We start from the raw sequence: 40520 nt of genomic DNA on the forward strand, positions 1-40520 counted from the left end.
TTTGTGCATATACTGACGTATTTCCTAGAGGAGAAATAGAATTGTTAAAGGCAGGAAATATAAGAGGATGGGTATTTAAGCTCTCTAAATTCATAGAAATTATCTTTTTTACTTAATTTTTAATGAAAAGTTAAATAGGTATTTAGCATTATTTATAGTTTCTTGAAACAACTTTTTAGCCTGCTAGGCTGAAAAGCAGCTTTAGCATCAGCCCTTTCTTTTGCTAGGCTAGCTAGCTCTCTCGCAGCCCTAATCATTCGGACATGATTAATCAAATTCAAATACACCCACTCTTTTAAATCAGACATAACACAAGGCAAGCATTTGATAGCTTAGTAATTTTAAAGGCTTGTCGTTAGCTCCATCTCGAAAGAGCATTGATAACTACTTTTCTTTGTCGTTAAATTATTGCTAGAGAAGCGTCTTGTATAAAAAGTTGCATTCTTGCTTTCCATGTCAACTTGATGTTTTCCTTCCTGTTGACTTACCCTGCCTCTTAAGAAGTGGGGTTGTTTTCACCTCAGATGTTGGAAAAAGTGACTTGAGTTTCTGTAGGTTACTGTTAATGGTTGCTACCTCAGGATGATGAATTCCATTTGTAGCAATGCTGCTTCGAAGAGCTTTCTTGGTATAATCAACCGCTTTTTCTAAATCCCCTTGCTCTTGGTAAATCATTCCCAAATGATTATAATCTTTTGCGACGATGGAATGATTTTCACTATAATGCCGAATATCAATCTGGAGCCCTTGATGGGCATGCTTGGCAGCCATTGCTAAATTACCTTGCTCCTGGTAAACTCTACTCAGGATATAGTAATCATCTGCCACCTCTGGATGATTCTCACTATACAACCCAATATCAATTCTGAGTGTTTTTTCTGTATACTCAATTGCTTTTCCTAGATCACCGCGGGCTTTATAAATTTGCCCTAAATTACTAAAACATTTTGCCGTCTCGGGATGATTTTCACTAAAAAGCTTAAGGTTAATGGCAAGGGCTTTTTCAATATACTTAGCGGCGTAGCCTAGTTCTTCTTTACTCAGGTAAATCGTTCCTAGGTTATTATAGTTTATTGCCGCCTGATAGCTATTTTCACCATAAAGTTTAATATTAATTTTAAGAGACTTCTTAGCAAAATTACCTGCCTGATCTAAATCTCCCTGCTTGTGATAGATCTGACCTAGATTATTATAATCTGCTGCCAAAGCAAAATGATTATCACCATACAACCTAACGTCAATGGCAGTCGCCTGCTTGGCATATTTAGCTGCTTCTTCTAGCTTTTCTTGTTCTAAATAGATCTTACCTAAGTTGCAATAGTAGGCTGCTACCTTAGGATGATTTTCATCATGTAGTTTAAGATCAATTTCAAGTGCCTGATGGGTATAATTAGCTGCTTGCTTTAGTTTTCCTTGAGCTTGATAAAGCTGGCCTAAATTATTGTAAAGAGATGCTTTAAGAGTATGATTTTCACCATCCAGTTTACTATTAATTTTGAACGCTTTCTTGATATATTTAGACGCTTGCTTCAAATCCCCTTTTTCCATATAAAGGCCTCCAAGGTTATTGTAATCTGTAGCCAAAGTGAGATGATTTTTGCCAAACAGCTGGCTGCCTATTTGTATAGATTGGCTAAAACTCTCAGCTGCTTTTTCCAACTTTCCTTGAACTTTGTAGATTTCTCCTAAATTATTGTAAATTACCGCCACGAATGGATAATTGTTACCATATAACTTAAGGTTAATTTTAAGTGCTTGATTGAGGTGGTCTGTTGCTTCTTCTAAATTTCCTTGCTCTTTATATACCATCCATAGGTCGTTATAAAGGTTTGCTACGTAGGGATGAGCTTTGCTATAAAGCTGAATATTGATTTTTAGTGCTCGGTTAACATATTTAGCCGCCTGCTCTAATTTTCCTTGATCTTTGTAGAACATTCCTATGCTGTTATATATCCTTGCTATAATTGCATGATGCTTACCAAAAAACTTGATTCCAATAGTGAGGGCTTGATTAAAAGACTGAAGTGCGTTATCTAAATATCCTTGTTTTTCGTAAATTTGCGCTAGATGTGCGTAAAATACCGCCAAACTTGATAAATTTTCATCATCAAACAAACGAGTGATTTCGATCGCTTGATTAATATATTTAGCAGCTTTAGCTAAAATTTCCTCGATCTTTAAAGATCATCCCTAATAGATTGTAAAAGTTAGCCAAATTTGAATGTTTTCTATTGCATTGGTTGCGTATAATCTCGACCCCTTGATCAGCATAATAAGCCGCCTGCTCTAAATTTCCTTGGGTTTTATTAATGGATGCAAGAGCCTCTAATGCCTTAATGCTTTCTCTGTTCTCTTGTAACGCTCTGATATACCAACTTTTTGCCTCTTTTAGCTGAAAAAGCCTTAAGCTTATATCCCCCTGAGTCTTAAAAGAATTATCCTCTAAATCCGAAAAGGCAAGTCTTTTTTCATCGCCTGCTAAAAACTCTTGAATAGCTTGATAGAAGGGAATAAAAATGCAATAAATCTTTTTTACCTTTTCTAATGCCTCCTGATCTAAAGCAAACTGCTGTTTAATAAGTTCAGGCTCATCAAATTCAAAAGGCTTAATTAGAGGGTTCATCGTCTCTTGTTGTGCTTGATAATGGGAGTAGGTTCTAAGGCGCATAAATAACGCTATGCTCATCCACTCTTTTAGCTTTGCAGCGGCGCCCTCCGTTATAACTCCTAACTTATTTAGCTGATCAATTCTACCAAATGTATCCGAAGCTACTATTTCTTTAAGAAGAGCTAACCTATCCAATGCTAGATGTGGAAAGCGGTAAAAATCATTTTTAACTTTAAAAAGCATGCCCTGCCTGCCTAAATCGCCCATTCCTGGATTAAAGGCTATCATATCTTCTTGAACTAAATGATATTTTGCTAAATGCTGGCGAAGATTAATATCTTCCAGATAAGGGATGTTGAGCTTTTCTTGAACTTTTTGCCTATATTGCTCAGTTAATTCATTGTTGCCTAGCAAATGAGTAAAATTCAGAAGCTCCATGGAAAGATGAGGCTCTTTATCATGCCACCATTGGCCATTTTCATTCTTACCCACATATTGGGCCATCTTTTCAGGAGTTTGAATAAGCTCAAACGTCTTACCATTGCCAAAAGGAGTTTTACAGCCCTTTCCTTCTACTCCTGCCCCATCAAAAGCAAAACCTCGTGGGGTTATGCTATCAAAAAAATCTATGGCTTTTAAGCAAGGAATATTTAAAGCCGGTAGGATAGTTTCTCCCAAATTAATGACCTTCAAATGAATCAAAGAGGTCAAACGTTTGAAATATTCTCGATTTATTGGATTATCTTCTTTTATAAGAATGCCAAACTCTAAATCGGAATAAGGTGTCACCTCTTCTCTAGCTAATGAGCCAAAGCCTATCATGGCATACTCGCAAGGCTCAGCTCCTAAAGCGTCTACACTCTGCTTTACAAGAATTTCAAAAAAAGCTTTTATCTGTTGAGTAATCTCACCAAATAGCTCTCTGACCACCTGGTGATCCGGGGTTTCAGGTAAGGATTGAATGTGTTTCTCTATTTTACTTCTGAAATCCTTTAACTTTTGTCGATTTCCTTCAAATTGATTTTTTAGTAGATTATAGTTTAAAGGCTTTTCCTCAGATACTGCGCTAAGTAGGTTATGAATTTTAGCAAGCTTTTCTTTAAGAAGCTCCCGATTTTCGATTGGAGAAAGGCTCATAACATAATTGTAAAGCCCTGCGGCTTGAAGAAGCGTTTTAGGGGTTCCTTTTGCAACATAGATATCCCCTAATTTTTCTATGCAAAAGCTTTCCTGAGTAGAAATGCTTTGTTGCGCAGCCTCTTGAGCAGAGTCTTTATCTTTAATAATAAGTTTTAAAGCTAGCATATAGGCTTTTTCTGCTTTTTCAATGCTAGCTTTTGATAAAAAGTCATTATTTTCTATAATTTTTTTTAATTCCTCTGGTGTTAAATTATCAAAAGAAAGAAGCAACTGTTCATAAATTTTAGAAGATAAAGGGCTGAAGAAACTAGATTTCTTTGAAAAAAGCCTTTTCCCTAAATCAGTCGCCTGAGCAATTTGCTTCCATTCTTTGCACGCAAGTCTTAAACCGCATAAATCTTGCGAGCTAAGTTCGGCGCATATTTTTAAATCTATTTTTCTATATTTAATCGAATTTTCTAAAGAAAGAGAAAGATGTTCTTCTCTCGCCTTTAACTCACGAAATACAACAGGCCTAAGAAGTGAACTTTCTGGAATCATTAAATTAGCTGCCTTTTATCTTAATTTGGTTTGATTTGACTCTAAGCAAGTATGCATCTTTATAAAGAAATCTTTTTATCCTCTAATTTGTCTATAAAAACAAAAAAAAACCATTTGATAGCTGATTTTCTTTCTCGTTAAGTTATTATCATAGTAGCACTTTTTACACAAAGTTATATTCTAATTTTCAATGTCAACTCAACGCTCCCCTTCCTGTTGACTTACCCTGCCTCTTAAGAAGTGTGGTTGTTTTTACCTCAGACGTGGGAAAAAGTGACTTGAGTTTCTGTAGGTTACTGTTAATGGTTGCTACCTCAGGATGATGAATGCCATATGTAACAATGCTACTTCGAAGAGCTTGCTTAGTATAATCAAGCGCTTTTCCTAACTTCCCTTGCTCTTGATAAACCATTCCCAGATCCTCACAATCTCTTACTACACAAGGGTGATTATCACTAAAAATTTTAATATTAATTTTGAGTGCTTTCTTGATATAGTTGCCGGCTTGCTTCAATTTCCCTTGCTTTCGACAGATGAGTCCCAAATTTTTATAATCTTCAGCTACCCTAGAATGATATTCACCGTAATGCTGAATATTAATCTGAAGCCCCTGATGGATATACTTAGCTGCTTTCCCTAGTTCTCCATGAAATTGATAAATTTGCCCTAAATGATGGCAGAGATTTGCTGCCTTCAAATGATTTGCACCATTTACTTTAAGGAAAACACCTAGTGCTTGAGTGAATGACTTAGCAGCTTGCTCAACATTGCCTTGTTCTTGATAAATTGTTCCAAGATTATTGTGAACTCTTGCTACGCTGGGATGATAATTGCCAAAAAGCTCGATACGGATTTTCAGTGCTTTTTTGGCATTTTCTACGGCCTGCTCAAAATTTCCTTGTTTTTGATAGATTGTTCCGAGATGATTGTAACCTGTGGCTACATTAGGATGGTTCTCTCCTAATAATTTAATGTTTATTTTAAGGGCTTCATGCATCCATTTAAAAGCCTCTTTTAAATGACCTTGACTTTGATAAATGCTTCCTAAGTTATTGTAACGAGTAGCTATTTTTATATGATTTTTTCCTAACAATTTGAGATCGGTTTTTAAAGCTAGCTTCAAATGCTTGGCTGCCTGCTCATCATCCTTCTGTGCATGATACATCAACCCTAAAATATTATAATTCTTGCTCATATTCGGATGATACTCTCCATACAGCTTGAGGTCTATATCAAGCGCGCGCTTGATGAGCTTTGCTCCTTTTGCTAAATCTCCCTGCTCTTGGTAGATTCGCCCCAGGTTGCTAGAGTAGATAGCTAGGCTAGAATGGCTTTTTCCGTAAAGCTTGCAGTCTATTTCAAGCGCTTGCTTGACATACTTAGCTGCCTTTTTCAAGTTACCTTCTTCTAAATAGATGCATCCTAGATTGTTGTAACAATTTGCTGCCCTTAAGTTAATTTTGCCACATAGCTTAATAGTGATTTTAAGAGCTAGCTTTACATAGTTAGCAGCTTTTCCTAATTTTCCCTGGTTTTGGTAGAAAACTCCTAAATTATTATAATCTCTTGCCACTTGCAAGCTATCTTTCCCCTCAAGCTTGAGGTCTATTTCAAGCGCTTGATAGATATGCTCCGTCGCCTGCTTGAAATTTCCTTGGATTCCATCAATTATTCCCAAAGTATTTAATAGATCAGGCTTTTCTGAAGTTTCTTTTCTTACTAAGCTATACCAATATTTAGCTTCCTCATGCTGGAAAAATCTCAGAGCTATATCTCCATGCATTTGAGGAGAGTTTTCATCTAGTATTGAAAATTTTAATTTATCCTCACTCCCTAATAGAAACTCTTTCATAGCCTGAAAAAAGGGAATAAAAATATGATAGATTTTTTTATCTTTGCTAATGTTTCCCCATCTAAGCCAAGCTGCTTTTGAACAAGGGTAGATTCGTCAATATCAAAAACCTTAATGAGAGGATTCATCATTTCCTGTTGGGCTTGATAATAGGAATAGGTTTTAAGACGCATCAGTAACGCTGTAAGCATCCACTCTTTTAACTTTTCAGCTGCTCCCTGATTCAAGGCTCCTTGATTGCTTAATTGATCGATCCTGCTATATGTATCCACGGCTGCCACTTTATTAAAAAGCGCTAGCCTATCTAAGGCTAGATGAAGGAAACGATAAAGGTCATGTTTGGTGTGGAAAAGCATGCCCTGACACTCTAGTCCTCCTATTCGTGGTTCAAAGACCATCATATCCTCTTCAACCAGATGATACCTAGCTAAGTATTGACGAAGAGTAAGGCTTCTTTGATAACAGGTATCAAGGTTTTCTTGTAATGCTTGTTTGTACTGTTCAGTTAATTTAAAAGCGCCTAATAGATGAGTGTAGGTCACAAGCTCCAGGGGAAGATGAGGTTCTTGCTGATGCCACCAGTAGCCTTCTTCATCTTTAGCTATATATTGCGCCATCTTTTCAGGAGTTTGAATAAGCTCAAATGTTTGGCGATTGCCATAAGGAGTTTTGCAGCCTTTTCCTGTTACTCCTGCCCCATCAAAGGCAAAACCTCTTGGAGTTATGCTATCAAAAAAATCTATAGCTTTTAAGCAAGGAATGTTTAAAGCAGGCAGAATAGTTTCGCCTAAATTGATAACGGCTAGATGAAGAAGAAGTGTGAGACGCCTAAAATACTCTCTATGTGTAGGAGAATCTTCTGGTATTAAAATGCCAAATTCTACATCAGAATAGAGGGTCATCTCTTCTCTTGCTAAAGAGCCAAATCCTATCATGGCGTATTCGCAAGGGGCGGGCCCTAAAACTTCACGGGCTTGGCTCACAAGCAACTTGAAAAAAACTTTTATTCCTTGGGAAATACTATGATAAAGGGCTTTTACTTCTTGAGAGGAAGGGTTTTCACTTAGGTTTTGAATTTTCTCTTCCATTATATTTCTAAACTTTTTCAAGGCCTGACGATTGTCTAGGGATCGCTTTTTCATTAAAGAAGGCTTTAAAGGTTTTCTCTCGCAGAGCTTGACAAGCAAGCCTTCAACTTGTAAAAGCTTCTCTCTAATGACTTCCTGCTGCCCCAAAGGGCAGAGGCGTAAAGCATAATTATAAAGCCCTGCAGCTTGAAGAAGCTTTTCGGGAATTTTTTTAGCCAAATAGACATCCCCTAATTTTTCCGCGTAAAAGCTTTGCTGGATAGAATCATTTTCTTGAGCAGCACCTTTTAATGTAAGCGCGTAAGCATTTTCAGCTTCTTCTATTTTATCTTTCGATAAAAAATCCTCTTTTTCTAAGCATTTTTCTTTGATATAGATGAGAGGGGCAAAAGGAAGGGAAATATTTTTATTAATTGCTGTAGGGCGAAAAGCTAAGATGTTAGCCTGGAGATGATTAGAAACCTCATTCTCAAGAAGGCTGATAGAAGATTGCTCTTCAATGCCCTCTCCCTTTATCGCTTGGAAATAAAGCTCTTTCCATGTGCTAGGCTCTTGAGTAAGCTGCTTCCACTGCTTACAAGTAAGGCTTGCTAAACACAAATCTTGCAATTTTAATTCTGCAAAGGTTTTTAATCCAATCTTTGTATTTTCGATCCTGTTTAAGGAGGAAAAGATAGAATTTTTTTGGCTCGTCTTGCATGTTGATGTCGAAGGAAAATTAAGATGTAGATTTACTGCACCCATAAGCTTACCTGCTTATCATTCATTTCTAGCATTCAATTTTCCTTATAATACAAAGTGTAAGCTTATTTATTATTTATATGCATTTCCACTAATTGATTTATCTAAAACCCTAGCAAGCTAAATGTAAGGAAAGCTTTTCAGCCTTTTGCTATTTTCCTTCTCTAGTTGGAATGTGGCTAAATTTTCTATGCCATCAGCTTATTAATTGTTTCAACTACCCCCTCATTTTTTAAGTAGATAGCTTTCCTGGCCATTTGCCCGGTTTTCTTTCAATTATATACAGAAGGAAAAAATTTATACATCAATAGCATATTTTTTAAACATTCAACATTTTATTCTTTATTTGCTAGGAAAGAAAGCTGTGAATCCTCTTCTATTTTATCTAAATCATACTGTACATGGATCATTAAAGATTTCATCTAGCGGATGGGCTCGCATGGGTAGCTGCATTTAGATAAATTATCGACAAGCTTGTTGCCTATGCTGATAGAAGGATAAAGCTAGACTGGATTGTCACAAAATAACTTCATCAAGGTATAGGCAAAATAATAGAAAGGGGCCTAAAAATGTTTTAAGACAAGAGAATATAATAGCTTGTGTGCCACTACGGCTCTCTCCATATGTTCTCGAAAAGAAAATGCCATTTTTTAAAAAGCTAAAGCTTAAAAATATCTTTTAGAACGGATTAGCCAATCGCAATCTAATCATTATCCTACCTTGCTTTTTAGACCGAACCGATAATCATAGAGATGAAAACTCAGCGTTTTTTTAAGACACACCTTTCTCTTTCTTCTTGCCTCATGAGAATCCTGAAGTTAAATCGAGTTTGAAAGCTTATGAGGCGTTGTATACGTATTCATTTTTAGACTAATCCCCCCTTTACAAAAATTACCCAGCATTAAAAAAGATAATGATTGCCTCCTCAAAAAAGGGATGTCTAAGCCAAACAATGGAAGAGAAAACTTAAGGATCATTCTCTTATGATTAGTTATACAATAGCTGGATTAAGAAAAATATCCATGCTACTAAACCTAATGAAAATTGGTGATAAATTCTTTTATATTATGATAAAATATTTTTATTATTAAAGAGTGGTTGGCATAGACTTTAAGAGGGCTTTCTAGTGCTTTCATAGCATATTTAGTGGGCTCCTCTATCGTTTTTAAAATAGAGGTAAATTTATTATAAAGTCTAGCGATACTGGGATGGTTTTTATCCAATAGGTGCGGGCTGATTTTAAGCGCTTTGTTGACATACTTAACCGACTGCTCCAAATTTCCTTGCATTTGATAAAGCCGTCCTAAATTTACCTAATTTAAAGCACTCAGCAAATGATTTTTGCCGTGGAGCTCAAGATTAATTTTAAGGCATTGCTTTACACAAGCAATCGCCTTTTCTAGCTTGCCTTGGCTATGGTAGATTGATGCAAAGTTATTATAACATATTGCTTGCCGAGCATAGTCATGAGCTTTATCAGAAATTATGATGTAAGATTTAAGCATTTTTTTTGGCATATTTAGCTGCCTGCTTTAAATCCCCTTGTGCTTGATAAATCTTTTGCAAATGTTCGTAAACTTCTCCCAGAGAGAAATGATTTTCTCCATAAAGCTCTAGATTAAGGTGGAGGGCTTGCTTCATACAATCGGCCGCCTGTTCTAATTTGCTTTGGCATTGATAGATAATCCCCAGATTTTTATAGAAAATTGCTAACTGAAAGTGTTTTTTACCAAAGCAATTAAGACTAATATTGAGTGCTTTCTCAGTAGATCTAGCCGCTTTTTCTAACCTTCCTTGTAATTGATAGATTTGTGCCAGGTTGTTGTAACGGATGGCTACCTTATGATAATCTTTACCATACAACTTAAGATCAATGTCTAGTGCTTGCCTTGCATATTCAACGGCTTTTTCTAACTTTCGTTGACTGAAATAGATCGTACTCAGATTGCTGTAATGACTGGCTATCCTAGGATGAATTTTGCTAAAGAACTTAAGATCTATATCAAGCGCTCGATTCATATATTCAGCCGCCTGTTCCAAATTTCCCTGAGCCTTACAGATTGACCCAAGATTACCATAGCGAATTGCCATTTTGGGATGATTTTCACCAAAAAGCTTAAGATCAAGGGCGAGCGCCTGCTCGGCACAATAAATCGCCTGGATTAATTTTCTATTGGCGTTATACATGCGTGCCAAATTATTGTAACGAATCGCCAGGTGAGGATGATCCATTCCGGAAACCCTAAGATCAATCTCAAGCGCTTTCTTTACACATTTAATAGCTAATTTAAGATTTCCTTGAGCTTCAAAGATATTGCCTAGATTGTTATAGCGAATAGCTATGAGTGGATGATTTTCCCCCACCATGCTATAGCCAATGGAGAGGGCCTGATTAGCATATTCCGCAGCCTTTTCTAAATTCCCTTGGTTAAGATAGATCATTCCTAGGTCATTGTAACTTCTTGTTATATGATAAAGGTTTTTTTTATCCTGTTTAAGAGCAGTATTGAGTACCCTCGTGTTAATCTCAATCGCCTTCTCTAAATCTCCTTGAGCGTAGTAAATCGTAGCAAGAGTATTCCACGCTTCCACGTCTCCTGGGTTGACTTGTATGGCTAATTCATAATACTTTTTTGCTTCTTCCTGCTGCAAAAGCCTTAAAGCTATAAGTCCCTGTGTTTGAAGCGCACTATTATCTAAAACAGAAGATTTAAGAATTTCTTCATTGCCAGCTAAAAACTCTTGGATAGCCTTGTGAAAAGGAATAAATATTCCATAAATTTTTTTATTTTTTCTAAGGTTTTATGATCTAACGCTAAACATTTTTGAACAATTTCAGGCTCGTCAAAACCAAACGGCTTGATAAGAGGATTCATGCTATCATTTTGAGCTTGATAGTAAAAATAGGTTTTAAGGCGCATGAATAGTGCTATACTCATCCATTCCTTTAACTTTTTAGCTGCCTCGCCTGTTAAAATTTCTTGCTGATTTAGCTGAACAATCCTAGCGAAAGTATCTGAAGAAGTCACCTTTAGAAGAAGAGCAAGTCGATCTATAGCCAAATGGGGAAAGCGATAAAAGTCATTTTTAGCTTTAAAAAGCATACCTTGGTTTTCTAGCGTTTCTACTCCAGGATCAAAATTTTTCATATCTTGCTGGATTAAATGATGCTTAGCTAGATGCTGGCGAAGGGTAAATTTTTCCTGGTAAGGTGTTTCTAATATTTCTTGAACTTTTTGGCTATAGCGACTGGTTAGCTCAGGATTGCCTAATAGGTGAGTGAAAGTTAAAAGTTCCATGGGAAGATGCGGCTCTTGGTCATACCACCATCTACCCTCTTCATTTTTAGCAATATATTGCGCCATCTTTTCTGGGGTATTAATAAGCTCGAATGTCCTGCCATTGCCAAAAGGTGTTTTACATCCTTTTCCTTCTACTCCTGCTCCATCAAAACAAAACCCTCGTGGAGTCCTATCATCAAAAAAGCTTATAGCCTTTAAACATGGGATATTTAGAGCAGGCAGGATAGTCTCTCCTAGATTAATAACTTGTAGGTGGAGGAGAAACGTAAGAGATTTGAAATATTTTCTAGTTGTAGGAGTATTTTCTTGCACAAGAATGCCAAATTCTAAATCGGAGTAAGGTGTCATCTCTTCCCTAGCTAAAGAGCCAAATCCTATCATGGCATACTCACAAGGACTAGCTCCTAAAGCCTCTTCCGATTGATTCACCAGACTGCTAAAAAAACTTTTTACACCTTGAGTAATCTCGCGATAGAGCTCTCTGACCTCTTCAAAAGAAGGATCTTCAGAAAAAGTTTGCATCTTTTTCTCTATCTGATTTCTAAAAGCTTTCAACAATTTGCGATTTTCCACAAAATATGCTTGTCTTACATCAAGGTTTAAAAGCTTCTCAGTACAGAGCTTAATAAGTAAGATTTCCACTTTAGATAACTTGCTTCTAATTATTTCATGTCTTTTAGCTGAAGAAAAATCATGTAAAACGTAATTATAAAAGCCTGCGGCTTGGAGAAAAGTTTCTGCTGTAGCTTTTTCCACATAAATATCTCCCAGCTTTTCTATATAAAAACTTTCTTGCACGAAGTCTTTTTCATAAATAGCAAGTTTCAAAGCTAGCGTATAAAATTCTTCTAATTCTTTTATCTCATCTTTAGGTAAATAATAATTTGCGCAGTCCCTAGAAGAGGTGCTCTGATCTAAGTAGTTATTGAGTTTCTGAAGGTAAGCATGTAATTGATGAGTTGGATAAAGTTGCAAAAATTTGATATTGTCGACTTGGCTATTTTTAAAAATTTGAGTCTTGTGATGGGCATCAAAAACACCTTTTAGCTCATCATCATTTAAATCATTTCCAGAGCAAAGCATACTCTTTAAAGTTTTAGAGGGCAAAGAAGCTAAAAAATTAAAAAAATCATTTATATGATTGGTCTTAATTTCCTGGTTTTTACCTCCAGGCCTAACAGTAAAGCTTTTTTGATAAAGTTTTTTCCATAAAAAAGTTTCTTGAATAATTCGTTTCCATTCTTTGCATACAGCTTTTGGTTGACATAAATCTTGCTCTTTCAATTCACTAAAGATTTTTAAGCTAATCTTTCTATATACATCTGGATATCCTGTAGGATAAGCTAACTTTTCTTCTATTTTTCTAAACACAGGAAATATAAAATGATGCCTATGTATGCTTTCTATATTCATTAGATTTATTGTTATTTAATTATTAGAAGATATTTATAATCTCATTTTTACTTATTAAAAAAATATAATAACATATATCTAGTTAATTTACAAAAAAAATTAAAAAATTTAGAAAATTAAAGCCTTGTCGCGTAAATGACCTAATAGTTGGTCTGTTTAAAGGCTTATCAAGTTAGTACCCATTGTCCTTGAGGCATTCCAAGCGCTGTCATCTTGTTCATCGCCAAAGATTTAGCATATAATTCTGCTCGCTGATAGTCTATCTTCCTAGAGCGAAAATCTCCTCCAAAGCTTCTTTTAAAGCGGTACATCGCCGTTTCAGCAAGGGATCTTTTATGATAGCCACTAAGCTTCTTCCAAAGCTGCCTACCCTCAGTATCTCCTCCCAAGCCTTGAATGACTTTTAAGTTATCATTTCTTTTTTTCATCCACGGTTTGTCCGTCTCTTGGCTTAGCCTTCCTCCTCTTCTTGGAGGCACTACAGGATCTATCTCCCGAACATAAGACGATCGATAGAAAGCTTGTCTATCATAAGCACCATCTCCATAAGTGGTCTTTACGCTCTATGGCAGCTTGGGGATCATTTGGCTCGCCACTAAATCATCGGCTTTATTGCTATTTGTTAATTCACTCAGAATAATCTCATGCGAGTCTGGGCAAACGCTTAAGTGAATCTTTCTCCAAGTCCTCCGCTTTGCTTTGCCATGCTGGCGCACTTTCCATTCTCCTTCGCCGTAGACCTTTACCCCCGAGGAATCAAAGACTATGTCTGTCGGACGCTTACGGCTTAGCTTTGTAAACTCTTGCTCAAGCTCTTTAGCACGCCTACAAATGCGGGTATAACAAGGAACAGGCAATCCCAAAGCCAGCAAAGTAATCAGCGATGACACAAACCCTCGCAAGGCCCGCCCGGAGGGGTAAATGATAAACCGCTCTAATCATCAACACGCATAGGATAGCGTCAGCAGAGTAAATTCTTGGACGGCCCTTCTTCCCCGTGCTTTTATTTTCCCTCCATCCTTTAATGGTTTCATCCGAAAACCATAAAGTTATGCTTCCTCTTTGTTCTAAAGCTTTGTTATAATCGGATCAGTTACGTATGCGGTAGGTAAGCTTTTTTTCCATAGCCTGCCTATATTTTTGTTTAAGCAAACTAAATTTTACAGCTCTTATGTGTTAAAGGGCAATCTTATCGCATACACTTCTTAGCATTTACGCAACAACGTCAAAATTAATATTATTTTAAATCCTTTAGTTTTAGATGATAGGGAGATGATGCGGCTCAATAAAATTACCTAGGATTACTCTTTTTTAAAATTTTAAAAGAAAAAAAGAAAAGAAGCGGTGTTTTTAAACTTTTAAAGCCACGAGCGGTTTCGGCTTTTTTTATGAAGCCTCAAAGAGAAACCTTAAAAGCTGCTGCTGTCAATAGCTATAGCTTAATATTTTTCATAAAAATTATGGAAAAACCTATTGACCTAAATAGCAATTTTAAGTTAAATAACTTGTTTGTTATGCGGCGATCGTAGCTCAGTTGGTTAGAGCGTTGGATTGTGGTTCCAAATGTCGCGGGTTCGAATCCCGTCGATCGCCCTTTTTTACAAGTCAAATAGCTGCTGTGTCAACGATTGAAGCAATTTTCTTAGGATTCATTCAAGGTATTACCGAATTTTTACCTGTCAGCTCTTCTGGGCACCTGATTTTAGCTCAATACCTGCTAGGCATGAATAATTTCAAAGATTTAATAACTTTTGATCTTATCTGTCATTTGGGGACGTTATTAGCTCTCTTTATTGCCTTTTTCAAAAAGATTAAAACACTTTTAACAAGTGAAAAAAAAGTGTTATACCTTCTTTTTATTGCCTTGCTGCCGCTTTTTCCTTTGGTATTTTTTCTTAAGCACATTAAGGCTTTTTTTGATCACATTGAATACTTAGGCTATTTTTTTCTTTTTACGGCTGCTCTTATGTATTTAGGGGTTTGCTTGAGTAAAAAAACTTCTTCTGTTACAGAGATGTCGAAGCATACTTGGAAAGAGGCTTTAATGATTGGTTTTTTTCAAGCGATGGCTGTGTTCCCGGGAATTTCCCGAAGTGGAGCTACTATTTCGGCAGCACGCTTGTTAGGTTGGAACTATGAACATGCGATCACTTTTTCTTTTCTTTTAGCTATTCCCACACTCATGGCTAGCATTATAATTGAATTAGGCCAGCTAATTTTAAAAAGAGATAACTCTAGCTTACCGGCTATCTCTTGGGTACAGTATTTAGCAGGCTTTTTCTTTTCCTTCCTATTCGGAATAATTGCCCTGCATTATCTTCAAAAGCTAGCATCTAAACGCCTATTTATGTATTTTATAGGGTATTGCCTGTTGGTAGGCATGGTAACAACTCTATTTTTTAGAAACTTATAAGGGAATTTATGGCTAAAAAGAAAGCAGCAAAGGCAGCTTCTGAAAAAGCCCCTCCAGTGCCTATGCATAGCAGCATTTATGGAGTCGTTGCTCTTGCTTCCACGTTTTTAATATTTTTAAGTTTGGTAAGCTTTGCTTACAATGAACGCACACATCATTGGGTAGGGTTATTAGGCTATAGCATCGGCATGGTTTTTCATGGAATTTTTGGACTATCAAGCTACATCATCTGTGGCTTTTGTACATGGGCGGGTTGGAGGCTTCTGATAGATAAACCCATCCGCCATATCGGTAGTAAACTCTTTTTTACTTTCTTGTTAATCCTTTCCGTCAGCATGATCTTAAACGTCGTCGAAGATCTTTACCCTTTGTTGGGCAATACCCTTAGCCAGTTTTTTTATCCTAATCTATGGATAAAGCGCCAGCGTTATCATCTGGGTGGTGCCCCTTTATTTTACCTCTATAAAGATCTACCTATCTTTAACCTCTATCGATTTATAGGGGTCTCGGGCGTGATGGTTCTGTTCACCAGTACTTTACTAGCGAGCCTGTTTTTCATTTTCAAGATTATGCCTCAAAATTTAATCTTAAGCATCCTACGCCTTTTTTCTAAAGTTAAAGCTAAGCTATCCAAAAATAGTTCAGATGCTTTGAGTGCTTTAGCTCCATTAGAAAAAAAAGAAGTAAAAGTGGAAGCTGAAGCTAAAAAAGATAGCGATTTCATGCGCTATGTTAAATTACGTATTCCTGGCTTTTTGGCAGGCACGCATTCGGATAATACCTCTATAGCACAGGATCGCTCTCCTTCCCCAGAGTTGTTAGCTATACGTCCAGAAATTAATTTGACTACGCGTCCTTCTGTCTCGCGTAAAGAAAAAAATGAAGATCAACTTTCTTTTCAATTACCAGCGCAGCCTTTGCAAACACCTCCTCCTCCCGTGAAAAAGAAAGAATTGGCAAATGAACAACTAGACAAAAGAGAAGCAGCCCTTAAGGCACAACGCGTGCATAATGGTGATTTTTCCGCTTATAATCTCCCCTCTTTTAATTTATTAACCAACCCAAAGAAATTTGACCAAACTTCTTTAAAGAAAGATTTAAAAAAGCAAGCTGAAGTATTAGAAGAAACATTGCTAAGCTTTGGCATTGAAGCCAAAGTGGGTCAAATTAATTGTGGACCTACCATCACCTCGTTCGAGGTTCATCCCGCTATAGGTGTTAAAGTTCAACGTATAAAAACATTAGAGAATGATATTGCTCTTAATATGGAAGCCAGATCGATTAGGATCATTGCTCCTATCCCCGGAAAAGCTGCTGTAGGCATCGAAGTGCCTAACCCCTCTCCTCAAGAAGTCAGCTTTAAAGATATGTTAACCACTTATCAGCAGGGCACAAAAAAGTTTCACATTCCTATTCTTCTTGGTAAAGCTGTGAATGGAGACTACGTCATGAGCGATCTAGCCAAGATGCCTCATTGCATTATCGCAGGCGCTACCGGTTCAGGCAAATCTGTTTGTATTAATACGATTGTCATGTCCATTGTGCTAAATGCTAGGCCGGATGAAATTAAGCTTGTCATGGTAGATCCTAAGAAAGTAGAGCTGACTCCCTATACTCGCCTTCCTCACATGTTAGCACCGGTAATTACCGAGCCCCATGGTGCTTGCGCTGCGCTGCGTTGGATGGTAAAAGAGATGGAAAAACGCTACGAAATCTTAAAACAAACGGGTGTAAGAAACATTGAAAGCTTTAATAACCGTGCCATCAATAAAGACTTTGAAGATTCTTTAAACATCGAAGTTCCTGAAAAGATGCCTTATATTGTAGGAATTATCGATGAGCTCGCGGACTTAATGATGGTAGCCAGTAGCGACATTGAAACACCTATTGCTCGTATTGCTCAGATGGCACGAGCCATTGGTATTCATCTTGTCCTCGCCACCCAACGTCCTTCTCGAGAAGTGATTACGGGATTAATAAAAGCCAACTTTCCTACAAGGATCTCCTTTAAGGTTGCTAGCCGCATCAATAGTCAAATTATCCTTGATGAGACAGGCGCTGAAAGTTTATTAGGAAATGGAGATATGCTCTTTCTTCCACCAGGTACTTCTCATTTAGTAAGAGCTCAAGGGGCCTTTATACGGGATGAAGATATCCACAGTGTTGTTAAATATATCTGCGATCAAGCCCCTCCTCATTATGTCATTGAGTCCTTTGATACCATCGGCTCCATCTCCCTTGAAGATTCTGGCGGGTCACTAGCTTCTACAGATGCGCCCCAAGATGCCTTATATGACCAGGCATTAGATATTGTGCTCAGCACAGGCAATGCCTCTACCACTTTTCTGCAACGCAAGCTAAAAATTGGATACGCTCGTGCTGCTAGCTTAATGGACCAGCTCGAATCCCAAGGGGTTGTAAGCCCTGCAGAAGGAAGCAAGCCGAGAAAGATCTTAGCAGCTAAGCAAGGGATATCAACAGATGATGATTTATTAGAGGAGGAAGAAAATTTTTAAATGATCAAATAAAAAAACTTTCTTCTCAACCCTAACTTCATTGCAAAGAGCCAAGGATTAAACTTTTATAGCTGCCTTAACTTAAATTATATGCTTTAGATTTTTTTAGTTTATTCCTCGTCAGTATTTTCCTGTCGACGATGGGGAAGCCCTGTCTCAAGCATTTCTAGATCACTCTTAGCATAGTCCTCCATAAAATTCCCCTCGGTGATATTTTCCACAAAGACAGCATTTAAATGCTGGAAATAACGCAGTTTTTTTGCTATGCGATCGCCTATTTTCGCTAAAACTTCTTCTTGGCCTTCTTTTTCAGAGGCTTCAAAGCTTCCTTCCAAACCATTTAATTGTTCTACCAAAAGTTCTTGCTTTTGTTGTAAAGGAGTAACTGCTTCTTCAGAAAATTCCTCCATCGATAAATCTTTTAAACCCTCGGCATTGCTCACTAGCTGATCTAATACATTTTCCATTTTTTCTAAAACTTGAACGGCTGTTTCCATGAGGTCTCCTCTTTATAATGTATGCATTGTTCTATGTATATTATTTGGTATTTAAATTAAACATTATGTTTTTTTTAAAGACTAACCTCTTCATCTTTAGCCTTAAAAAACTTGCCTAAGGAAATGGTTATATGATAAAACGTTCCTCATATTGATTAGGTATGTGACAAATGATTGGTTTCTGTCCTCTAGCTTCAGGCTCGAAAGGCAACTGTGTTTACTTAGGAACGCCGCAACTTAAGCTTCTTATTGATGCAGGCTTAAGTGCAAGAGCCACCAAAGAAAAACTTGCCGAAATAGGAGTGGACTTCCGGGAGTTAGATGCTATTTTAATTACCCATGAACATAGTGATCATATTCAAGGCCTTAAAGTTTTAGCCTTAAAGATGGGTATTCCTGTGTTTGCCAATCATGAAACGGCCAAAGGAATCGTCGAGCAATTACATGAATGTCCTAAGTTCAAAATTTTTTCGACAGGAGAAAGCTTTGAATTTGGCGACCTTGAAATTCATCCTTTTAATATTCAACACGACACCCTAGATCCTGTAGCATTTACCTTGAAGTTGGATGGATTAAAGCTTGGATTTTGTACAGATTTAGGATTTGTTTCCACGTTAGTCCTTCATCAATTGCAAGCTTGCGATTACCTTTATGTGGAGGCTAATCATCAACCTTCTATGGTCCATGCCAGTTCACGGCCTATGGTGTATAAACAACGCGTTTTAAGTAGAAACGGTCATCTTTCTAATGAAGCTTGTGCTGAGCTATTAAGCAAGATTGCCCATCCTAATTTAAAACATGTCTACCTTGCTCATCTTTCTAGCGAATGCAATACGCCTGAGACAGCTCTTGGTGTTGTTAAGGAGAAGCTCCAAAGCTATGGGATCAGTTTAGAGATGTGCGTAGCTCCCCAAGCCATGGTTAGCCAACCGATCTATTTTTAACTTTCATCCGCTTGCCTCTCATATTTTTTAGCAAGACCATTTAAATGCTTCTAATTTTTGTCCTAAAAGCTAAAAAAGTATGATGAAAGCTGCAGATAAAAGATTCTACGCTTTAAGAAAAGTAGGTGTATTCTTTAAAAAGAACTTTAAATCTTTCTCAGCTGATTCTCTTAATCAAGGGTTAGAGCGCATGCTTACATAAAGCCCACATTCCGCAGGTTGTAACGATCTCAAGATATTATTTTTTAGTAATAAGGAATAGAATTTAAATTAAAGAATTAATTTTTTTAACGAGTTAGCAATCAAGGGATTAAATTCAAAGAGAGGAACATGGGCCTCCAGCTTTTTTTAGAAAAAACTATTCATGTTCCTCCATAAGCAAAGAAAGCGAAAACATGAAAGATGAAAAAGTATTGTAGCAAGGACTTTGCCCCCCGTAGGATTGGTTTTACACTATGCAATGAAATAGAGATAAGGGAATATGATAAATCAATTAATCCATCATAATTCAAAAGCTATTATGACTACAGTAGGATTGGTTAACTATTTAATGAGTAGGAACTTATGTTTTGACTCAAGCCTCATCTCAGAAATTATAGGTCAATGGAAATTAACCTGCGGAATGTGGGATAAAGAGCTGCTTAAAAACCTATTTTCGAACTTTATTACAAGCACTTTTTCGCTAGAATAGTTAAGCACATAGAAAAATTACTTCTTCAGCTAACTCTTTGCTTTTCCTTCTCCTCGATAAACAAGCGATACTGAAGCTTGATGAGTAGGATAAACGACCACATCAGCTAAATTGACATGAGGAGGGCGCGTAGCCATAAAAAGGACAATCTCGGCCACATCTTCCGCTGTCAGAGGTTGAATGTTTTCATAAACAGCATTGGCTTTATCCTTATCACCAGCAAACCTAACCAAGCTAAATTCTGTTTCAGCCATTCCAGGAGAAATCATCGAAACACGAATAGGAGTATTCACCAGCTCTTTCCTTAATGTATCCGTAATAGCTTTGACAGCAAATTTAGTAGCACAATAAATCCCTCCTCCAGGGTAGGTATCATGACTTGAAATACTGCCTACATTGATGATATGCCCAGCATTTTTCTTAACCATGTGAGGAATAATCTGAGCACTAACATTAAGCAATCCTTTAATGTTTATATCAATCATTTCATTCCAATCTTGTGGGGGTGTCTCCCATACTTTATTTAACCCTCTTACCATGCCAGCGTTGTTAATCAAAAGATCGGGCACTATAGAATCTTTTGCCAACAGACCCAATTTTTCTACCACCGCTTTTTCATCCGAGACATCCAATTCTATAGATAAAATTTCCACCCCGTATTTTTCTTGCAAAGAACTTTCAAGAGCTTGCAAGCGATCCTTACGCCTAGCAATATTGATTAAGCTAGCTCCTTCACGTGCAAAGGCTTCAGCAAAAGCTGCTCCAAATCCTGAACTTGCCCCGGTAATCATAACTGTCTGGTTTTTAAAATCTTGTTTCATCGCGTTCCTTATGAATGGCAAATTTATTATTGAGCGCCATTTACTTTTATATCGTATTTGATTTATCGTACCCCTAAACGGGGTCTTTATGGAAGCATATCTTTATCTTTTAATGGCCATAGCCGGCGAAGTTGTAGGGACCAGTGCATTAAAAGCCTCTTACGGGATGACTAAGCTCTTTCCTTCACTAGTAGTAGTAGTGGGCTATGGGCTTACTTTTTGGTCCCTCTCTATTGCTCTGAAAACCTTACCTGTGGGCGTAGTATATGCCATCTGGTCGGGGCTAGGAATTGTAAGCATTATATTGATTGGTGTTTATTTTTTTAATGAAGCCTTTTCTCTGATGCATTTATTAGGGACAGCTCTTATCTTAGCTGGAGTCGCAGTATTGATGTTGTTCACTGGCCCTGTCAGCGAATAAGCTTAAAAAGCTATCAATCTTTCAATATTAAATAGAAAGATAGCCTAAGCTCCAATGCTAATAGACTTAAAGCAAATTTAATAGAATGCAAAGTTCAATGCATAACGCTTGTCAACATGAAGCCAATTTAGAAGACGAAAGTGGCATGCAGCTCCAAATTATTCCACCGTTTGCTAAAGAAAGTGAAATCATTAAGGTCATCTAGTTGAAGGCTAGGCAAGCTTAAGCACTAAGCAACAAATCCTTGTTTAGTGAAGGCGATGGGTTGTAGAGCGTAGACTCGCTTGGGTATATTGGTCAAAATAAATTTAGGTGAAAAGCGACAACTTTTAGAAAGAAAGTGTTGGTAAGCCTTGAGGAAGGGCCAGAAGACCAAGAAAAATAAATAAATAAATAAATAAATGGACTTGGATAATAGTAAAGCGTATATATGGCAGTTTTGCTTTGAGAAAACATACCTGCAAACATTTCCGGATAGTAAGGGCCTAACTACCGAAATAAGTGAAAACTGGCAGTCTTAATCCACCTGCCAGTTAGTCCTTGTCTGTCAGTTCAAGCACTGCGTGGAACACATTTAAGGCCTTTATCCTTCGCAGACATGCTCCTATCCTCTTTTGAAAAAAACACTACCCACCTGTAGCCTGTCAATAGCCTTAGACGGGCGCTTGCTTAGCAAAAAAACTAGCTACCTGTATCGGCTTCCCCTTTTCTTCTTACAGAAATTTTATTTTCACTAAATACATCTTGCAGTTCTCTAACTTTAAATCCAATAGGATATCCACTTAAAGGATCCTCTAGTAGTACTTGTTTCCATTGTGCATATACATTCCACATATTTATATCTTCCGCATCTTTACCAGGTCGAGGAATAGCTCCTTGACTAATATAGGAAATCATAGAGACCTTGGACATTAAGGATTCAGACTCTTTACCCCCTTCCTTATCACCCTGTCCGCTTCCTGATATATATTTTCCGCAACCTAAAAAGACCGCTCCTAAGACAGCCTCAGTTAACACATAATATTGCTCGGCCTGTTCTATTAATGCATTGCTAATTGTTGCCTTTCTTCTAATAGCAACAGGATCCATAACTCGGACACGAGGCAGGGTAATAAAAGAGCCTACTAAATAGATTTGGCTTTCTGTCTCTAGCATATTTTCTATGCTACTCGTTACAGTCCCTAGCATACTAGAGGAGAGAAGACTGGATGGAGCATCTTGAGAAAACAGTTGAGAAACAAACATCTCTATCTTTTTATGCAAATCTGTACCTGTAGTATCTGTCTTTCTAAAAACAAGATGCGACATTTTTTCTGAAAAGAAAGAACGTTCGTCAACAATTTTGACTTTGGAATAATGGGGATCAATAGGAAGCATTTCTTCAGTAGAAAAGAAGTTTCGTGACTCATACAGCTCGCTTATTTTGCTGCATACCTCACTATAGTCTTTCTTAATTTTATTTATCTTAGCGTTTAAAATGTTTAACCTTGTTTGTTTCCCTTCTGTAGTAGATTGTGTATAAGAGGGAGAATTTGTCATCTCAACTTTTTCGATATTTGCCCTCTCAAGCTCTTCTTCTAAGTTTAAACGGACTTTATTCTTCAGAGGTAATAAAAAATCACTTTTCTTAATAATACTTCCCAGTGCATAGCCTAAGTGCATAGGCAGTACATCTCTTTGACTTATGATAGCACTCATATAGGGCTCCCTTAATTTTTAAAATTTTAAGTGGATTTAATGCGGCCAAGTTGGCCGCCAGAAAGATTAAAATTTATTGAGTTTGTGGGGGGTTCTGAGGAGCCTGGCCTTCATATTGCTTTCCTTTTGTATCTTTTTCAGGTTTCTGCGTTGCTTGGCTTACGCTTGGCTTGCCTTGCTCTGCCTCCTTAAAGGAAGGGCTGAGTTCCTCTAACATCTCTTCAATTTCTTTCTGGGTTAATATCTGATAGTTAAATCCAATCGGTATTCCACAGTCACGATCAGTGGTCATTTGGGTAACAAAATTCTCGTAAGCTTCCATTACACTCTGTGTGGAATGAACATTTTGTTTCTCTTTTGAGGAAGTTAATCCGCGATAAGTATTCATCACTGCGACCTGTGCATTTTCCATTTTCATCCGTCGCTGTAAGACAGCTAGGGCTTTTTCTTTTTCCTTACCAGTAGCCATTATTTCTGCATCTTCTTCATCTTTTTTGCTCAGTTCAAATTTCGAAGGATTGAGATCCACATGTTTCATAATCTCACGTTCAACAACCTCCCGTGCAAAAATAGGCATAGCACCTTGCGAAATAATTTCGATAGATACCTTTGTGCCTACTATGCTTCTTAATATATCACTTTCTGTTTGGATTCCATATTGGATGGCATTGGAATTGCCTATTGATATTCCCCAATCCACGAAATTTCCTCCACCTCTTACTGCAGTACTAATACCATGCTCATGGGTAAATTTATCCTCTTTTCTATCCGTTCTCGACTCATTTGAGAAAGTCACAAGGGCGGTGAATGAGCCACCTAATACCGCTTCTGTTAATAAATAAATTTCCTTAGTACCATCCGCTCTCTTTGAAATTCCATATTTCTTAAGCTCATCATTATTGTTTCTATTCATAGCATTCAGAAGAGCTTGCAACTTTCTTTTATCATACTGCAGATCAGTAAAACAGCGGACATGTCGACTGGTAGCCACAGCGTTGATCACTAATACCCCTTCAGCTATACCTTCCATTTTGATTTGAGCCAAGCGTTCTGAAGTTGCACTAGACCCAGCAAGAGAGGCGCTGCCGCCCACCATCATCAGCCACCCTACACTCGCTGAGACGCTGCTAGCACTAGAGGAGTGAGTAATTCTATCATGAATCTTAGAAAGTTCTTGCCTCATGTCAATATATTGGGAATTGTAGTGAAGGCTGTCAAAACCTCGTGGTTGCACTTCCATCTGTGATCTAGCCATATCTATAGGAGATTCAACGCCCTGATAAAAATTTTCAAATATAGGAATTTCGCCGCTTGCGCTATTTAGCTTAGCACTTAGTGTCTTTATAAAATTTGTTGCCGCCCCCATTTGCTTTTCCCAACAGGCTATGAGAGGATCACCAGATTCACCTTGGACTGCTACATCATGCCTAGCTTTAATCTTAGTTTTTAACATGTCAATTCTTTGTTCAGCAGACTTGATTTGTTCTATAATAGTTTCCTCGTTTGCCATTTTTTGCGCATACTCTTCCATTTTTATCAAAGTCTCGCCCCTAACGACGGAGCCTAAAGCAAGGCCTGGTTGGAAGGGGATCTTTCCGTTCCCCCCTCCTTTGCCACTGACATGGACTGATACATGCGCGTAGCTTCCTTCTAAACCTTTTTCTGCAATTAAATGTGTATTTTCAAAAAAGCGCTTAATTTGGCTAACATCCTTTTGAACAGTTATTTCTGCTGGCATGCCTTTTAAGGGAAGAGGCAAGCTTTTACTTACAACATTGCCTTGAGCATCTAAAAAATGAATAATAGCAGACAGGCCAGTCTGCTTATTGTATAATACCTCGATTTTCTTATCATTCAGCAAAGACTTATACGTGTTAACACACACGCCATTAGAATTAACTAAAGAAGCCGAGCCAATATGGGTAATAATACTGGCTGTGGACGGCCTGACATTGTTAGGTCTGTAAAAAACGGGCAGAACAGCCTTATCAGGTGATGCATTAAAATTAATAATTTGCATACTTAATCCTCCTTAAACTTTTGCATTTTATTTACTGAGCAAGTTTTAGATCTTCGCAGCATTGTTTTTCTAATTCTTTAATATTTTCATCATAAATTTTTATAAACTTTTGACATGCCTCTGCCACTTCGTTTCTCTGGTTGCTTCTCTCTGTTTCAGTAGGCTGGCCGACAACAAGCCCTGAAAAATCTCTTAAAAGTTTAGCGGTCTCTTTATGAGTTTGAATGATGATGGCAAGGTTCCTTTTTCTTTTTTCGGTCGCTTGAAGTTTCTCTTCTTCTGCTTTTTTTTCCCCTTCGGTAATCTTTATGTCAACTTCTATCTTTTTTAAATTTATTAAATTTTTTAAATTTTGGATCGCATCTTGTAGCTCCTTTTTTCCCTCGCAATTTGAATCTTTATTATCTAAGTCAGATAAATTTTCAGATAAATCTTTTAACTTTTTCATGTCCAGGGGCGTATTTATTAGCTCTTTTTTTTCCTGGCAACTTGGAATCTTTTCTATATCCCATGAAACATTGGAAGAGTATTTGCTAATATACTTGGCTAATAGTTCATCTGGCGAGAGATGTTTCCATTTAAGAAAGTGATCTACCATTTGCTTGAGGGCAAACAATGGAACTGTTGTGTTTAGCTGATGTTCTATTTCCCCTTCAAGCTCTTTTAAACGCTTCTTTTTTGTTTCGATTTCATTTTTTGAAGATTGAATAGATTCAGGAAGGCTTTGCAAGTAGGGCGTAAAGATATGGTGAGTCCAAATATCGGTGGATATTTTGACATATTTATCAAATTTTATTAGCATATCTCTCCTTTGCATAGCGGGTACATATTGATCTTTAGCAATCCCTGGAGAAGTTTGCTCATATTTTTCCAATAATTCTTTTGTCTCACACGCATCATCTATATCGATAAAGTCCACTTGCTTATTCTTTTGCATGTGATTGATCACTTCCCAGATATTACCTCTCATTGGGGTTCCTTCAAGGAGTTCTTTAATTCGAGTGCCATCTTTAAGTTTTTCCACTATTTCTGAAGCCACTTGCTCTTGTTTAGTAATCAATAAATAGACGCTAGGATTATCTTGAGGCTTATCTGGGTTAAAAAGACCAGGAAACTTTTCTTTGACTGTATCAATAAGGTCAATAATCGCATTAGCTCGATCTGCTAAAAAAGCATGGATGGACACCACTAACACAATGGCTTTAATCTGCTTGGCTTCTTGCACTGCCAGATCAATGCTTAGATTAGCGAGAATCTCATGGTCTTCTCCTCGCGTATCATTGAATCTTGGACAATCAGCAAGTACAACGGAAGAAGAATCAGGAACTGCATAAACTTGATTATAAGGAGCTTCAGGCTCAACTGAGACTTGCCCAAGGGTAGAATATGTCTCTTCAGCTTCTTCATTCTCTTTCGCACGCACCACCTCATTATCAGCATCGTTAGAAAAGGAGTCCTTCGCGACACCCAGAAAATAGCTAATGGCCGTACTTTTACCCGATGTTGTGTTACCTACAAAAAAGATGACATCCTTATTTTTTATCTTTTCTATGTGCTGATACGCTTCCAGTAATAATTCCATAGTTTTAAAGACGTCAACATTTTTCTCTTTATCTAAAAGAGAAGCATAAAAGACCTCTTTTACTAATTCCTTCAAAATATCTTCTTTCGGATAGGCTATTTTTAAATGTTGAGAATATTTTTCAGATATACTCGTTAAATGCTCAGCTAAATCTTGTTTTTGGGAAGTCAGCAGCTCCCAATCAACTTTAGTAAGTTGATGTGAGGCTAAATTGTCAATCAGTTGCTCTAAAAGGTCAGATTGCTGCATAAGCTTTGCTCGAAGGACATCAGTTTGTTTTTTGAGTTGATTAAGAGGAAATAATTTAAGTGTGATTTCGTCCTTTTCATTTATAATGCGGACCTGCTTATCAGCATTGGATGAATTAATGCCTGAGATAGCTTTCTCAACTCTTCTTTTCACAATATACATTCTATTTAACTGTGACGGTGTATATGTCTTTAATTTAATGTATTTTTTCTTCCGACCACCAGCCCACCCTTGAATTTCAATTTTAGAGACCATATTTTTTTCATAATGAGCAGTAAGAATATATTTCTTTCTCTTTGTTTTTTCATCGCTTAACTCTATCGTGCTAGAGCTACCTGAAGATGAAGTACTGCCACTACTATGCTTGATGGAGCTTATGAAATAAGATCCGGGCTTAAGGCTATTTTTTTCTTGTTGTTCCGTTGCAAGCTCGATTTCAAAAATCTCTTGGCTTGATAAAAGGTTGTTATGGATAGCTGACCACAATTTATGATAGTGATTTTCTATTATTATAACTGCATGAGTATCGGATGCAATGTGGACCTCAGACTGATCTTGCAAATGAAAAATAAGGCTATTATCGCTAGTTTTTCGCAAGCACTTTACAATGATTCCGATATAAGTCTCCTGTGTGTTCGGATTAGTCAAACTAAGAGTTTTATTCTCAAAGAAGTCAGACCTTTGATCCCAATTGGCTACAATACCCTCTGGTGGAGGTTTTTTCTTGATTACTTGGCCTAAAAGCATTTTAATGTCGTTATATTTACTTTCTTTTTTTAATTGCTTGTTAATAACATTAATAACATCTTCTTTTATCAGGTTGATAATAAAATCTCGTAAATCCTTCACCCTTCCCTGGTCAATCCTATGGATAATTTTCTTGACATTATCATTTGACAATTCTCTAATTTGGGGAATGTTAAATAAAGTGACTAAAGGTTCCCAGAGGGAATATTCACCCTCTCTGTTTTGTTTAGCTAGTTGGCTTAAATCATTTTTGATGCGTTGAACGATTGCAGCAGTTTGGTCTGGTTGTGAAGTGGCCCAAGCTGTTATCTGCGCGCTAAATTCTCGGAGATAAGACAGGGTGTCTCGAGGTAAATGCAGGTCGGAAAAATGATTTTCTATGCCTTCATTGGAATCTATAACGCCTTGAGAGGTTTGCGATAATTTTTGTAAAATATCTTGTAAAAGCAAAGGATTAGCTAAATCAAAAAGGTGCTCGGTGAATTCCCTTAAGGCTTTTTGGTAAGAATTTGGAGAAGTCGTCTCTTCAGAATCAACTAACATACCTCCTAACAGTTTACCGCTAACATAAAGCTTATATTCACCTTTGTTTAGCGCAGCAATTCTTAGGCTCACATTTTTAAAAAAGCTAAAAAATGTTTCGGCACTCTGGATAATTATTAGGTCTTTAGGTAAGTTTTTAGGATGAATATAAATAGGCTCACCCCTAACAGGTAAAATGCAAGCCATAACGGTGTTCTTCTTATCACCATAAGTAAATTCAACTATCTGCCCGTTAGTGGCTTTCAATCTTTGAATGTAATCCCCCTCCTTTATCTTATTTTGCCTACCAGCATTCGGATTGTCTAAACTGCTTTTTGCTAGCTTGCCCACTAAAGCCACTTTTTCGAATTCAAGTGCTGCTTTGCTCCTAGGAGTAGTTTCCTTAGCTTGCATTTTACCTACAGGGGCGGAGTAAAAACCATTTTGACCAATTAAATAATTTTGATTAATTGTCATATGCCATCACCTTTTTTGTAATTTTTTTTCTTCTAGGCAATAATAGTGCCTATTTTTAAGCACCCATAAGTCTTGTACAATTTTTTTTATTTTTTGGAGGCCACGAGATGACAGTGTGAAAGCATGTAGACAAATAAGTACCTTGCCTCATTAACCTCACATCTCTTGTTTTTGATAACTTTAGTGTAGACACAAACTTTAGAAAAGCATGTAATGTGCTCCTATTTGGGACAAGAACTTCCCCAGCAAATAGAAAAGCTTTATGGGGGAAATAATAATTTGACGCTTTCCAAATAAAATTTAGAAAAGGAAAAACAAGAAGAAAAAAGGTTGAAAGCTTTATTACTTTCTGGCTATAAGAAAAGCAAAATACTTTGCAATTTTTTTTCTTTTCTATAAAGGACGAGGAATGATTTATAAGAAATAGTGTCGATAATGCTCTCTTTCTTTTCGCTAGAAAGAAAGTAAATTTATCAAGTAAATTTTTAGCAAATGGCTTTATAAAATAGCCCAAACGATTGAAGTCACTTGCTAGGATAGCCTGAATCATTTTCATGATCTATCTCTTTGATTTCATAAACTAATATTCAGCTTCTACTTAACAAGTTGTCAACAAAAAATTCGTGTTAATATGATGTCTAAAAAATTTTACAACATACTTTTAATCAACTCCTTACGTAATTAGACATAGAAGACAGTTTATAAGGTTTTTATTCCCTTTTCGCTTAACTGAATCTTTTTTAGAAAACTACGGCCTGCTTTTCTAGTCCTTTATAACGTCGATATAGGCAATTAGAGCAAAAGTGACTAAGCAAATAAGGCTATAAGTTTTTCAACTGGATTAAGCTTAAGAGATATCGAGAGATAGCCAGAAAGGATGAATATTAAGATCATTATTGCCCTAGGCTTGCTCATCTTCCAACTTAATTTAGATCTTTAGCTTAGAAAATTGATTCTTTATTCCATTGATGAATTTCGAATTTTTTTTAATTTTTTTTGTTCCTTCGGATTGGCTTTATAGCGCTGAAGACGAAGGGTCAAGGGCGGGTAGCTAAAGCGACGTAAAATCCCCCATACGCCAGGCAAAGTTAATTTTTTACCAAACTCTTCTTTTAGAATGAATTGAAGGTCGCTTAAGTGATATACCTTGAGCAGCTCGCAAGGCTCTGGCCCTTTTTCTACCCGGGTTAAAAAGGCTTTCTCTTGCTCAGGCGTTAGAGCTCTTTTTCTTCCAGTTATTATAGGCCTTCTATCTATTAATCCTTCTAAACCGTGATGATTATATCTTCTTATCCATTTCTGAATAGCACTTGTACAATAACCTAGAGTTTTTCCTATCTGAGAGGCACTCTCTCCTTCCATCGCCATGGCTACCGCTCTTAATTTAAGGCTATAACTAGCAGAGGCTTTCTTTTTTGACAGAGCATTTAATTCCTTAATTGTATGATAAGAAGCTACAAACATGGTTTCCTCCTTTCCAAACATTTTCTTGTCCTTAATTATTCTCCTTATTTGAATTTAATAAAAGGCTCTTTGCCTTCTTAAACGCTATTACGTAAAAAGTTTATTTAAAAAGAATAACAATATAAGCAAAAAAAACTTATTACAAGATATACCTTTATAAAATTATGTAAAGCAGTTATCGGATAAGGAAGTGGCTAAAAAAAACCTCTGCGTGCTTTAAAAGTAATTTTTACTGAAAAACTTAAGTATGGAAGATCAAAATGATTGAAAAAGATATCCGCTTATTAACTCATCTTACGCAGACCTAGAATTTTTATATAAATTTTGCACTTCTTGGTACGCCATCTGATTGGCTTTAAGGATTAGCTTATAATTTATAACAAAATGAATAAGAGAGGTTTTAATTTTTAGGAATTCAAGCTTGCAAATAAGCGATAAGTGAGGCAAAAATATGTCTTTTTTGAGAGCGAGCAATTGTGGTGGGTGACCAGTATTTTGCTTTATCGATTTGTGATACTGGCGAGTCGACTTGCAGAACTTCCCCACAGGCCTCTCTTAGAACGGAGCAGAAATCTCTCGATTCACACTGTTCCCAATTAAGCAAACGCTCCTCTCATTTCTATTTTTTCAGGGGTTTTAGAAATAATAAAAGGTTTTGTTTCACTTAACGCTTTCCTCCAAGAAATGTAGTTAAATAATGAATGTCACCGCTTAATCCATCCTTTTTGCTCCAGCCGCATTACCAGCCTTCTTCGCTACTACAGGTTATTTCGCCCCAGTTCTTGGTACCGATACTCTCATTCTTATGATTTTAGTCATTTGAATTTCTCCTTTATCATCCAAGCGACTGGTTCTAAACACTTCCATAAAAACGCCAAGGCCAGCCTCACACCATCTATATGCCTAAGACCATCTTTACTTCCCATCGGCATTCCTTTTGGCCTCATTAAGGTAATTATCAGTCTTTGCAAATTGCTAAAGTAAGCCTTCATCTTAACAATAATTTAGTACTAATTTTTGATGGCAAATCAGGGAGCCAATGTCTCCATTAGCCTTCGGTAAGATTAACAAAGAAAAGGAGGCTTACAAATGGGGAAGGCTTGCAGAACTTTCCTCTTTTTGTATTAAAAGCTAAAATTTGGGTTTATTGCTTCCATTCTTCGTCGCTCTCAGTCTTCATGACAACTTTCACGTACTCTAGCACTCTTTTTAAAGTTTCTAAAAATTTTAGATCCTCCAATGTAATACGACCTTCCTTCACCTAACTAAAATAATCCATTGACAATTTCTTTAGTAAAATTTAGGTTGGCAAAAAAAAGCAAGGATAAGAAAAATGCAGCTTCAAGAATTACCATCTCAACAAAAACTTAGCAGCCAGGAAATAGCCGATTATGTCACACGTTGGGGAGGCTCCCCTTCTATCGCTTTACTTGATCCGCGCTGCCAAATTTTTACCTCTCGCTATGCTGAAGGGCTTATTGGTTATCGCCTTGCCGCAGGTACCGCTTTTGTGTTTGGCGAGCCTGTATGTGATCCTGCTTTAAAAATTTCATTAGCTCTAGAATTTGAAGAGCAGTGTAAAAAACATAAAAAGAATATCGTTTATACTCAAGTCTCTCAAGAATTTGGAGATTGGGGGGTGCGGCACTATAAGGGCGCGCTAATTGAAGTAGGACATGACTTTTTTGTAGATCCTCATCTTGATCCTACGGCAGGACGTGATGCAAGGATGTTGCGTAAAAAAGTTAAGCATGCCTTAACTGAAGGAACGTCTATTCATGAATACACCTCACCACAAGCAGAACTAGAACAAGCTATGGAGCGAGCTAAGCAAACTTGGCTAAAAGGCAGAAAAGGGCCTCAAATCTATCTTTCAAATATTCACCTATTTAATAATCGCTCAGGAAAAAGATGGTTTTATGCTATTAAAGGAAACCGTTTAGTGGGGCAATGCATGTTAAATCAATTAGAAGCAAGAGGAGGCTGGGTCATCAATCTCTTAATGGCCACGCCAGAGGCTTCAGGGGGGACCACTGAACTCCTTGTCGTTTCCATATTAGAGCTATTACGCAAAGAAAATTGTCAATATCTTACCTTTGGCATGGTTCCCTTAGACAAAATTAATCGAATAACCGGCTTAAGTGCTTTTTCTAATTGGTTTACCAAAACGGCCTTTAAAGGTGCTAATTGGATGTTTAAGCTCGATGGCAAAAGAAAATATTGGCAAAAATATAAGCCCTATTACGAAAGCAGTCATCTTCTCTTTACCAATAAAAAATTTATGGCGCGCGATATGTTTGGGCTCATGCGTGCCATGAATGCCAGATTTTAAATGAAGAAAAAAATCTCATTCTTTAAGAATTAATCCATTAAACGAGAAGTAGCTAAAGAAAATTTTTTAGCTACTTTAAAAAAGTGCAGCTTACCTATTTTCATTTTACTTTAGGGATGTTAGGTATAAAAGCAGGTAAGTTAGCTTTGGTGAATAATCTACTTAGCTCCTCCTTATTGACAGGTAGCCATATTTGATTTCTACCAAAACATAGCAGTTTACCTCGCACGACTAAATTATCGTCTTGGCGCCATAGTTCTGCTCCATACACTCTACCCTTTTCAGGGTCTAAAATTTTTCCATTAGTATATTTGGTACCTTTTTGTTGCAGATTCCAAATAATATCTAAGCCTGCATAATAAGGATTACCTAAGACCCCTGGGGCTCTGTCATGAGGATGATCGATAGTGTCCGCAATTTCACCTTGCTCATCAAAAGTAGCCACAATACGTCCATAATATTTCCCTTGATATTCATAAATTGCTATCGTGCACTCAGCCCGGCCGGTTTTCTCATTGATGGTTTTCCAAAAGCCTGTAATTTCCTCCCCAGCAAAACCTTGACAAAGTATCAGTAAAAAAAACGAGGTAAACAAAAGAAAATTTTTCATATTTTTAACTCCCAATGGTTTTTCTATAGTAATTCCGCTAAGCATCTGAAAATATTCCCATATGTGATAAGCCTAAAATTAAGGATAGTAGAAAATAACATGGGTTTAATACTTAATTTTCAACCAACCTAAAATGTTAGAAAGGATTCCTCCCTCTTAATAATTGCCTCGTCAAAACTTATTATCAGCACATGCTATCAAAAAGCTTAATTTGCCATTTTTGATGAGATTTAACATGAAACATTAATTTTTAGATAAAAAAATTTTCATGAAAGTTTTTAAGGTAGAGAGAATATGACTCCTTGCTCCTCACGTCTGTTTTTTACCCTATAGATAAAACAAAAAGAGAAGAAAAGCAATTTTTTTACTTTTACTTGGATATACAAAAAAAATATGGTATGCAAATATTAGCAACATCTTCCTTTTTAGAAAGCGCTAAGGAAAAAATTTATTATGAAGAGAAAAGGGGCCTTAAAAGGGACGGAAGAAAAATTTATAACACGCTTTAAAAGAACTAAGGCTGCATATCCAACACCCAGAAAGTTACCTCTCTACTTAATGAGAGGGGTTTTATAAAGTACGGGGTTGCATAAGAACTAGCTCAAAAGCGTATAAGAAAAAAAGATAGAAATTTTGCTAATAAATTAAAGATAGCTTTTAACTTTTATTTGTTTAAGGGACCTTAAATGATCGGTTTTATACTTTTTGGAATGGCGCTTGTCTTTACTCTTATCCATAAGACATTGATTAAAAAAGCTGAGCCTCGGGAAATCTTACTCTCCTATCTTCTCTTTTTTAATATTGGAATAATGGGGCTTATTGCTTTTAGTGGACATATTTTCAAGTCTGACCAGATTGCAGCTTTAATTGGATGGCCGCCTGGCAGTCCTTTTCAATTGGAAGTAGGCGTAGCTGATCTAGCTTTTGGGGTCTTAGGGATCCTATCCCTTTATTTTCGTGGTTTATTTTGGGTGGCCACAGTGTTAAGCTCTACTATTTTTTTGATGGGCAATTTTTGCATTCACATGGCTTCCTATCTCGACCATAATAAAGCTCCTTATAATAGTGGTATTTTAGTATGGTTCGGTAACTTGGTGATACCCATCTGTCTATTGATTTTGCTGAGAAGCTACCTCAAAAATTTTCATTCCTTCCCTAAATTTTAAAGATCTGAACAGTTAGATAGATGACAGTTAGATAGGTGTATGTGTGCTTAGGCATTATTATCTCTCAAATACTCATGCTTGGAGAAGGGAGCCATAGGGTTTAAGTAAAAAACCTAACTTTCAGTAAAAAAAATAAACTTCCTTCTACTGCTTCTTCCCCAGAGCTGTGGATGATTTCGCTTTTATCCGGAAAATTCTTATAGCCGTAAAGCTTACCCTAAGCTTTCTTTTTTGCCCTCATCCTTGCTTAAAATAGATAGAAGACCTCTTTAAAGAGTAAAAAATGGAGTAAGTGGGGTAAAGCAATTAAATAGAGAAGAAACAGGATAAAAAACTTCTATTCTGGCCTCAATTTAACTAACACCCACTATTTTTCATCGTTTAAAAGGCTTAGCAGAGACGATATTTTATCCTTGATAAAGTTCATCGTTCTATATTTGAAAGAGTTAGGAGGGTGACGCGCGCGCCAATGGATCATTAAAAAGAAAAATTAAAGTTCATCTCTCGGGTTAGGATCTCCATTATTTTAGCAATATTTCTTTTCCCCTCATCTCCCCAGCGATGTAAAATTACTACCTCAGAAAAAAATTTCTGATCAGCTGTCCAATTGTAAATAGCAGGAAGCGTTGTAAAGGAGCCCTGGTGCGAATTTAAAATATGGGCCATTAATTGCTGATCAGAACAAAACAAATGATTTTGCTCTACGGCAAGAGCCACCCAATCTTTAATTATCTTAGAACGCTTAGCAAATGCTATGACTCCCGCGTTGTACATTATTTGACCGGGAGTGATTATCTTTCTATGTAGATTTAATTCTTGAGAAAGGGCATGTTCAGCCGCTACAGCAAAGCCAGCTTCATTTTCACACCCTTCAAATAGAGGTTGCAAAGATCCGCGCACCTGGCAATCTAGATCTAGCCATAGGCTTCTTTCAAAAGGTGACAATAACAAAGCAAAAGGTTTTTTATACCAAGTAAAACGTAAATCCCACACTTGAGGCTGCATTGTTTCCCACAGGCAAGCTTGCGTAGGGTCTATCTGTTCCTTTTTGGCCATAAAGGTATCAGTTAACTCTAGCTTTATCAACTCCCCCCGCTGCTGACACCAGTTTTTTGCTCGTAAAGACATATCCCCATAATCTACGAATAATACTGGATACTCATTATGCTGACGAAAATGTGTCCACCACCAAGGTAGCATCCACTCTAAACGATGGGAAGTTCCCACAATGATACCGTCTTCTGGCTTCGTAATAGGCATATTTAACCCTCAAAAAATTTTGATATAATTTTTATACCTCATATACTAGGGCTTATTTAAAGGAAAGATTAAATAGCTTATTAAGATACTAGCCTGCATTCCTCTTTTACAGAGGGAAAAAAGTTATAAGCTTGTAAGAGGTGAGCCCTACACGCACACACTCTCTCTAAAGTCTACCTTTACAAACTCAATAAGAATTTATTTCAGGCTTTTTTAATCCATTGGTAAAAATGGATCTACCCACTAAAAAGCTTTTTTAAGAATTGAGAGAAGGAAACGTATTAAGAGCAGGATTAATAAAATATCTTAAAATGCATGAAGGCAAGGTAAAAGCTTCAATTAACTTAAAAAGACAGGCTTCCAATGCTCTTCCTGAAAGCCTACTAAGCCTATACCATCCCCTAATAAGAAAGGCCGCTTAACAAGCATTCCTTGCGCATGCAATAAAGATAAAGCTTCATTTTGAGGCATATAAGGCAATTTTTGACTCAGTTGAAGTTCCTTATAAAGCCTACCAGAAGAGTTAAAAAGTTTTTTTGTATCCCCTTTATAATAAGAAAGCATTTTATTTAATTCCTCAAGAGAAGGAGGAGATTTTACGATATCTATTGCTGTATAAGAAATATTAGCCTTATCTAAAAATTGTAAAGCTTTCTGGCAGGTAGAACACTTTGTATGCAGATAAACAAGAACAGACATTTTAGGACTCCTTAAAAAAATCAAAAATTTTATGGTACATTATTTTTATGATCTTTTAAAGTTAGAATTACGTTTTATACATAAAAAAATAACACTAGGAGCTAATGAATAAATTAGCAACAATTCCCGTGGAAGAATGGGTAAATGCATATTTATCCCATCAAGAATATAAAAGATCGACTACCTTGTGTGCCATCATGACCTCATTCGGCAGTGATAAAGGAGATGAAAGGCACAACTACACCACCCTTTATGCTAAATTATTTGGCCCTTGGAGACATAATAAAATTAATCTTTTCGAGTTAGGGATTGGGACTAACTATCCAGATATCCCCTATAACATGGGAAGAGACGGCACCCCAGGAGCCTCACTTCAGGGATGGGCTCTTTATTTTTCGCAAGCAAACATTTTCGGGGCTGATATAGATCAAAGAATTTTATTTCACACTCCAACGATTAAAACTTATTATTGCGACCAACGCCAGAAGAGTTCTATTCACCATTTATTTAGCAACACAGAGTTAAATAACCTTCAGTTTGATATTATGCTTGAAGATGGTTTGCATGAATTTGAGGCTAACCTTAATTTTTTGCAACACAGTATTCACAAACTTAAAGAAGGAGGAATATATATTATTGAAGATCTCACTGCTCATTCAAGAGTAGCTTTTATAAAGCTTATTCCTTACCTGAGAAAAGAATATCAACTGAAATATATAGAAGTAATCATCATTCCTTCAAAATTAAATCACTTTGATAATGCTTTATTGGTTATCCAAAAATGAATTTTCCCCAATCTGCTTACCGTTACTTTTATTTTCCTACCTCGTCTAAAACTTATCTGGAATAAAGTTTGCTTGTTGCTTTTTTAATTTTTATTAGCCTAGGAATTTAAGAAGGCTTAACGTAAATGCCTTAATTATTCCAGCTACCTCCTGCTTTTCTCAACTCTATGCTCTTAAACCCCTACCCCTATTTCAAATACAGCTAGAAGCACAAGTCCTATTTATATATGAAAAGAAGGAAATGGCTACCCCTCTCCTATTGAAGAATGGACCGCATCAAAATAAGTTAGAGATTTATTAAAATATAAGGCTGCCCCCTTTACGGCGGTAAATTATTTTTTATTTTTTTCTTATTCTCCTCATTTTTTACCATCGATTGGCCTTATGCTTGAAATAAAATATAGAGGAGCAAGAAGTAATATTTCTGCCACTTATGAATTTTTTCTCTCCAATCACTCAAGAAAAACTTTAAATTAAAATTTAATTTTGTCATATTCAACTTAACTTTACAATGTAGACTGTGCCAAGGATTTTCATCATGAGCCTCCCTCCCTATCCCTTTATCGTCTATTCTAGTGCTGAAGCACCTTCAAAAATAATCGAAAAACTAATCAGCATTATTAATGCTAAAAATGTTGAGTTATTTGCGCTTATCAATCATGCAGAAGAAGCTTTAAAAAAAGGATTAGAGTTACCCTATGAGCAGCTACTTATTTTTGGAGACCCTAAAACCGGTACTTTGCTCATGCAAGAAAACCCGGCTATTGGGATAGAACTTCCTCTAAAAATTCTTGTATGGCAAAACGATGAAGGCCTTACCCAAATCGGTTATAAAGATCCTACCTGTTTAGCAGCAAACTATGGAATAAAAGAGAACCTTCAAATTTTACAAAAAATGAACGATACCCTTAACACATGGGTAAAAATAGCACTCCAACAAGCTAAGGAAATTACATGAACACAAACAAACTTAATAAGTCTGAAATGGATAAAGCATTGAAAGGCAATTGGAAAGTGATAGGCTGCCAACTTAATGGCCTTTGGTTACCTTCTGCCATATTTGAAAACTTTATCTATAGCTTTCCTGATGTGGAGCATTTTAAATTAGCCTGGGGCGAATTAACTTTTCCCAACTACGTAGGAGGCTTTCCTAAAAGCGATAAAGGTAGGATATCTATTAATATTGATTTTCTACCTTACCAGATAGATTTGATTCCTCATTCAGGGCCTTTTGCCGAAAAAGCCTTTAAAGGTATATTTGAACTCGACCATGACATTCTAAAAGCAAATTTTGCTTTTCCAGAAATAGAGAGGCCTCATTTTTTTTCTGCTAAGCAAGGACATGTATATGAAATCTGGCAAAGAATATAGATAAAGGGGATTTTTTTGCCCACATTCCGCAGGTTAAAACAATGATTGAATAATTTTTTTTATTATTATGAGAAATTGACTTAAGTTTTTTTTTAAGAAAAAACTAATCTTGTTCCTCTCAAAGCAAAGAAAGAGAGGATATAAACGATGGAAGAGTATAGTAGCAAAGATCTTGACCACTTAGGGATTGTTTCTGCCATGTGTGACGAAATCAATTTAGTGAGCATGATAGATCAGGCTAATTCCCCCCGATCCCCGAGCTATTATGACAACAGGGAAATGTATCAAATTAATGGTCATCAATGGATTAGGTTTTACTTCGTGTCCCTTATATTTAGAAGCACAACTTTATGCAAGTAAACCTGTGGAACGATTACTAGGAAGAGCATGTAAATCTGAAAATGTATCTGGTGATCGTTTAGGTAGAGCTTTAGACCGCTGCTACGAATATGGATGTGATGCTATCTTTTCAGCCATTGCCTTGCAAGCCTGCTCAAAATTTAATGTTAATAAAAAATTTCAGCATTTAGATACGACAAGCATGTCTGTTCAAGGGCAATATTCCTCGGAGGAGCAAGTTCCTATCATTACGTTTGGACATTCAAAAGACTATCGGCCTGATCTTACACAATTTATGATTTCTTTAATTTGCAGCCAAGATGGAGATGTTCCTTTATTATAGCCCAAGCGCTTGCAGGTAATACCTCGGATAAAAGCCATTATAGGAAAACTTTAAAAGAGCTTAAATCCCAAATTAAAGATAGATCCAAACCTCATTATTTCGTTGCCGATAGTGCTATGTATACCGCTGGCACACTAAAAGATCCGATGCTATGAAATCGGTAACGCGCGTTCCAGAACAAATAGGAGCAGCCTATGAGCTTGTATCTAGCTTTTCTAAAGAAGAAATGGAAAAGCTGTCTGCCGATTACTGGGCCGTTGAAGTAGGTTCTATCTATGCAGGAATTCCCCAAAGGTGGCTTTTAGTCTATTCTGAACAAGCTTTTATAAGGGAAAAGAAAACCTTAGAGAAGCAAATAGAAATGAGCTGCAAGCAAAAGTCAAAGAATTAAAGCAGCTTGCCTCAAAAGCTTTTGATTGCGAAAAAGATGCTAAAGCAGCCCCGAAAGCTTTTGAAAAAAAGCTTAAATATCATCGTCTAGACAAAATAAATACTATACAAAAACTAAGCAAGCAAGAACCTGGCAGACCTAAAAAAGAGCAAGCTTTATCGATCCAGTATAGAATGGAGGCAGCCTTAGCAAAAGATGAGCAAAAAATTTCTAATAGCTTACAAAGAAAAGGAAAATTTATCCTGGCCACTAATGAGCTGAATGCCGAGCTTCTTTCAAATGATGATCTGTTAGACAATTATAAAAGCCAACAATCGGTGGAAAGAGGATTCCGCTTTCTAAAAGATCCCTTATTTATGACTTCGTCGGTATTCCTTAAAAATGAGCAAAGGATTATAGCTTTAGCTATAATTATGTGTCTTTGCTTGCTAGTTTATACCCTTACTCAGCGCCATTTACGTCAACAATTAGAAAAGCTGTCTACCTCCATTCCTAATCAATTAGGAAAACCTACAAAGATGCCTACCTTGCGCTGGATTTTCCAAGTTTTTGAAGGTGTACATCTCTTAATCAAACGTACCCCTGAAAGCATAAAAGAGTTAATCCTTAATTTAAATCCTAATATGAAACACATTTTACAAGTTTTAGGGCCTCCTTTTCAGAAATTATATACTCATGGAGATTAACTTGCGGAATGTGGGTTTAAAGATAAGATGGCTAAAAGTTTGTTATTTCATTTTAGCCCACCCCAATTTAAAAAGCACTTACAACCATTCTACAATCGAAAAACGCTGCCTTATTTTTTCGTCGATATCCTTCAAAGGATTTTCCGCTAATTCAAGCGTTTGCAGATCAGACAGCTGCCTGATTTCTATAGGCAGAGCAGTGAGCTGGTTGTGGCTTAAACCAAGCCATTGTAGCTGAAACAACTGCCCGATTTCTACAGGTAGGCTGGTGAGCTGGTTTTGGCTTAAGTGAAGCTCTTGCAGATTAGACAGCTGTCCGATTTCTGTAGGCAGAGTAGTGAGCTGGTTTTCTCTTAAGTCAAGCCATTGTAGCTGAGACAACTGCCCTATTTCAGCAGGAAGGCTGGTGAGCTGGTTTTGATTTAATTGAAGCCATTGTAGTTGAGACAGCTGCCCAATTTCTGTAGGCAGAGCGGTGAGCTGATTTTGGCTTAAGTGAAGCTCTTGCAGATTAGACAGCTGCCCGATTTCTGTAGGCAGAGTGGTGAGCTGGTTTTCTCTTAAGTCAAGCTTTTGCAGCTTGGATAGCTTCCCGATTTCTGTAGGCAGAGCGGTGAGCTGGTTTTGATTTAATTCAAGTACTTGTAGCTGAGACAATTGCCAGATTTCTGCAGGCAGGCGGGTGAGCTGGTTTTGGCTTAAGTAAAGCCCTTGCAGCTGAAGGAGCTGTCCAATTTCTGCAGGAAGGCTGGTGAGCAGGTTTTCATTTAAGTGAAGCCCTTGCAGATTAGA

At 36.9% G+C, this 40520-nt stretch carries 32 protein-coding genes, 1 tRNA gene and 2 pseudogenes; 15 read left to right on the plus strand and 20 right to left on the minus strand.

Annotated features, from left to right (window positions below; all coding sequences use genetic code 11):
- Positions 1 to 456: 456 nt before the first annotated feature.
- From DB42_RS08350 to DB42_RS11920, 10 genes and pseudogenes are all read right to left on the minus strand, one after another.
- A complete protein-coding gene (locus DB42_RS08350) occupies positions 457 to 2115 on the minus strand; it encodes a lipopolysaccharide assembly protein LapB (RefSeq protein ID WP_044882582.1) in 1659 nt (552 codons plus the stop codon).
- Positions 2116 to 2155: 40 nt separating this feature from the next.
- Complete coding sequence (locus tag DB42_RS08355; protein ID WP_044882583.1) at positions 2156 to 4288, minus strand: DUF294 nucleotidyltransferase-like domain-containing protein; 2133 nt, start codon at positions 4286 to 4288, stop codon at positions 2156 to 2158.
- 193 nt (positions 4289 to 4481) lie between these two features.
- Positions 4482 to 6140 (minus strand): tetratricopeptide repeat protein, encoded by a 1659-nt coding sequence (locus DB42_RS08360; protein ID WP_044882584.1) that lies wholly within the window; start codon positions 6138 to 6140, stop codon positions 4482 to 4484.
- Positions 6137 to 7972: a DUF294 nucleotidyltransferase-like domain-containing protein gene (locus DB42_RS08365; protein ID WP_044882585.1), complete on the minus strand. Its 1836-nt coding sequence runs from the start codon at positions 7970 to 7972 to the stop codon at positions 6137 to 6139. The genes DB42_RS08360 and DB42_RS08365 overlap by 4 nt, the downstream gene beginning before the upstream one ends.
- Positions 7973 to 9003: 1031 nt before the next feature.
- Positions 9004 to 9258: a tetratricopeptide repeat protein gene (locus tag DB42_RS08370; RefSeq protein WP_044882586.1), complete on the minus strand. Its 255-nt coding sequence runs from the start codon at positions 9256 to 9258 to the stop codon at positions 9004 to 9006.
- Positions 9259 to 9282: 24 nt separating this feature from the next.
- A complete protein-coding gene (locus tag DB42_RS08375) occupies positions 9283 to 9486 on the minus strand; it encodes a tetratricopeptide repeat protein (protein ID WP_044882587.1) in 204 nt (67 codons plus the stop codon).
- On the minus strand, positions 9467 to 10750 hold the full coding sequence (locus DB42_RS08380) for a tetratricopeptide repeat protein (protein WP_368665351.1): 1284 nt from the start codon (positions 10748 to 10750) through the stop codon (positions 9467 to 9469). The genes DB42_RS08375 and DB42_RS08380 overlap by 20 nt, the downstream gene beginning before the upstream one ends.
- The gene (locus DB42_RS08385; RefSeq protein WP_044882589.1) at positions 10702 to 12684 is read right to left on the minus strand and encodes an F-box-like domain-containing protein; all 1983 of its coding nucleotides are present in this window, start codon (positions 12682 to 12684) and stop codon (positions 10702 to 10704) included. Before DB42_RS08385 ends, DB42_RS08380 begins: the two co-directional genes overlap by 49 nt.
- Before the next feature lie 167 nt (positions 12685 to 12851).
- Positions 12852 to 13574: pseudogene (locus DB42_RS11915) on the minus strand (IS5 family transposase).
- Positions 13510 to 13737 (minus strand): transposase, encoded by a 228-nt coding sequence (locus tag DB42_RS11920; RefSeq protein WP_080502808.1) that lies wholly within the window; start codon positions 13735 to 13737, stop codon positions 13510 to 13512. Before DB42_RS11920 ends, DB42_RS11915 begins: the two are co-directional and overlap by 65 nt.
- 466 nt (positions 13738 to 14203) lie before the next feature.
- Here DB42_RS11920 and DB42_RS08400 point away from each other — a divergent pair.
- The 3 genes from DB42_RS08400 (at position 14204) to DB42_RS08410 (ending at position 17613) form a co-directional block, all read left to right on the plus strand.
- A tRNA-His gene (locus DB42_RS08400) sits at positions 14204 to 14277 on the plus strand.
- 25 nt (positions 14278 to 14302) lie between these two features.
- Positions 14303 to 15097, plus strand: coding sequence for an undecaprenyl-diphosphate phosphatase (locus tag DB42_RS08405; protein ID WP_044882611.1), 795 nt, complete (start codon positions 14303 to 14305; stop codon positions 15095 to 15097).
- 8 nt (positions 15098 to 15105) lie between these two features.
- On the plus strand, positions 15106 to 17613 hold the full coding sequence (locus DB42_RS08410) for a DNA translocase FtsK (RefSeq protein ID WP_044882592.1): 2508 nt from the start codon (positions 15106 to 15108) through the stop codon (positions 17611 to 17613).
- Positions 17614 to 17723: 110 nt separating this feature from the next.
- Here DB42_RS08410 and DB42_RS08415 read toward each other — a convergent pair whose 3' ends face one another.
- A complete protein-coding gene (locus tag DB42_RS08415) occupies positions 17724 to 18110 on the minus strand; it encodes a hypothetical protein (protein WP_044882593.1) in 387 nt (128 codons plus the stop codon).
- Positions 18111 to 18280: 170 nt separating this feature from the next.
- Here DB42_RS08415 and DB42_RS08420 point away from each other — a divergent pair, with 170 nt between their 5' ends.
- Together DB42_RS08420 and DB42_RS08425 are read left to right on the plus strand one after the other, a co-directional pair.
- Positions 18281 to 19054 (plus strand): MBL fold metallo-hydrolase, encoded by a 774-nt coding sequence (locus DB42_RS08420; protein WP_044882594.1) that lies wholly within the window; start codon positions 18281 to 18283, stop codon positions 19052 to 19054.
- Between the two features lie 481 nt (positions 19055 to 19535).
- Positions 19536 to 19745 (plus strand): hypothetical protein, encoded by a 210-nt coding sequence (locus DB42_RS08425; protein ID WP_044882595.1) that lies wholly within the window; start codon positions 19536 to 19538, stop codon positions 19743 to 19745.
- 29 nt (positions 19746 to 19774) lie between these two features.
- Here the strand turns inward: DB42_RS08425 and DB42_RS08430 are convergent, their stop codons facing one another.
- Entirely contained in the window at positions 19775 to 20566 is a 792-nt protein-coding gene (locus tag DB42_RS08430) for an SDR family NAD(P)-dependent oxidoreductase (RefSeq protein WP_044882596.1), read from the minus strand.
- An 88-nt stretch (positions 20567 to 20654) separates the two neighbouring features.
- Here DB42_RS08430 and DB42_RS08435 point away from each other — a divergent pair, with 88 nt between their 5' ends.
- Positions 20655 to 20987, plus strand: a complete 333-nt coding sequence (locus DB42_RS08435; RefSeq protein WP_044882597.1) for a multidrug efflux SMR transporter — start codon at positions 20655 to 20657, stop codon at positions 20985 to 20987.
- 681 nt (positions 20988 to 21668) lie between these two features.
- Here the strand turns inward: DB42_RS08435 and DB42_RS08440 are convergent.
- The 4 genes from DB42_RS08440 to DB42_RS08460 all read right to left on the minus strand — a co-directional run bounded on the left by DB42_RS08440 (position 21669) and on the right by DB42_RS08460 (position 29746).
- Entirely contained in the window at positions 21669 to 22685 is a 1017-nt protein-coding gene (locus DB42_RS08440) for a hypothetical protein (RefSeq protein WP_044882598.1), read from the minus strand.
- A 73-nt stretch (positions 22686 to 22758) separates the two neighbouring features.
- Positions 22759 to 24705, minus strand: a complete 1947-nt coding sequence (locus DB42_RS08445) for a hypothetical protein (RefSeq protein WP_044882599.1) — start codon at positions 24703 to 24705, stop codon at positions 22759 to 22761.
- Between the two features lie 31 nt (positions 24706 to 24736).
- Complete coding sequence (locus DB42_RS08450; protein ID WP_044882600.1) at positions 24737 to 28282, minus strand: hypothetical protein; 3546 nt, start codon at positions 28280 to 28282, stop codon at positions 24737 to 24739.
- A 957-nt stretch (positions 28283 to 29239) separates the two neighbouring features.
- Positions 29240 to 29746: a helix-turn-helix domain-containing protein gene (locus DB42_RS08460; RefSeq protein WP_044882602.1), complete on the minus strand. Its 507-nt coding sequence runs from the start codon at positions 29744 to 29746 to the stop codon at positions 29240 to 29242.
- A 1333-nt stretch (positions 29747 to 31079) separates the two neighbouring features.
- On the opposite strand from DB42_RS08460, the gene DB42_RS08470 reads away from it, so the two are divergent.
- Positions 31080 to 32078, plus strand: coding sequence for a phosphatidylglycerol lysyltransferase domain-containing protein (locus DB42_RS08470; RefSeq protein WP_044882604.1), 999 nt, complete (start codon positions 31080 to 31082; stop codon positions 32076 to 32078).
- Positions 32079 to 32178: 100 nt separating this feature from the next.
- Here DB42_RS08470 and DB42_RS08475 read toward each other — a convergent pair whose 3' ends face one another.
- Positions 32179 to 32688, minus strand: a complete 510-nt coding sequence (locus tag DB42_RS08475; protein ID WP_044882612.1) for a DUF2147 domain-containing protein — start codon at positions 32686 to 32688, stop codon at positions 32179 to 32181.
- 686 nt (positions 32689 to 33374) lie between these two features.
- Between DB42_RS08475 and DB42_RS08485 the strand changes: the two genes are divergently transcribed.
- Positions 33375 to 33854: a DUF6790 family protein gene (locus DB42_RS08485; protein ID WP_044882606.1), complete on the plus strand. Its 480-nt coding sequence runs from the start codon at positions 33375 to 33377 to the stop codon at positions 33852 to 33854.
- A gap of 477 nt (positions 33855 to 34331) precedes the next feature.
- Here the strand turns inward: DB42_RS08485 and DB42_RS08490 are convergent, their stop codons facing one another.
- Positions 34332 to 35114 (minus strand): hypothetical protein, encoded by a 783-nt coding sequence (locus DB42_RS08490; RefSeq protein WP_044882607.1) that lies wholly within the window; start codon positions 35112 to 35114, stop codon positions 34332 to 34334.
- Between the two features lie 339 nt (positions 35115 to 35453).
- Complete coding sequence (locus tag DB42_RS08495; protein WP_044882608.1) at positions 35454 to 35813, minus strand: Spx/MgsR family RNA polymerase-binding regulatory protein; 360 nt, start codon at positions 35811 to 35813, stop codon at positions 35454 to 35456.
- Between the two features lie 104 nt (positions 35814 to 35917).
- On the opposite strand from DB42_RS08495, the gene DB42_RS10620 reads away from it, so the two are divergent.
- The 7 genes and pseudogenes from DB42_RS10620 to DB42_RS10630 all read left to right on the plus strand — a co-directional run bounded on the left by DB42_RS10620 (position 35918) and on the right by DB42_RS10630 (position 39728).
- Positions 35918 to 36598: a hypothetical protein gene (locus tag DB42_RS10620; protein ID WP_052436095.1), complete on the plus strand. Its 681-nt coding sequence runs from the start codon at positions 35918 to 35920 to the stop codon at positions 36596 to 36598.
- A 538-nt stretch (positions 36599 to 37136) separates the two neighbouring features.
- Positions 37137 to 37556, plus strand: coding sequence for a DUF302 domain-containing protein (locus DB42_RS08505; protein ID WP_044882609.1), 420 nt, complete (start codon positions 37137 to 37139; stop codon positions 37554 to 37556).
- Entirely contained in the window at positions 37553 to 37969 is a 417-nt protein-coding gene (locus tag DB42_RS08510) for a hypothetical protein (RefSeq protein ID WP_044882610.1), read from the plus strand. Before DB42_RS08505 ends, DB42_RS08510 begins: the two co-directional genes overlap by 4 nt.
- 147 nt (positions 37970 to 38116) lie before the next feature.
- Positions 38117 to 38194, plus strand: a pseudogene (locus DB42_RS11925) (hypothetical protein); the annotation flags it as partial.
- Between the two features lie 16 nt (positions 38195 to 38210).
- Positions 38211 to 38651, plus strand: a complete 441-nt coding sequence (locus DB42_RS08515) for an IS1634 family transposase (protein ID WP_255359368.1) — start codon at positions 38211 to 38213, stop codon at positions 38649 to 38651.
- 151 nt (positions 38652 to 38802) lie between these two features.
- Entirely contained in the window at positions 38803 to 39042 is a 240-nt protein-coding gene (locus DB42_RS10625; protein ID WP_052436097.1) for a hypothetical protein, read from the plus strand.
- On the plus strand, positions 39018 to 39728 hold the full coding sequence (locus DB42_RS10630; RefSeq protein WP_155117488.1) for an IS1634 family transposase: 711 nt from the start codon (positions 39018 to 39020) through the stop codon (positions 39726 to 39728). Before DB42_RS10625 ends, DB42_RS10630 begins: the two co-directional genes overlap by 25 nt.
- Before the next feature lie 78 nt (positions 39729 to 39806).
- Here the strand turns inward: DB42_RS10630 and DB42_RS08525 are convergent.
- Positions 39807 to 40520 (minus strand): leucine-rich repeat domain-containing protein (locus DB42_RS08525; protein WP_193365289.1); only part of this gene is annotated, 714 nt, incomplete at its 5' end.

It is taken from the genome of Neochlamydia sp. EPS4 (assembly GCF_000813665.1).
Taxonomy (GTDB): Bacteria; Chlamydiota; Chlamydiia; order Chlamydiales; family Parachlamydiaceae; genus Neochlamydia.

Excerpts from the sequence above, each read along its gene's own strand:
- DB42_RS08490 (WP_044882607.1), bottom strand. The coding sequence starts at position 35,114 with ATGCCTATTACGAAGCCAGAAGACGGTATCATTGTGGGAACTTCCCAT.
- DB42_RS08485 (WP_044882606.1), top strand. The coding sequence starts at position 33,375 with ATGATCGGTTTTATACTTTTTGGAATGGCGCTTGTCTTTACTCTTATC.
- DB42_RS08450 (WP_044882600.1), bottom strand. The coding sequence starts at position 28,282 with ATGACAATTAATCAAAATTATTTAATTGGTCAAAATGGTTTTTACTCC.
- DB42_RS08430 (WP_044882596.1), bottom strand. The coding sequence starts at position 20,566 with ATGAAACAAGATTTTAAAAACCAGACAGTTATGATTACCGGGGCAAGT.
- DB42_RS08375 (WP_044882587.1), bottom strand. The coding sequence starts at position 9,486 with ATGCCAAAAAAAATGCTTAAATCTTACATCATAATTTCTGATAAAGCT.
- DB42_RS08460 (WP_044882602.1), bottom strand. The coding sequence starts at position 29,746 with ATGTTTGTAGCTTCTTATCATACAATTAAGGAATTAAATGCTCTGTCA.
- DB42_RS08355 (WP_044882583.1), bottom strand. The coding sequence starts at position 4,288 with ATGATTCCAGAAAGTTCACTTCTTAGGCCTGTTGTATTTCGTGAGTTA.
- DB42_RS08510 (WP_044882610.1), top strand. The coding sequence starts at position 37,553 with ATGAACACAAACAAACTTAATAAGTCTGAAATGGATAAAGCATTGAAA.
- DB42_RS08370 (WP_044882586.1), bottom strand. The coding sequence starts at position 9,258 with ATGCAAGGAAATTTGGAGCAGTCGGTTAAGTATGTCAACAAAGCGCTT.
- DB42_RS08360 (WP_044882584.1), bottom strand. The coding sequence starts at position 6,140 with ATGAAAGAGTTTCTATTAGGGAGTGAGGATAAATTAAAATTTTCAATA.
- DB42_RS08420 (WP_044882594.1), top strand. The coding sequence starts at position 18,281 with ATGATTGGTTTCTGTCCTCTAGCTTCAGGCTCGAAAGGCAACTGTGTT.
- DB42_RS08440 (WP_044882598.1), bottom strand. The coding sequence starts at position 22,685 with ATGAGTGCTATCATAAGTCAAAGAGATGTACTGCCTATGCACTTAGGC.
- DB42_RS08495 (WP_044882608.1), bottom strand. The coding sequence starts at position 35,813 with ATGTCTGTTCTTGTTTATCTGCATACAAAGTGTTCTACCTGCCAGAAA.
- DB42_RS08410 (WP_044882592.1), top strand. The coding sequence starts at position 15,106 with ATGGCTAAAAAGAAAGCAGCAAAGGCAGCTTCTGAAAAAGCCCCTCCA.
- DB42_RS08365 (WP_044882585.1), bottom strand. The coding sequence starts at position 7,972 with ATGGGTGCAGTAAATCTACATCTTAATTTTCCTTCGACATCAACATGC.
- DB42_RS08475 (WP_044882612.1), bottom strand. The coding sequence starts at position 32,688 with ATGAAAAATTTTCTTTTGTTTACCTCGTTTTTTTTACTGATACTTTGT.
- DB42_RS10620 (WP_052436095.1), top strand. The coding sequence starts at position 35,918 with ATGAATAAATTAGCAACAATTCCCGTGGAAGAATGGGTAAATGCATAT.
- DB42_RS08470 (WP_044882604.1), top strand. The coding sequence starts at position 31,080 with ATGCAGCTTCAAGAATTACCATCTCAACAAAAACTTAGCAGCCAGGAA.
- DB42_RS08415 (WP_044882593.1), bottom strand. The coding sequence starts at position 18,110 with ATGGAAACAGCCGTTCAAGTTTTAGAAAAAATGGAAAATGTATTAGAT.
- DB42_RS08385 (WP_044882589.1), bottom strand. The coding sequence starts at position 12,684 with ATGAATATAGAAAGCATACATAGGCATCATTTTATATTTCCTGTGTTT.
- DB42_RS10625 (WP_052436097.1), top strand. The coding sequence starts at position 38,803 with ATGAAATCGGTAACGCGCGTTCCAGAACAAATAGGAGCAGCCTATGAG.
- DB42_RS08425 (WP_044882595.1), top strand. The coding sequence starts at position 19,536 with ATGATAAATCAATTAATCCATCATAATTCAAAAGCTATTATGACTACA.
- DB42_RS08445 (WP_044882599.1), bottom strand. The coding sequence starts at position 24,705 with ATGCAAATTATTAATTTTAATGCATCACCTGATAAGGCTGTTCTGCCC.
- DB42_RS08435 (WP_044882597.1), top strand. The coding sequence starts at position 20,655 with ATGGAAGCATATCTTTATCTTTTAATGGCCATAGCCGGCGAAGTTGTA.
- DB42_RS08505 (WP_044882609.1), top strand. The coding sequence starts at position 37,137 with ATGAGCCTCCCTCCCTATCCCTTTATCGTCTATTCTAGTGCTGAAGCA.